The following is a 54898-nucleotide window of genomic DNA, read 5'->3' as shown; positions in this document are numbered from 1 at the left end:
AGGTCTGGTCGCTCCTGTTTCGCCACGCCGATTCCAAGGACGAATCGCGCTTCCGATGGGAGATGCCCACCCTCCCGGTGGTAATCAAGCTCGACGACAAGACCTTGGCGCTGGCCTACGAAACCACCGACGAAAACGGCCGGAACGTTCAACTGAGCATCTCCAGATCGGGCGACAAAAAAAGCAAGGTCGTCACCTATCTCGTGCGCTGTGAATCCATGGCGGTCGCCCTGCGGGAGATCGCAGCCCTGATGCCGACTCCGACTGACGAAGCGCTGGAGGCGCTTCGAAGCCAAAACCATAAGCCTGAGCCATGGGTTCGGTCTGAAGGAAGCTATCGGGGCAAGCGCTAGGTGCCGACTTGGGCACCGCAGGAATATTCCATGGGGGGTGTCGCGAATCCACGTTGACTGAATGACTCATTCAGTCAACTTCCCGCCATGCCCGTGCTCAAGGCCGATATTTCCGGGAAGCGCCTGCGCGAGCTCGCCGAGGCGGGCCTGCAAGTCTTCTGCCGCCAAGGCTTCGAGCGCTCCCAGATGGCGGACGTGGCGAAGGCCATGAAGGTGGCGGTCGGCACCGTATATCTTTACGTAGGGAGCAAGGAGGCGCTCTTCGATCTGGTGATCCGCTACGGCTCAAGCGCGGATGCCTCATGGCTCGACCAGCTCGAAATCCCCGTGGCCACCCCCGCCCCGGGCGCGACGATGGCCTACCTGAAGAAGGTCTTCGATGAAACCGAGTGGCCCTGCCTAGCCGCGGCGCTGGAGAAAAAGCGCGCGAAGGATCCCGCCGCGGAGTTGGCAGGTGTCCTGAGCGAGCAGTATGCGCTGATCCGCCAGCACCGCCGCGGCCTGCTCCTGCTCACACGCTCGGCAATGGAGTTTCCCGGCCTTGCGGAGGTCTTCGTCATGGGGCTGCGCAACAAGCTGTTGGAGCAATTGGTCCACTACATCCGCCTGCGGGCAGCCGCCGGACAATTCCGCTCCCCCGCCGATCCCGCCAGCACGGCCGCCCTCATGATCCAATCGATCACCTGGGCCAATCTCCAGCGACCTCTCGACCCCGGACTCGCCGCGCTCGACGAAGCCAGCTTCGAGCACTCCACCATCGAATTCCTCGTTCACGGACTTTTGCCATGAGATCCCTGCTACTTCTCCTCGCCACCGTCAGCCTCGCCCACGCCGAATACGCGCTGCGCGATGGCGACACCCTCGCCTTCCTCGGTGACAGCATCACCGCCGCCCGCGGCTATACCAAGGTCGTGGAGCATTACACGCTGATGCGCTACCCCGATCGCAAGGTCCGCTTCGTGAATGCCGGCCAAGGCGGCGACACCGCCAATGGCTGCCTGCAACGCCTGGAGCGCGATGTCTTCGCCAAGGGCGCGACGGTGGTCACCGTGGCCTTCGGCATCAACGACATCGGCTGGGGCACCAAGGCCGACGACGAGCACAAGAAGCTCTACCTCGACGGCATCCGCACGATCATCGCGCGCTGTAAGGAGAAGAAGGTCCGTCCAATCATCTGCTCACCCGCCATCACTGCGGAGGGGCCCGATACCGCCGAGAAAGGCTACCTGCAGACGATGACCGATGAGGGCCTCGCACTCGCCAATTCGCTCGGCGCGGAAACGATCGATCTCCAGCGCGGCATGCGCGAGGTGCAGCGTCGCGTGCTGGATCACAACAGCAAGGCCAAGCCCGAGGACCAAGTGAAGATGCACGTGAAGGATGGCATCCATCTCGAAGATCTCGGCCAGATGGCGATGGCCTATGCGATGATCAAGGGCCTCGGAGCACCGGAAGATGTTTCTTCAGCGACGCTGGATCCAGGCGCGCTTAAGGCGGAGACCCAAGGCTGCGCGGTCTCCGCGATCGAAGCAAAGGACGGAGGCCTGTCCTTCACGCGCCTCGATCAGGGACTGCCCGTCAACTTCGGCCCCTTCACCGGCCTGCAGTATCGCTGGATCTCGATCCCCGAGGGCATCAACCGCTATCAGCTCGCGGTGAAAAATCTTCCCGCGGGGGAATACCAGATCACCGTCGATGGCCGTGACGTGGGCAAGGAAAATGCGGAGAGCCTGAGCCGCGGCGTGAACATCGCCTCCAAGACCGGCAGCGGCTGGTTCCCCGGCGGCCCTTGGGACGCCCAGTCCTGCGTGGTGAAAGAGCTCGTGGATGCGCGTGACAAGCTCAGCGAAGCAAAACGCCTCCAGGGTGAACTCCTCGCTGTGCAAGGCGACGCCATCCCCAAGGAGATCACCAAGCAAGACGATCTTCTGGTCGAACTCCAACGCCAGGCCGCCAAGCCCCGCCCTTATCACTTCACCATCACTCCGGTCAAATGATCACGCTCGCTCCTCAAGTCACCGAGCCCCGTCACTGGTTGATGGGGCCTGCCCGTTACATGCGCGAGAATCCCATCAAGTGGATTCCCCAGTGGACCAAGGAATACGGCGATCTCTTCACGATCAGCTCACGCCTCGGCGGAGTCACCGTGGTCGCAAACCCGGAACTCGCCCGCCAAGTCCTGGCGGAGCGATACAACCACTACTTGGAGAAGAGCCGCTCCTACGTGGTGCTCCGGATCCTAATGGGCAATGGACTGGTCACCAGCTCCGGCGAGTTCTGGCGCGGCCAGCGCAAGCTGACCCAGCCCGCCTTCCACCGCCGCCGACTGGACGCGATCTTCGCCATGATGGTCGAGCGCTCGCGGGCCTACGCCAACCGTCTCAACTCGCAGCAAGGCGAGCTCGATATCGCGCCGCTCTTTTCCCAGCTCACGCTGGAGATCATCTCGCGGGCGATGTTCAGCACGGACGTGGATGCCAGCGCCGGTGAGGTTGGCCGCCACATCGCCACGCTGAATGAGACCGCGCTCAAGATGCTGTCGCAGCCCTGGCGCTTCTTCCTGCCGCGCAGTTTCCCCACGCCCTTCACCAAGGTCGAGTATGGTGCCCGGGCCGCGCTGGATGCCACCGTCCACGGTATCATCGAGCGCCGCCGCAAGGGTGGCGAGGACCACGATGACTTGCTCTCGATGTTCCTCTCTGCCTGCGACGAGGAAACCGGCAAGGGCATGAGCAATACCCAGCTCCGCGACGAGGTCATGACCATGTATGTGGCAGGCCATGAGACCACCGCCAACGCCATGACCTGGCTCCTCCACCTGGTCTCCAAGCAACCGGAGATCGAGGCCAAGCTGTTGGAAGAGATCGACGCCGCGGGCGACGCCCTCGAAACCGGCAATCTCGCCGCCTTCCCCTACACCAAGCGGGTGATTGAGGAATCCCTGCGCCTCTACCCAACCATCTGGTCGGTAGGCCGCTGCTGCGTGAAGGAGGATGATCTCGGCGGCTACCACATCCGCCGCGGCACGAATCTGATCATCCCGATCATCCACTTCCACCGCAGCGAGCAGTGGTGGGACGAGCCGCTCAAGTTCGACCCCGACCGTTTCCTGCCCGAGCGCCGCCCAGCACCGGAGATCTACATGCCCTTCGGCGCCGGCCCACGCACCTGCATCGGCAACCAGTTCGCCCTGCAGGAGCTGGTGGTCATGACCGTGGTGTTCTTGAAGCAGCTGCGCTTCCGCCCGGCTCCAGGCTTCGAGGTCGTGCCCGATCCGCTGATCACGCTGCGGCCGAAGGGCGGGATGCGGCTGAAGGTCGAAGAGAGGAAATGACGAATGCCGAATTTTCGAATGCCGAATGAGGCAGAGATCGGAACGAGGCCGGGCACCCGTCCTCCTCTTATCCCGCCCTCCCAAACACTTCATTCGACATTCGCGAATTCGGCATTCTGAATTCCCCCGTGCTCGACTCCGCCCTGCAGTTCATCCTCGAATGTGACAAGCTCAAAGCCATCGAGCGTCGCTCTCGCCCGGTCGGCATGAGCCGCCGCGAAAACTCCGCCGAGCATAGCTGGAGCCTCGCACTCGCAGCAATGACCCTCGGCCCGGCCATCGATCCTACCCTCGACCTGCTGCGAGTGCTGAAGATGCTGATCCTCCACGACATCGTGGAGATCGATGCCGGCGACACCTTCTGCTACGCTGACCAAACCGGAAAGGCCGAGCGCGAGCAGGCCGCCGCGGACCGCATCTTCGGCATGCTCCCAGCCGAACGCTCCGCCGAGTTCATGGCCCTGTGGCATGAGTTCGAAGCGGGTAACACGCCCGAAGCCAGCTTCGCCAACGCCTTGGACCGGGTAATGCCCATCATCCAAAACCACGCCAATCAAGGCGCAAGTTGGCTCGAGAACGATGTGCGTGCGGAACAAGTGCTGGCACGGGCGGAATTCATCCGCGGACCCTATCCGGCTTTGATGGCACACATCGAGGCGGCAGTGGCCTCCGCGCTTGAAGCGGGATGGCTAAAGTAGCCGCTCTTGCCCGCCTACATTCTCCCTTCAAATTTGGAATTTGGAAGTTCCGGGCTGCCGGGTTTAAGTCCCCTGCGGCATTCGCCCCTCCCTTGTGATTTCGATTCAACGTCTCACCAAGCAATTCGGCCCTCAGACCGCCGTCGACGCGCTCTCGCTCGAAATTCCCGCCGGCCAAATCGTCGGCCTTCTGGGCCCGAATGGCGCGGGCAAGTCGACCACCCTCAAGATGCTCACCGGCTTGCTGATCCCGACTTCGGGCACAGCCACGATCTGCGGTCACGACCTGCTGAAGGAACCGATGGAGGTGAAGCGCAATGTTGGCTTCGTGCCGGACTCCGGCGCGGTCTTCGAGTCGCTCACCGGCCTTGAGTACCTTGAGATGGTCGCAGCCCTCTACGGCATCCCTCCTGAGTCCGCCCGCGAGCGCATCCGCCAGTTCATCGCTTTCTTCGACCTGAGCTTCGAGACGCTCACCGACAAGCTGCTCGGCGCCTACTCGAAGGGGATGCGCCGCAAGGTCGTCATCACCGCCGCCCTGCTCCACAATCCGCCGGTCGTGTTCTTCGACGAGCCCCTCGACGGGCTGGATGCCAATGCCGCGGTCGGCTTCAAGGCCTTGATCCAGACTCTCGCCCGCGAGGGCAAGGCGATCGTCTACAGCTCGCACATCCTCGATGTGGTAGAGCGCGTCTGCGACCGCGTCATCATCATCGACAAGGGCAAGCTGCTGGTGGATGGCGCACCGGCGGAACTGGTTGCCGCGCACCGCGCCAAGAGCCTGGAACAGCTCTTCACCAGCCTCACCGGCGGCCATGACCTGGAACAGAAGGCGGAGGACTTCGCGAAAACCTTCCGCCCCTGACACCACGCCACGTGATGAGCAGCCCCGTCCCCTCCCAAGCCAAAACCCTGCAGCGCCTCTACCTGGCGCTCTTCCTGCGCGGCCGTGGCGCGCGGGGTCTGCGCAAAGACCAAGCCCCGCGATCGATCGCACAAAAGCTGTGGGGCACCATCGCGCTCTACGTCATGGTCGGCATGATGGCCCTCACCTTCGTGGGACAAGGAAGCTTCCTGCTATCCTTCTACCTGCACGGCTCCACGCTGCTCTTCCTGGGCATGTTCATCGCCACCTCGGCCGGCGAGATCCTCTTCAACAAGGATGAGGCCGAGATCCTGCTGCACCGGCCGATCGAGCCACGCACCTTGCTCTGGGCCAAGGTCACGGTCCTGATGCGTGTCTCGCTCTGGATCGCCTGCGCCTTCAATCTCGCCGGTGCCATTGCCGGCAGCGTGACGGCAAAGGGGGCGCCCTTCTTCGCGCCGGTGCATTTCGTCTCGATCTGCATCTCCGCGCTCTTCTGCGCTGGCAGCGTGGTCCTGCTCTATCAGCTTTGCCTGCGTTGGTTCGGCCGCGAGCGCCTGGATAACCTGATGACCACTGCCCAAGTCCTGCTAGCGGTGGTGATCGTGGTGGCCAGCCAAATGGTACCGCACTTGGTACTCGGCATGAAGGGCCGCATGGACCCGCTGGTGGGCAAGCCCTGGCTCTCCCTCCTGCCGCCAGCCTGGTTTGCCTCGCTGGATGAAGTATTGCTGGGCCGCGGCAATACCACCCATTTCATGATGGCCGGCATCGGCGTCCTGGTTACGGCCACCGTCCTGATCCTCGCCTTCGGCCGCATGGCCCGCGCCTATGAGGAGGGCTTGCAAACCTTGGCCGAGAGCCGCCCCCGCGCGCCGCACAAGGAAAGCCAGCCCGGCAAGCGCCGGCTGCTCGATCGACTCACATCCGCACCACCGCTGGTTTGGCTGCTGCGGGATCCGGTGACCCGCGCGTCCTTCCGCCTCTGTGCCGCCTACCTGCTCCGTGACCGCGATATGAAGCTGCGGCTCTATCCGGGCATGGCACCGATGCTAGTCATGCCGGCGATGTTCATGTTCCAAGGCATGAAGGACCACTCCGGGGCACCGTGGGGTGTGGCCCTGGCGGCGGGATATCTCGGCATGATCCCCATGATGGCGATGACCATGCTCCAGTTCTCCCAGCACTGGCAGGCTGCCGACCTCTATCGCCTGGCGCCGGTAACCGGACCGGGACCTTTCATCCACGGCGCGATTCGGGCGGTGACGATCCTGCTGGCACTGCCCGCCATGCTGCTGCTGGTGAGCGTCACCTGCCTTTTCCCGAATGGATTCGAAAAGCTCCTCCTGATCCTGCCCGGAGTGATCGCCATGCCTTTCTTCGCGATGGTTCCCGGCGCGCTGGAAAAATGCGTGCCGCTCGCCAAGCCCACCGAAGAAGCCAAGTCCGCCTCCCGCGGTGGCATGATCTTCCTGCTGATGATCGTCTCGATGATCGTCCCCGCGCTGGCCACTGGTGCGCAAATGGTGAACCTGCTGCCGCACTTCCTGCTGCTGGAGACCTCAGTGGTGATCGCCGCTTGCTGGCTGCTCAAGCTCCTGATCGACCGCAAGCAGTGGGATCCGCTGGAGTAGCCCTTCCCCCTTCCCTCACGCGTGCTACCCTCCCGCGTGATCAGCGCCGCCACCACCGGGGAAGCCGTTGCCTCCCACTACGACGAACTCGATCCCTACTACCGCTCGCTGTGGGGTGAACACGTCCACCACGGGCTATGGGAGACCGGCCGCGAATCCCCGCAGCAAGCGGTGCTCGCCATGAGCCACCTGGTCGCCGCGCGTGCAGGAATCCGTCCCGGCCAGCGCGTCTGCGACGTCGGCTGCGGCTACGGTGGCACTGCCCGCCTGCTGGCGGAAGAATACGGCGCTCAGGTCACGGGCGTGACGGTCTCACCACGCCAGTATGAAGGCGCCCTCGCCCAAGGCGGCGACAATCCCCGCTTCCTCCTGCGCGATTGGATGGAGAATGACTTCCCCGACCAAGCCTTCGACGCCGTCATCGCGATGGAGAGCACCGAGCATCTGCCCGACGTCGCCTACGGAATCCGTGAGATGGCCCGCGTGCTCACCCCCGGTGGTCGCCTGGTCATCTGCGCGTGGATGGTCGGCCCCGATCCCGAGCCATGGGAAACCAAGCACCTGCTAGAACCGATCTGCCGCGAGGGCTGCCTGGTCGGCATGGGCAATGAAACCGACTACCGGGGATGGCTTTCCGCCGCAGGACTCACCCTCGAAAGCGCAGAAGACCTCAGCGACAAGGTTCGCCGCACCTGGCCGATCTGCATCCGCCGCACCATCGCCGGCTTCTTCACCGATCCCGCCCTACGCCGCTATCTCCTCCAGGATCACGCCCGCAACCGGGTCTTCGCGCTCACCCTCGCCCGCATCTGGCTGGCCTATCTAACTGGAGCCATGCGCTACGTGGTCTTCACCGCGGTGAAATAGCGGCGGATTCTCCCTCACGAATTCACACCTCCTTCATCCCATCGGCTTTCCGGCCACCCAATCTGGCCTCACCTTCCGGTCACCCGGCACTTCTTCTCATGACCCTAACGGAATTCCTCGCTCCCGTCCTGCGTCTGATCGGAGCCTGCCTGATCGCCCAATCCTTCTCCCACATTCATCTCTACCGGCGCCTCAAATGGACGGAGGAGGCCGCAAAGATGACGCCCTTCAGCGCGGCGGTCTTCCACGTCCACATCTTCTTCGTCTGCCTGGTACTGGTAATGATGGGCCTGCCGATGATGATCGATCCCGGCCTGCTCTTGGAAAAAACCAAGGCCGGTGCATGGGCCGCCTGGATGCTCTGCGCCTTCTGGGCGACCCGCCTCTACTGCCAGTGCTTCACCTATGACCCCTCTTGGTGGAAGGGCCAGAAGTTCGAAATGGCGATGCACCGGCTCTTCACCGTCATCTGGGCCATCCTCACGATCATCTTCGGCCTCTGCGGCGCGATCCAGACGGGCTGGCTCAAAGCCTGACGCCATCGCACCACCGCCTAGCGGCAGTCCGATGGATGACCGGTGATTTCTTCAATGGATCTGCGGCACCGGCTGGCTCAGCACCCGCTCGGCTTCCCAGTGCGAAATCGAGCCGTCTTTGGTCACGTCGTAGTACTTCATCACCGCGTCGAGCTCCTTCGCATCCACACCCTGCACCCCGGTCTCCTTGATCCCCTGCTCGATCTCCTTGCGGGTCAGCAGGCCATTGCCGTTGTAGTCAAAGCGGTCGAACTTCTCGAGTAAGGCCATCATCTTGCGGCCTTGGGCAGCTTCCGAGTTCGGATCCTGGTGCGGGGCGCAATTGGCAAGGAACAGCAGCGGCAAGAACGACAGCGACAGGTATTTCATCCGCCGCCTATCTCTCCTGAAAGCCACCGCGCCGACAAGAGGGAAAGGAAAGCGAATCCCCATTGACGCCAGCCGCCACCGCGCCGGATGGTCGCGCGGTGCAGGTCCGTATTCTCGCCGCCGGCAAGCCCGCCTTGGCCTATGCCAAGAGCGGCGTGGAGGAATACCTCAAGCGCCTGACCCGCTACGGCACCTACAAGCTCGAGTATCTCAAGGGCGGTGATTCCGAAAGCGTCTCCGCCGCCCTGCTCGAGCGCTCGGTTGGCTGCCACCGCATCGCCATGGACGAGCGCGGCGAGATCCTCGGCACCAGCGCATGGGCGGAGAAGATCGCAGCGTGGGAGATGCGCGGCGACATCAAGACCCTCTGCATCCTGATCGGCGCCTCCGACGGCCACACCCCGGCACTGCGCCAAGCCTGCGACGCCGTGTGGTCGCTCTCCAAGCTCACGCTCCAGCACGAGCTGGCGCTGGTGGTCCTGTTAGAGCAGCTCTATCGGGTGGCCACCTTCCGGCGCGGTGAGCCGTATCACCGGGAAGGCTAGCGAGTTTCCGAAATCGGCATCCCCCCGCCGAAACGGCGCAGCCGTTCCGCTACGAGAGGGAAAACTTAGCGCCGCGGTTGCTGCGGCATCCCGCTCAGCGGGCCGGCACCCTGACCGGGACCCGGCTGGCTCCACGAGTGGGTGGACTTATCCGATACTGGACCCTGCGGCTTCTTCTCAGTCGCGCAGGACACCAATCCAGAAGCCAGCAGCGCCGCCCCCAAAATGACCAAGCTGCGGCTCATGTTAGCGGCGCGGGGTGTTCGGCAAGGCCCCGAAGGCACCACCACCTTGGCCGGGAACCGGCTTGTTCCAAGGAATTTGGCTGGAGGTGTTTGGCGGCGGCACCGCCTTGCGGGTCTGCTCCTCTTCATCCCCGGTCTTGCAGGAAGACAGGGGCAACACGGTGGTGGCCAAAATAACAGTCGCCAGTAGGAAGCGCATGCCCGGAACATAAAAAAGCCTCCGCGGCTTGCAAGCACGCGGAGGCGGGAAAAACAGCAGCAGTCGCTGAAATCGGCTCGACTCAGTTGGTGGCCGGCTCGGCGAGGATCACCTCGTCGCCAGGCTGGATGCGGGCACCCGGGGCCAGCGTGTCCTTGTCGATCTCGGCGATCGTCTGGGATGGCTCGATCGAGGACGGATTGATCTTGGCGATCAGGCGGCCGTTGCGCTTCACCAGCAGCTTCGTCTGCGGGGTGAAACCCTTGGTGCTGCCAGCGCTGATGATCACGAAGCCCCAGTCCTCGTTGACTGCGCTGACGGTGGCCTGCATGGCGTTCTTGCCAATCCGCGAGTCGCGGGAGGAATCGCGCTCACCCAAGCGGCCGATTTCGTCCTGGTTGCTGGCAACATTCTTCTCAAGCACCGCGATCGCGTTCTTCAGCTCGTCGAGTTGCTTTTGCTTGGCCGCTTGCTCCGCCTTCAGTTCCGCGATCTTGGCCGGCACTTCGTCGATGCTGTTCAAGCCACCGCCCTTGAGGATCTCGTTGATCTTCTCGCGGACCTTCTCCAGTTCGCCCATCTTGGTCTTCTGGGCTTCGATCTTGCCATTCAGCTCGGCGATGTCGCGGGCCAGCTTCTTACCGGCCGATTGCGCCTGGGAAATGTTCTGGGTGGTCGTGGACTTATCCGCATTCGCTTCCGTGAGCTTGGTCTGCTCGGCGTCAAGCTCGTCGGACTTGGTCTTGATCTTGCCGTTCAGCGAGGCGGTTTCAGTTTCAGCCGCTTCGCGTTGCGACTTCTGGGCTTTGAACTTATCTACGTTCTGAAAAGAGAAGAACGCAGCCGCTCCGATGACCAGGAGCGAGAGGGCATAGAAAATTGATTTCATCTCGGGGCTTTAGAAAGGTTTTAGGACTGCTCTCGAATCTTCCGTGCGGCTGGATTAGCGGGCAGGAGCGGGGGAAGCGGTGGCAGCCGATCCCGGCACCACGCGGTCACCCACCATCAGCGTGGTGTCCTGCGCAAGGGAGTCCGGCACGATTTCGGCAGCGGCACGGCCGGCTTCCACCGAGCTGACCCGCAGCTTGGCGACCACCGCGCCATCGCGCACCACGTCCAGAGAAGAACCGGAGACCACCCCGGAACTGTTGCCGATCGGCAGGGTAACAAAACCGTAAGCCGGGTAGATGGCGCTGATCCGGGTGCCTGCGAAGAAGGAACGCTTGTTGGCGTAGTTCTGGTTCTTGTCGCTATAGGCCTTGATCACCCCTTCGGTGCGGGCCTTATCCGCGGTCAGGTCGGCGATCTTCGCATCGGAGGCTGCGATGTCGGTCGTGAGCTCTTCCAACGAGCCCTTCAACGTGTTGATCGTGGCCACCAGATCTTCAATCGGACCGATCTCCTTGAGCTGCTCTTCGATCTCGGTGATCTTCTTGGCGTTCGCGCCTTCCTCGCTGGCCTTCGCGTCCTTCTCGGAGGTCAGCTTGTCGTTCTTGGCGTTCTCCGCGAGCAAGTTCTGCTTCAGATCAGCCGTTTCCTTCTCGACGTTGATCCGCTCTTCGTTGGTCGCCTTGTACTTGTTGGTCACGTCCTCCAGCTTGCTTTTAGCAGTAGCCTGCTTTTCTTCAGCCGTGATGCGGTGTTTGATTTCGGCCTCATACGCATCCTTGTTTTTCATGGCAAGGAAGCAGGCGGCGGCGAGTGCGATGGCACTGAGAATGGCAAATACGTTGGCCATGGGGTTTTGTCAGGTGACGGTTGGGTCTTGTTTTCTTGTTCTAAGGCGCAAAGTAGGGACGCCCCATCGGCCCCGGCAACACCAAATTTCGCGATTGTGTCACGTGGATTTACAAAGGATGGACACCGCAGCACCCTAGATCGTTCGATGAGTTCCATACCCCGCGTTTTTTCCTATCTCCGCCATTATCCGGGCCTTGCGACTGCCCAGATGGCCTGCGCGCTGGGCATGACCCTGGCCGTATTCGTCTTCCCGAACGCCAGCCGGATCGTTCTGGATGACATTATTCCCAACCCCGCCCGGCACGGCGAGTTCACCTTCTGGGTGGTCATCTCCTTGCTCGGTTTCCTCCTCAAGGACGGCCTCAATTCACTCCGCATCTTCGTCAATAACACCTTCGAACAGAAGGTGATCTACGATATCCGGGAGGACCTCTACTCGAAAATCCAACAGCTTCCCCTGCGCTGGTTCGACACCCGCCGCACCGGCGACGTCATGACCCGGGTGGTCGAGGACGTCACCAATATGGAGCGGGTCCTGATCGACGGCATCGAGCAGGGTCTGGTTGCCGCCCTCCAAGTCATCGGAGTCGGCATTTTCTTGTTTTATATGAATCCGACGGTGGCCTGTGCCGCCACCTTGCCCGTCCCCCTCTTGGCCTTGGGGGCCTGGATCTATTCGACACGGGGCCGCGACCGCTATCGCAACCAGCGTGACGCGTCCTCGGACCTGAACGCGATCCTGCACGACAACATTTCAGGGATCCGCCAGATCAAGGCCTATGCCGCCGAGGGTCCGGAGCTGGACCGCTTCAACCGCTACTCCGAGGCCCTGCGCCGCGTTACCCTGCGGATGATGAAGTGGTGGGCCATTTACTCGCCGCTGATGTCCTTCGTCCGCATGTCGGGCTACGTCCTCGTCCTCTTTTTCGGTGGTTCGGCCGTGATGAGTGGTGACCTGAGCATCGGCAAGTTCTTCGCTTTCTACCTCTCCCTCTCGCTCTTTTACGAGCCGATCGACCGCCTGAACGGCTTGAACCAGATGATCCTCTCCGGCCGCGCTGCTGCCGACCGGGTCTTCGAGATCCTGGACTCCGAGGTCGAACCGAATGCCACCGAAGGGGCCGAACTGCCCGCCCAAATCCGCGCCCACGTCCGTTTCGACGGCGTCTCCTTCGCCTATGGCGAACAGCCGACCCTTCATGAGGTGGATCTGGAGGCAAAGCCCGGCCAGACGGTTGCCCTCGTCGGCTCGACCGGGGCGGGCAAATCGACCGTGCTCTCGCTGCTGACCCGCTTCTACGAGCGCGACAGCGGCGCGATCACCATCGACGGGATCGACATCGCCACCCTCTCCAAGCAGTCCCTCCGCGACCACCTCGGCTACGTGACCCAGGAGCCCTTCCTCTTCAATGGCACGGTCCGTGAAAACCTGGCCCTGGCCAAGCGCGAGGCCAGCGACGCCGAGATGTGGTCCGCCCTCGACGCCGCCCACGCCGACAAGTTCGTACGCGCCCTGCCCCAGCAACTCGACACCAACGTCGGCGAGCGCGGGGTGAAGCTCTCCGGCGGTGAGAAGCAGCGCCTTTCGATCGCCCGCGCCCTGCTCAAGAACGCCCCCATCCTCTTGCTCGACGAGGCCACCGCCTCGGTCGACAGCGAGACCGAGCGCCAGATCCAGGACGCGCTCGACCACCTGATGCAGAACCGCACCGCCTTCGTCATCGCCCACCGCCTCTCTACCATCCGCAATGCAGATATCATCTACGTCCTCGAAAAGGGCCGCGTGATCGAGCAAGGCACCCATGAAGAACTCTGGGCCAAGGGCGGGAAGTATGCGGAGCTGTGCCGGAAGTCCTTCCTCAACCAGGAGCCGCTTCCAGCCTGAGCGCGCCCGCGTCCTTGCCTGTCATTCGACGTTCGATGTTCGATGTTCGGTGTCTGCTCTTTCTCAATGAAGTCCTTCCTCCAGCTCAAATTCCTCCCTGCCAATCCCGGCTTCGCGCTCTTCCTCCTGCGCGTCTGGCTCGGCCTTTCCATTTTCGTTCTTCATGGCCTCCCGAAGCTCCAGAAGGTCCTGAATCACGACTACAATTTCGGTGATCCGATCGGCATCGGCCGCAAGGGAACCCTCTTCCTGGCGGTCTTTGTCGAGGTCGGCTGCGGGCTTTGCCTGGCCCTCGGCCTCATGGGGCGGCTGGCGGCGTTGCTGCTCGCCATCACCATGGGCGTCGCCTTCGTCCAATACCATCACATGAGCCTCGGCGATCCGCCGAATGGCGAACTGGCCTACATCTATCTCGCCGGCTTCCTCACGATTGTCCGCGCTGGCACCGGGAAATACGGGATCGACCGCGGCTGACGGCTCATCGCGGCTTCCAGTAGCTGCGCCACCCCTTGTTCCGGACCAGTGCCTCGCGCGGCACTTGTAACAGGATCAGAGCGAAGCCGACGCAATCACCGCAGGCAAAGAAGGCATTCCACGCCGAGAACCATGCCGCCGCCGGACGCATCCCGGAGGGCAGTATCCCGCTGGCGGCCAAGGCAAGCGGCAGAACCGTAATCACCAGAAAAGGCATCGCGAACACCGTCAGAAAGCGGTTCCGCGCCAGCGCCCCGGCATAGTGGGCATAGAATATCATGCGGCTCGGCCAGACGCCGATGACCGATTCAGGAGCGCTTCCCCACCCCGGATGGACCGCGGCATGGAGGAGTTCGTGGACCACGATCAAGATCGGGAAGGACAGCATCACGAGTCCGATCTCTCCCCACAGACCCACGCCCCGGAAGTGCATCCCCGGTGCAGCTCCGAGCTGTGCCCACGCGAACAAAGTCAGGGCCGCACAGAGAATCCCCACCGGCAGGGCCATCAATTGCAGTCCGAAGGGCCCCGGCTCACGAATCGACCGCCAGGACTCGTCCGGCTCGAAGTCTTCGGGAATCGCCCCGTGGTGGAGTCGCATGGGTTTCAATGCTTCACGAAAACCGCGGATCCTGCCATCCGCGATTCTGGCGGCTTGCCGAACTTTCGGAGTTTCCCTCCCGTCTCTCCGCCGCCATCTTCCCGCCGATGTTGCCGCCGCGCTTCCTCTGGCTCCTGCTGCCGCTCTCCTGCTGGTGCGGATACATGACCGCCCCGCGACCCGCGCTGAAGGGGAACGGCAGCCAAGCGGGAGATGCCGTCGCTCCCACGGCCGACCCGCAGGTGCTGGCATGGAGCGCGGAACTCGCCAAGGCCACCGCTCCGAGCTTGGAAAAGGAGCTACTGGCCCTGCTCGCCCAGCCCGACTCCCCGGAAAGAGCAAAGCGCATCAAGCTTATCTGCGCCCGCTGGGCCGAGCTGGATCCGACTGGCGCTCTCGCTTGGTGTGAGGCGAACAAGGAAGGCACGGAATTCATTCGCCTGCGTCTGCTGACCGAATGGGCCCTGCTCGATTCCGAGGCCGCGTGGAAAGCCATCCCGGACGGCAAAGAAGGCGAGAACCAGCGCTCCGGCATCACCTACGAGCTGCTGAACGAAGACCTGCCGACCTTCATGTGGTGGTTCCGCCAGGTGAAGCTCGTCAGCCCGGACAACAATCCAGCGTGGCTGCTCGTGGCGGAGCGCTACGAAAAGGATCTGCTGGAGATCGCCACCGAGCTCAGCCAGGCGCCGAACGGCAAGTATTATGCCCCGCGCATGTTTGAGCTGATCGCCCACGTGAAGGCATTGCGCGATCCGGCGGCTGCGCTCGAATGGGCATCCAAGCTCGAACCCGACAGTCTCCGCAAGACCGCCGTGTCTGCCGCCTTGGACGCTTGGGCTGAGAAAAGCCCTCGCGAAGTCTGGCAGCAGCTCGGCATCGCCAAGGGCCTCGACCGCTCGGCCGAATCAAAGGTCGGCCAAGCCGTCCTCGAGCGGATCGCCAAGGACGATCCGGCCGCCGCCATCGCTCTACTTCGCGAAGCCCCCGGGGTCGAAGCGCTGTCCCGCCGCAACGCGGTCGAGGCCGTGCGTGGGACCTTTCCTGCCCTCCTCGCCAGCGGCAAACTCAAGCCGCTGGATGCCTATCGCCTGATCGACTCGGTGAAGGGCGAGGGCTCCTACTTGCCTCTGAACACCATGAACGAGGTGTTCCGGGCCCTGCCCCCGGACCAGCTCGCAGGAGCGGCCAAGGCCATCGCAGCGGAGCCTCCGGGCGACTATCGCGGGGCAGCCTTGGGCAGCATCGCCAGCGCTTGGCTGAAGAAGGATCCGGAAGCGGCGCTCGCCTTCATCTCCACCATCCCGGACCCCGAACTGCGGGCGGACACCTATGCCGGGAGCTTCAGCCGGGCGGGAGGTGGCTATCTCGATCCGGAGCTATTCGGCCAAGCACTGGCAGACATTCCGCCCGCGGACCGGGCCAAGACCTTCGCCGACTACATGGGCCACTATGGCGACTATCTTCAGGGCACCGAATCCGCTGGCTGGGGTGGACCGAAGATTCAGCCGGAGCTGTTGGCACCGGCACTCATGGACTTGCCGCCTTCCGCGGAATGGAACCGCTCGGTCACCATCACCGCGCAGGAGTGGGGCAAGTCCGATCCTGCTGCCGCACTTGCTTGGGCGGATGGCCTGCGCGATCCGGCCGCCAAAAGCGCCGCCTACGCCGGGACCTTCGAGACTTGGGCCGCCCGGAAGCCGAACGAGGCCGCCGGCTGGCTAGCGGACAAACCCACCGGGCCGGAGCGCGATGCCGCCGCTCTGCCGGTCGTCAAAAATCTCATCCCGGCCGATGCCGAGATCGCCTGGGAATGGGCCGGCTCGATCGGTGATGCCGGGATCCGCCAGGAAGCACGGCTCGCCACACTCAAGGAGTGGGCCAAGCGCGATCCCCAAGCCGCCCAAGACGCCTACCACCAGATCTCCCGCAAGCTCTCCGCCACGGAGGCAGAGAAGTTGTCCGCCTGCCTCGGAGGCTCCTGAATCGAGATGAAATACCTGCTTCCGCTCCTCTGCTGCGTCGCGGTCTTCTTCGGCGGCCGCCAGTTCCGCATCATGCGAAGCTCCGCCGCCGCTTCCTCCCCTGCCCCTCAGGAAGTAACTGCGGCCGTCGCCACGAAGGAACGCGAGAACCTGCGCGGGCTGGCCCGCCAGACCCAGCGTCTCGCCAGCCAGCAATGCCACTCCGCTGCCGCCTTGGAGCACCTCTATCGCAGTGGCAAGCTGAACTCCGATCAACTCCGCCAAGCGATCGCCCAAGCCGCGGAGAAGGATCCGGCCGGGACTTGGGAGTGGCTGCAGGATCAGGGCTGGCACTGGGGGGAACTCTTGGAGCCCCGGCGCATCGTCTTTGACGCGTGGTTCAAGCAGGACCCCGCCGCCGCCGTGGCACGGCTCGATACCCTCCCGTCCTTCGAGGCCGGACAGTTGGTCGCCGGAGTGCTGGGCAAGGTCGCGAGTGACAATCCAGCGGAGGCCGCCGCGGCGCGCGCGCATCTCGACCAGCTGATGGATTTGCTAGGCAGCCAGCTCAGCCAGATCTCCTTCCCGGCGATCGACGCTCAAGGAGCAGCGCGGCTGCTCGCCCTGCCAGAGGGACTCTCGCGGGACCGTCTGCTCGGCAGCTTTGTGGCAAGCTGGATGGCAAAGGATCCGGCCGCAGCCGCCACCTTCCTCAAGGGCCAGCCTGCCGAGCTGCGCCAGCGCAGCATGGAGGCTCTTTCAAAGGTGGCTTTCCTCACGGGAGGGGGCGCAGAACTCCCCAAAGAGGCCCGCCAGCTCGCCACGGAATGGCTGCTCAAGGAAGCGCCGCTCACCCTCCGCATGCAGTTCGGCCCACGCCTGGCGGATGAGATGGCGAAGGATGATCCGGCAAAAGCCCTGAAATGGGCTGCGGAAAATCTCAGTGGCAAGTCGCTCGACGACGCCACGGGTAGCATCATCGGTCGCATCTTCACCGCGAATCCCGCGGACGCACGCGCCTTGGTCGAGTCCCTGCCGGAGGGCAAGCGCCGCACGTCTGCCGCCAGCAAGGTCGTCCAACAATGGGTCGCCAAGGAGCCCGAAGCGGCGATCACCTGGTGGCTCGAACACTCCGGCGGCGGGGCCACGCGCGACTACGATTCCCAGAGCGCGGCATCCACCATCGCGGGGATCTGGATGAACAAGAATCCCGATTCCTTCCGAGCTTGGTTCGCCAATCCGGACTCCCCGCAACTGCCGGTGCAGTTCCTCTACACCAACATGCGGACCCTCTTGAAAGACCGCGATGCGGGCTTGGACTGGATCGGTTCCCTACCCCCTGCCAACCGGACTGCGGTTCTCAGGATTGCTTTCGACCACCTCGCCATGGAAGCACCCGCGGATGCTGCCGCGACTTTTGACTCCCGGCCCGACTTGGCCACCGGTGATGGAGCCCGCATGATTGCTACCCGCTGGTATGCATCGAATCCGCAGAAGGCGATTGCTTGGGTCACCAACCTGCCATGGGGCGGACCCCGCGAGGCGGCGCTGGCTGGCCTGAAGAAGACAGCCGAGGCCCAAGCCCAGCGCGGTGGCACCATTCCCGAGGAATTGAAGGAACTCCTGCGCTGAAATCCCTTGATCCCGGAGGGCGGGCAGACGCAGCTTGTAGCCGTGAAAACGTCATACGCAGCAATCCTCCTCGCTCTCTCCACCACCGCCGCCTTCGCACAGAAGACGGGCGATACCGTCACCCCTGAGACCCTCGGCAAGATCGAGTGGGTCCGCGGTGAAGCCCCCAAGGCATGGGAGCCGGGCAAGGTCTATGTCTTGGAATGCTGGGCCACCTGGTGCGGCCCCTGCATCGCCGCCATCCCCCATGTGGATGCCCTCTACGACAAGTATCATGAGAAGGGCCTGAACGTCATCGGCGTGAACGTCTGGGAAGACGGCAAGGACAAGGTCGAAAAGTTCCTGAAGGACAAGGGCGACGGCATGTCCTATCCGGTGGCCTACACCGGCAAGGGCGGTGCCTTTGAAACCGAGTGGCTCAAGCCCGCCGATGTGAAGGGCATCCCGCACGCCTTCATCGTGAAGGACGGCAAGGTGGTCATGACCACCCACCCGGCACAGCTCACGGAAGAAACCATCGAAGGCCTGCTGGCCGGTGGCGACGCCCAGGAGAAGGTGCTCAACGAGATCAAGGTCAAGCAAGAGAACCAGCAGAAGATGAGTGCTGCTCTCCAAGCCTTCCAAGCGGCTTCCGCAGCCAAGGACGTGGCAGCCATGGAGAAGGCCAAGGAGGAGCTGGGCGCACTCGATCCCAAGAGCCCCTACGCCTCGATGATGGAGCTCGATCTGAACCTCGCGAAGGGTGAGTGGGACAAGGCTGAGAGTCAGCTTGGCAGCCTGCAGGGCAACCCGGTCGCCATGGCCATGGTCAGCAAGGCCGCCACGGCAGCCCTGAAGGACGATGCCCCGGCCGGCTTCCGCAAGACGGTGGCAACCCAGCTTTCCGACGTTCTCGGCCAGCAGAAGCAGCCCTTCCTCATGCCGACCCTGGCAAAGCTCCAATGGAAGCTCGGCGAGAAGGAAGCCGCTGTGACCACCTCCAAGCAGGCACTCGAAGACGCACGCGCGGTTGCCGCCAAGAGCCCGACCTACCCGGTACTGCCCTTCGAGCGCTTCTCCGCCGCCTTGGAAAAGGGCGAGATGCCGAGCGACGAGGACTTCAACAACTGGATGAAGGAAGCCCGCACGGCCGCTGCAGGCGCAGCAGCCGGCGGTGGCGCGGTGCCGGCCAAGAAGGTCGAAACCGGCAAGGAATAAGCGTCCTTCCGCCCGCTAACAGTTCCAAGCAACAGGTCCCGCGGGCAATCGCGGGGCCTGTTTTTTTGCCCTGTTAGCTCTGGAGCCTCAGCGGTCCGGAAGGGCCGACGAGCGCATCGCGTTGAACTGGCGCATCAGGTCCTCTAACATGCCTGATTTCTTCAGCTCTCCCAGCGAGCCGGCCAGCGCCATCCCACCAAGCACGACAGCCGCGAGCAGAGAGCCCCAGTAGAGGAAGGCCAGCAGCATGCCGATCGCGTCGAGCTTCTTCACGTTGGCGTAACCGGGAGGGCAGGCCAGACAGCGGAAGCCCAGCCAGAGATTCAGCAGCGGGATCAGGAAGCCGAGCACCCACCAGCCGCTCATCCCCACGTTCTTCAGGCGCTTGACCGTGCTCACCAGCACGATCAGGCCGGCCAAGGGGGCGGCAACCATCGGAATGAAGGGCTTCGCAGCCTCCGGCGCGTAGGGAGCAATGAATGTCGCAGCAAAGCTCCAGCCAAACAGGATCAGGCCTGGCACCACCACCACGCCCATGAGGTAGCCCAAGCGTCCGGTGCCCCCGGAGTGAGCCTTGGAGACGATCGGCGTAGCATTGTAGTCGCCGGTGGAGGCCATGGTGTCGGTCACTGCCATGGAGTCGAGATCGCGCTTCAGCGCGCGCCGCTCAAACAGCCCTTCCACATCGCCCGCCGGCTCCCAATCATTCAGGGCGGTGCTCCACACCAGATCATTGCGCGGGTCGAGCCTCCCGGTCTGGGAAAGCTCAATCAGGTAGTCGAAACCCACGGGACCAATCTTCTGGCCATCCGGGGTCGCGTAGAACCATTGTTGCTGGTCGCGGGCGATCACGGCACTTCGTGTATGCGAATTTTTTAGAAAAGTCAAACATCTGGCCGAAGGGCAAATGCATTTCGTTGAATTCTGCCTTGACGCCCCCCGGCCATCCGCCATCTTCCCCGCCCCGCGTCAGCAACCTTTTCCAATTTTTCACCATGGCCCGCGTCTGCAGCATCCGAGGAAGCCGAGTCCGTTCCGGCGGCAAAATCAACCGTTCCGGTCTCGCCAAGAAAAAGGGCGGTATCGGTCGCCACGTGACCAAGGTGGTGAAGCGCAAGGTCGCTCCGAACCTTCAGTCCAAGCGCATCTGGGTACCTGAGCTGAACCGCTGGGTTCGCCTGACCCTCAGCGCCAAGGCCATCAAGACCATCACCAAGAACGGCGCTCACGCGACGCTCAAGCAAGCTGGCCTGATCTAAGCAAGCTTTCCAAGTTTTCGTTACAGACGGCCCGGGGGAAACCCCGGGCCGTTCTTTTTTCCCCAGAGGGAGTCCTCTCACTACACCCCTGCGCGGCCCGCCTCATTTGAAGAAGCAGGCCGTGAGCGGTCGCTTGGAGGAGCCAAGTGGCGCTGACTCCGGTGCCAAGTGCTCACTTCTGCGCGGACTCCCTGCTTGACCCCGCCCCGCTCCCCCTTTTTCTTCCCGCCCGCCATGTTCCACCAGGTCCTCAAGTCCAAGCTCCACCGCGCGATGATCACCGCTGCGGATGTCGAATACGAAGGCAGCATCGAGATCCCGACGGATCTGATGGACGCCGTGGGCCTCTGGCCGGGCGAAAAGGTCTTGGTGGCCTCCATCACCAGTGGCAACCGCTTGGAGACCTACGTGCAGCCCGGGCCCGCCGGAACCGGCCACATCATCATCAATGGCGGAGCCGCCCACCGCATTAAGAAGGGTGAGCGCGTCGCGATCATGGCTTTTGGCATTTCGCAGACACCCGTGCTTGCCAAGAAGGTCGTCCTCGACGAAGAAAATCGTATTCTGCGCGACGGCCGCTAGGCAAAATTACGCATCTTAGCGATTGAAACGTGCGGGATCTCACACAGCGCCATTGAATTGTATATCAATTTAAAAATTTTTACTTGAGTTTCCTTAAGGTTTTTTTTCAATGCACGACCTTTTTGGGGTCGCGCAAGTGGCATTCTGCTGCTATGATTGCCGCGCTATGGCAACCACCACGAAACGCACCCGGTTTTCACGCCGGCTTCCCGATCACGTAACGGATGAACTCTGCAACGTCCTCGCGGAAGACAAGGTGTTTGGCTTCAATGATCTGTTCGAACGGGTGTTCGACAATCTCAAGGTCCGCAATGCCGTAAGCGGTGGCGAAGAGATGCTTCGCTTGCGCGCCTACGAGAAACTTCAGAACCTGGTGACCCGCGGTCTGGTCGAAAAGATCGGCAAGGAATACAAGGGCACCAAGCGTGTCCACGAAGCCTCGAGCGAATATCTCGCCCAGCAGCAGGAAGATTGATTGATGCCAAGGCGGCACCACCCAGGTGCCGGTTTGCCTCCCATTTCGAAAGGCCCGCACCGGATCCCGGTGCGGGTTTTTCATTTCCAGGTAGGAGGCCCCGCTGGTGGGGCGGATAGGTCCTATGAGACCCATGGGACCTATTTCTCGCGGGGCGGATTTTTTGCTCCCCAGGGGCCTCCCCACTTCTTAAGACCACGCCCGGATGTCCTCGCAGTTCCTTCCCGTCTTTGTGCAGATCCTGGTGGCTATCGGCTTCGCGGCCGTGAGCCTGACCCTGAGCGTGCTGCTCGGCAAATCCGCGCGGACGAACAAGATCAAGGACAGCGCCTACGAGTGCGGCATGCTGCCAATCGGTGAAGGCGCACCGCGCTTCTCGGTGAAGTTCTACTTGGTGGCGATGCTCTTCGTGATCTTCGACATCGAGGTCGTCTTCATGTATCCGTGGGCCGTCCAGTTCCGCGATCTCGTGGCCGGCGGCAATGCGGTGCCGCTGCTTTCGATGGCGGGCTTCGCGGGGATTCTGGCCTTCGCTTACGTCTATGCGCTCAAGAAGGGCGCGCTGAGCTGGCGGAATTGATTGGCGCGCGGGATCCCGCCGTCTCAATCAAGGCAAGGCTTTCATTCGGAGAAAGCTCTCAAGCCACACGTCGAAACCGGGCGACTCCTCGCTGATCGTCACGTAGTCGTGATCGAAAACATGGACCGGCGAATCGTCGGGTCTCACATCGTGAACTTCGCGGCGAAAGCCGAAGACGTTTCCACCGCTGTCCATTGCGATTGCGACCAAATCCTCCTTCATCCCGCCCTCCCAGTAGGCCCGAGTAGTTCCGATGATCTCAGCCGCTGGAAGGAAATCGTTGATGTCAAAACTCGCGCCTTCGGGCGGAATCTCCGCCTCGCCTCCGGTTACAAGGTCTAGAAGTCCCGGCGTGCGGATCGCGCCATAACGGCTCACGAACTCAAGGTAGCTTGCCGGAAAGACCACCCCCAAGTCAGACTCAATCGCTGCAATATCTTCCGCCGTGAAAGGCTCGCGATTGCCCGTCGCAAACGATTCGACAAAGGCCTGCTGGATCTCTGCTCGGCTCATCTGCTCGAATTCACTAGAGCCTTCGCCAATTTCCAAGCCTCTTCGATGCGCCTGCAAGCACGCTCATGCCGAGACACCTCATCATCGGCCTGCTTGTCAGAATATGAGCGGGTGTAGCTATCGTTGAGGCTACCCATGCCGCCGAAGGAGCCGAGGAAGCTCTGGATCGCTTCGACATCTCCCTGCTCTAGATCCTCTGCATTCCTTTTAAGCGAAGCGGCCCAGTGCTCGTCACCCAGTTGCTCAAGCAAAGTTGCGGCCTCACGCAGAGTCCGGACGAGTTGCTTCACGGCTTGGGTCGCATGCATGGGACCGAGATTCTCAATTGGGCCACCCTGAGAAGCTTCCAGACAAGGCGCGCCACCAGAACAGCTTCGTCCGCACAGAGGACTGTGCGGACTACTTCGGCTTCACGCGATGATGTCCCGCACCACCTTGCCGTGGACATCCGTGAGGCGGAAGTCGCGGCCGGAGTAGCGGTAGGTGAGCTTTTCGTGATCGAAGCCCAGCAGATGCAGCATGGTGGCGTGGAGGTCGTGCACGTGCATGGGCTTCTCCACGGCCCGGAAGCCGAACTCGTCGGTCGCGCCGTGGATGTGGCCGCCCTTCACGCCGCCACCGGCCATCCAGACGGTGAAGCCGAAGTGGTTGTGGTCGCGACCCTTCATGACGCCGGCATTTGAACCGGCCTGCGGGAGTTCGACGGCGGGGGTGCGGCCGAACTCGCCGCCCCAGAGGACCAGCGTTTCGTCCAAGAGGCCGCGCAGCTTGAGATCGGTGAGGAAGGCGCCGATGCCTTGATCACACTCCTTGGCGAGGCGGCGGTGATCCTCGATATCGTCGTGGCTGTCCCATGGCTGGCCATTGCCATGCCAGAGCTGGATGTAGCGCACGCCGCGCTCCAACAAGCGCCGGGCCATCAAGCACTGACGGGCGAAGGCACCGGGGCCATACATGTCGCGCACATGCTGCGGCTCCTTGGTGACGTCGAAGGCATCGGTCGCCTCGCTCTGCATGCGGTAGGCGAGCTCGAAGCTGCGGATGCGGGCCTCGAGCTGGGGATCGTGATCGTGCGAAGCAAGGTGGCGCTCGTTGAGCTGGCGCAGGAAGGCGAGCTGGTGGGCTTGGCGGGAATCGCGGGCGCCGGGGTTGCGCAGGTTCTCGATCATCTTGTCCACCTGCTCGATCGAGCTGTCGAGATAGGTACCCTGGAAGTTTCCAGGCAGGAAAGCGGAGCGCCAGTTCTCGGCGCGCTTAATCGGCATGCCGCCCGGACACATCGAGACGTAGGCTGGCAGGTTCTCGTTTTCGCTGCCGAGACCATAGCTGACCCAGGAACCCATCGAGGGCCGCGGCAGGCGTCCATCACCGCAGTTCATGAGCATCAGAGAAGGCTCATGGTTCGGCACGTCCGCGGTCATCGAGCGGATCACGCAGAGGTCATCGGCATGCTTCGCGGTGTGCTGGAAGAGTTCGCTGACCTCGAGGCCGCATTGGCCGTAGCGCTGGAACTCGAAGGGCGTGCGCAGTGCCGCTCCGGTCGGACGCTCGGTCTTCATGGTCTCCAGCGGCATAGTCTTGCCGTGGAATTCCTGGAGCTTCGGCTTGCGGTCGAAGGTATCCACCTGCGAGGGCCCGCCATTCATGAAGAGGTGCACCACCCGTTTGGCCTTCGGCGCGAAGTGCGGCTCGACCAGTTCTGACGACATCCCGGAAGCACGGCCGCTCATCAGCCCGCCCAGCGCCATCGCACCGAAGCCCATGCCGCAGCGATTCAGGAAGTCGCGGCGATCAAGGACGATGTCGTTGGCGGTGATGCGGTGGTGGGACATGCGGGGACTTTGGTTTTAACCGCGAAAGGACGCGAAAAGCGCGAAATTTGAACAGCCGGAATCCAAGAGGAACCACGAATGAACACAGATGGACACGAATGAAAGACAGGGGAGCTTTTGAAACTGCATTTTTCATTGGTGTGAATTCGTGGTGGCTCATGGCTTTTGCATTCGGAGCTGCATCAGTCGATGAAGTGGAATTCGTTCGAGGCCCAGAGCATCTGGACGAGGTCTGCCCATGGATCGGCGGCGGTGGGCATGGAGGGAGGATCGTTGGATTTAGGAAACTCGTCGGTGAAGTTGCCGACCTCCTCGACCGGTGCCTCGGCAGACTCGCGGCCCTCAATCCGCAGGTTCCAGTTAATATTGCCGCAGGAGTCACCTTTCGGCGCACGGAGTACGAGATCCATCGTATCTCCGGCCTTCACATCTACCCAGGTGCCGGCGATGTCACGCTCCGACTCGGCGGGGAACTCGGCACCGGCCAGCTCCTTGCCTTGGCCGTCGATCCGCCAAGCCAAGGTATCGCCGTTCTTTTGCGTTCGCTTGAGATGGCCTACCATGCGCACCTGACCCTCGCCATTGGAGCGCCAGCGTAGGACCATCACATGATTCGCGGAGACGTGACCGCCGCCTGCACCCACGTTCAACCAACGCACCGGCGCAGTGCTGGGATCGGGGCCGGTTTTCCAAACCTTGTCGGCAAAGATCGGGAAGGTGGTGAGATCCTCGCTCGGGGCGCCGGTCTCAGGACCGTAGCGGACTTGCCAATAGCCACCGAGTCGCGGCGCGTAGTCGGCGGGCGAGGCGGACTCGATGAAACCCATCGCGCCTTCTTTCTCCTCAGTCGCAGGAGCACGGCGGAACAGCTTCTGATAGATCCAGATCACCCGTGCCGCATCATCTGGCAGCGCGCGGAACTCCGCACTGGAAGTGAGGTGGGTCGCCTGGCGCAGCACCAGCGGGCCATTCAGGAAATACAGCGCCTGCTGCGGCACGGTGGTCTCCACCCGCTTCGGGCTGTGGTGATCCGGATGCGGCAGGTCGAAGGAAACGAAGGTCCCCGGCAAGGCATAGCGATCGACGAAGGCATAGAGGCTACGCCGCGGATCGGAGTTCGAACTATCCAGATTCACCGAACGACCGCCGGTGCTGTGGGTATCCAAGGCCCCGCTCGATGCCAGCACGCGGTCACGCATCGACTCGAAGTCAAGGCGGCGGCGGTTCCACTTCCAGAAGCGCGTGTTCGCCTCATCGATCGAATTGTTCTCGGGCGGCCCGCTCGCGGCGAGGCGGAAGGCCTGCGAGGTGAGGAGCAAACGGTGGAGTTGCTTGAGCGAGTAGCCGCTATCCCGGAAGGACACCGCCAGGGTATCGAGCAAGGGCAGCAGCGCCGGGCTCGGCGTCTGCACCCCGAAGTCGCCAGGTTCCGCGAGCGGTGCACCAAAATGCCAGGCCCACACGCGATTGACCATGACGCGCGCGGTCAAGGGATTCGCGGGATCGACGATCTTCTCGGCAAAGGACAGGCGCGGGCTTTTGCCATCCTCGAACTTGCCACCGCCGAGGAAGCTCAGCCACTGGCGGTCGAAGGTCTCGCCGCGGTTCGCGGGGTTGCCGCGCAAGAAGATCACCGCCTGAGACCAATCCTTCTTGTCGCTCACGCTCATCGCCCGCGGTGGCGAGCCCGGATGCTCGGCGAGTACCTTGCTCATGGCACTCTGGCGCTGGCGGCGCTGGTTGCCATCCTCCTGGTCCATGAACTCGGAAATACGATCAACGTCGTAGCTAAGCGGACACTCCCTCTGGGACCGCACGCCGGCCAGCTCGCTGCCCTCCCCTGCCCCGAGCCACTCCGTGGCCAAGGCATCGCTCAAGGCTTTGCGCGCGCCGTCATCGGCGGCAGTGTCCATCTCCTGCGCCCACTGCTTGAGACGCGGCGTGGCCTTGTCTCCCCAAGCGCGATCCTTCAGGAAATCGCGCCAAGCCATGATCGCATTGGCCCGCAGCTTTCCACGCTTGAAGCCCTCCGCAGTCGCCTTACCCCGGTCCCAGTCCTCCTTCTTCGCCTTCCAAGCGATGTCGAGGTAGTTGGCAAAGTTCTCCTTTGCCCGGACATGATCGACGATCTTCTGCCGGGCCTCTCGGTCGATGTTGTCGAGCTTGGCGACTTCCTGCTCGTAGGCGGCAAAGGCACCTTCATCCGGCGGCTTGCCGATCACCGGTTTGTCTTCCGGCTCGTTGGTATTGTCGAAGATCGAATAGACCGAGTAGTAGTCCCGCATCGAGATCGGGTCGAACTTGTGGTCGTGGCAGCGGGCGCAGGCCACCGTGCTGGAGAGGAAGCCGCGGGTGACGACATCGACGCGGTCATCGATGGTCTCGACAGGACCACCGCGCAAACCAACGGTGAGGAAGCCGAGCGCGGCGAGATCCGGGTCGTCCTTCTTGTCTGTTAGAAGATCCGCCGCGAGCTGGAGCTTCACGAAGCGGTCGTAAGGCAGGTCCCCATTGAAGGCTTTGATCAGCCAGTCACGGTAAGTGTAGGCGAAGGGGTAGCGGTTGTCCTGGTCGAAGTTGTAGCCGCGGGTATCGGCATAGCGTGCCACATCCATCCAGTGCCGGGCCCAGCGCTCGCCGTAAGCGGGACTGGCCAGCAGCTCATCGATCAAGGCGCTCCAAGTGGCGTCGTCCGGATTCGCTTCGATCCGCTTCAACTGCTCATCCGAGGGCGGCAAGCCGGTGAGGGTGTAAGCGGCGCGCTCCAGCCACTGCCGCGGCGCGGCGAGCGGGGCCGGCTTGAGCTTGGCCTCGCCCCATGAGGCGGCCAGCAGCGCATCCACCGGATTGGCAGCAGCGGGAATCTCCGCTTTCACCGGCGGCACGTAGGCCCAGTGCTTCCGCTCCTCCGCAGCCGCGCAGGAAAGCAGAGCCAGCATAAGGAAAGTGACACGCATGAGCCGACAAGCGGGACGCTGTTTACCGGCCAAATCTTACACCGATGCGCAAGAATCCCAACGGGGTTTTTTCCCGAAAATTCCGCTCCTTGCTCGTTATCAACGGTTATTCCGCGCTTCCTCCTCCAGCACCCGAACCCGGATCCAAGCCAGCGCCAGCGAGGACTCCTCCGAGGCTCCGATCCGGATCTGGTCAAAGTTCATGCCGGGAAGGATCTTCGAGTGGACCAAGGGCGAGTTGCCGGGCCTGTCGCCCTCGTGCAGCTCCACCCTGCCATCGCGACGGTCGTAGAGCAGGGTCATGGTGCGCGGGCCAGTGACGTTCTTCGCGGGCATGAGCGGGACGAGGCTGCGCTTTACATCGAGCGACCAGGTCCACTCGGGGCCATAGCTGTCACCGAAGAAGCAAACTTCGTAGCCATCCTGGTAGAGGCTGATGCCGGACCAGCCGGGGCTGTGGAAGGGCTTGTCGCCACCGGCCATGGTCTGGACCGTAACCAGCATGACCGGCCGGGCCACGGAGAGCCCGTCCTTCGGGATGTAGAAGTAGGTTTCGAAGCCGCTGCCCTCAAGGTGTCCGGCGCGAATCTGCGGCGAGCCGCGCTCGAGCCGCCAGTGGCTTGCACCTTGGGAAGGCCGGCGCCCGGTGCTCATTTCACCGGAATCGAAGCGGTCTTCCAAAAGGGTGATCCCCGGGCCGTCCGCACGCAGCTCCAGCAAGACCTCCGCCTTGTCGGCGGGAGTGCCGGAGGCAATCCGCGCGGAATCCTCACGATGGGTGAACTTCCACGCGCCAAATGACGCTGCGCCGATCACCGCCACGGCGATCACCGGCAAGAGCCAGCGCGGCCCGCGGGAAACCGGGGGCACCGCTTCGCCGATGGAGTGGCGACCTTCGAACTCCTCGGTGAGCGAATGGTGGAGCAGGGCGTGCTCGCGGTAGAGCGCGAGCAGCTCGGGCTCAGCCTTGAGGCGGCGTTGGAGTTCCTCGAATTCGGCGGCGCCAAGATCGCCCTCGAAGGCGGCCATCACAAGCTGGTGGTCGGACTGTCTCATGCTCATCGCAGCGGGGTGCCTTGCTCCTTGAAGCGGACTTCGATGCACTTGCGCAGGGCCGCACGGAGATTGAAGAGAGTGGCTTTCAGGGTGCCGGGGCTGCGATTGATGGCCTTGGCGTAATCATTGAGAGGCGCCCCGCTGGCATAGCGGTGCTGAAGGAGTTCGCGGTCCTTCGGGCGGAGCTTTTGCAGGCAGTGGTGGAGGGCCTGGTGGCGAACCTCCAGCTCTTCCGGATCCGCTTCAAGCGCCGGGGAGATGCGCTCGACCAGCTCGTCATCAAAGACCAGCCAACCCTTCGAGGCGAGGCGGCGACGGTGGTTCATCAGGTGAAAGCGGATGACCTGGAAAGCCCAAGCCTTGAAGTTGGATCCCGCTTCAAACTGTTCGCGCTTCTGCCAGAGGATGATGTTCACTTCCTGCAAGAGGTCGCGGGCTCCGGAGGAACCCGGCATAAGGGCGCGGATGAAGGCAAGCATCGCCGTCTGGTGGTCGGTCAGCTCGGTGACGAAGGTTTCGGAGGCCTCTGCCGGGTTTCGGGCGGGATCCATGCTCTCCTGAATACGGGATGTCGCGGTGACGTGAAAGGTTTAGATGGCGCGGGCGGTTGATTGCGCTTTCCCACTGGGAATCCCCGCCACCACGCTTACAATTCCGCCATGCCCAGCAAGAAGGACATCCTGGACCTCCATTTCATGGACGCCCGCTACAAATTGATCGACCTTGCCGCCTTCCTGGACCGGGTGGAGCGGCACGAGGGCGAAGCGGATTTCCGGCTCGCTGGGCTCAAGAAGGCGCTGCCGATCCTGCTGTCCGACCAGCCCGGCCGGGCAAAGGCAGTGCTGGAGGCGCTGTCGGATCACTCGACGGAGCCAGCGGAGGCGGCGACCATCCAGTTCGCTTACGGCGCGCCGCAGGATTGAAGAAACTATCAATCACTCATCTTCCGCTTACCGCCCTCCTCTTTCCGCTTTCCGATCTCCATGAAATACATCGAGCCTCATGCCCACATGGTCAGCCGCACCACGGATGACTACGAGAAGCTCGCGCTGGCAGGCTGCGCGGCGCTGTGCGAACCGGCCTTTTGGGCGGGATTCGACCGCTCCTCACCGGCTGGCTTTTACGATTACTACCGGCAGCTCACGGAGTATGAGCCAAAGCGTGCGGCGAAGTATGGCATTCCCCATTTCTGCTGGCTCTGCATCAACCCGAAGGAAGCGGAAGATCCGGTCTTTGCGCGTGAGGTGATGTCGATCATTCCCGAGTTCCTAGAAAAGCCGACGGTGCTGGGCATCGGCGAGATCGGGCTGAACAAGAACACCAAGAACGAGCTGGCGATCTTCCACGAGCACGTCGAGCTCGCCCTGAAGCATGACCTGCCGATCCTGATCCACACGCCGCACCTGGAGGACAAGCTGAAGGGCACCAAGCTGATCCTGGATGCGCTGGCTTCATTCTCGAAGCTGGATCGGGGCAAGGTGATCATCGATCACGTGGAGGAACATACGGTGAACCTCGTACTTGAGCAGGGCTACTGGGCCGGCTTGACCCTCTATCCGGAGAGCAAGTGCACGCCGAACCGCGCGATCGACATGCTGGAGACGAGCCACAGCGATCGGCTGTGGTTGAACTCGGCGTGTGATTGGGGGGTGTCCGATCCCCTGGCGGTGGTGAAGTGCGGCTTTGAGATGAAGCGGCGGAAGAAGTCTCTGGAAGAGATCGAGAAGGTGTTGTTTGAGAATCCGAAGCGGTTCTTGAGCCAGTCGAAGAATTTCAAGTTGCCGTGAGATGGCGAGGCCCGGGAGAGACCCCGGCCCACAGATCAAACGGGTTTGATTTGCCAAGGGCATCCAAAACGTCAGGCTGGCGGGGTGAAAGCATTGCTTTTTCTCGGCCTGATTGCAGCCCAAGCCCTTGCCCAAGAATCTCTTCCAGCGACTGCGAAATGGCAGTTCAGCACGGAGTTTCCGGGCAGCTCCGGCGATGCCCCGAAGTGGCAAGCCGGAGATGCGAGCTTTGGCAGCGGCGCGGCCTATGGAGGCAAGGCCAAGACCCGCTGGGACAGCGGCCAGCTCTGGCTACGCGGGAGCCTCGACCTCGCGAAAGTGCCCGCGGCACCACAGCTCTTCCTGACGCACCGGGCGGATGTGGCGATCCGGATCAATGGCCACCTGGTCGGCGACTTCATCGGTGAAACTCCCGGCGAAGTGCCGGTGCCGATCCAAGGCGAAGCCCTTGCCTCGCTGAAGCCGGGCGCAAACGAGATCACTGCCGAAGCGAGCTGCATCGGTGCCGATCCCTTCTTGGAGATCCGCATGGCGGAGGCGGCTCCCTCCGGCGCGATCCAAGCACCGCTCTACCGCGACCCGCGCTTCGACGGGGCCGCGGATCCGATGCTGGTGTGGAACCGCGGCGAGAAGTGCTGGACGATGTTCTACACCCAACGGCGGGCGAACCTGAAGTATTTGCCCCGCGTCGGCTATTGCTACGGCACCGACATCGGCATGGCGGTCTCCAAGGATGGCGGCCGCACTTGGAACTACGCCGGCACCGCGCAGGGACTCGAAACCCGCGGTGGCAAGAACACCTGGTGGGCACCGGAGGTAGTCTACATCGAGGGCAAGTATCACATGTGGGTCTCCTACATCGAGGGCGTGCACAACGACTGGACCGGTGATCCGGCGATGCTGCACTACACCAGCGATGACCTGCGGCACTGGAGCTTCTCCGACAAGCTGCCGATGAAGAGCGTCATCGACGCTTCGATCTTTCCCCTGCCTGCCGGCGGCTGGCGGATGTTCTACAAGCAGGACAGCAAGACGCTGATGACCGACAGCACGGATCTGAAGGTGTGGACCGACAAGGGCATCGCCGCGGATGACGCCGGCCAGGAAGGGCCGAATGTCTTCCGCTTCAAGGGCCGCTACTGGATGATCGCGGATGTGTGGCATGGCCAGCAGGTCTATCAGTCCGAGGACCTGACGAAGTGGACGCTGCAAGAAGGCGGCACGATCCTCGGCACGCCGGGCAAGCGCCGCGATGACGGAGCCTTTGGCCGCCATGCCGATGTGCTGGTGCAGGGTGAGCGCTGCTTCATCCTCTACTTCACCCACCCCGGCGGCGACAAAGGGCACGAGTTCGCGAGTTCGCTCAAGCGCACCTCCGTGCAGGTGGCGGAGCTCGAAGTGCGCGACGGCAAGCTGGTCTGCGACCGCGACAAGCCGCTGGGCTACCAGTGGTCCCCGGAGCTTACGGATTGGTAGCCTTCGCCGCGATCCGCATGGCCAGCACCTTGTCCACGCGGATGCCGTCCATATCCACGATCTCGAAGCGCCAGCCGCCTTCGTCGATCATGTCGCCTTCGGTCGGCACGCGGGCAAGGCGCTGCGAAAACCAGCCGGCGATGGTCTGGTAGTCGTCGCCCGCACCCTCGGGAGCAGAGAAGCCCTTGAGGAAGTTCTCCAGCTTCTCGATCTCGAAGAGTCCATCGATCAACCAAGAGCCATCCTTGCGCTGCTTGATCGGCATGCTCAGGCGCTCCTCCTTCGATGGCACGTCACCGACGATCGCCTCCATCAGGTCGATCAGGGTGACCATGCCGACCACCCCGCCGAATTCATCCACCACGAAGGCGGCATGATGGCCGGTGCGGCGGAAGTCTTCTAACAGGAGGCTGGCCTTCTGGACCTCCGGCACCAGCAGCGGCGGCTGCATCAGATTGGCGAAACGGACCTCGATGCCTGCGGCAAGCTGCGCGTAGCAGTCCTTCACCGAGAGCACGCCGACCAGATTGTCACGCTGGCCGTGATAGACCGGGAAGACACCGTGCGTGCTTTTGACGATCCGCGGCCAGACTTCGGTGTGGCTTTCGTCGCGGCCGATCCAGACCATCTTCGGCCGCGGGATCATGATGTCATAAACATCCAGCGACTCGAAGCCGAGCACGCCTTCCATCATTCTGGACTCGGTTCGATGCACGCCTCCGGCGATCATGCCCTCGCGGATCAACACGGTCAGCTCCTCGCGGGAGAGTTTCGATTCCTCGGTCTCCTTCAGGCCGACAAGGCGCATCAAGCCGGTGGTCGAGGAGGCCAGCAGCGAAACCAGCGGGCTGGTCCAGCTGGCGAGCTTGGTCATCATGCCGGCGGTGGCCGAAGCGATCGCCTCCGGGTAGCGCATTGCCACGCGTTTCGGCACCAACTCTCCGACAACCAACGACAGGTAGGTGATGGTGCCGAGCACGATCACATACGAGATCCAGCCGGAACCCGCCCCGATCACCGGCAATGGGTCGAGTACCGCCGCCAGCCGAGCAGAGAGCCGGGCACCACCGAAGGCACCCGCACACACCCCCACCAGCGAGATGCCGATCTGCACCGTGGACAGGAAGCGGTCCGGCGTGTCCGCCAGCTCGATCGCCTTGGCCGCGCCCTTGTCCCCGGCGTCGGCCCGCGCCTGCAGCAAGCCGCGGCGCGAGGAGACGATGGCGATCTCAGTCATCGCGAAGAGCCCGTTGCACAAGAGCAGGACGAGGATCAGCGCGATCTCCAGAAAAACAGAACTCATTTGTCGCGGAGCTTACGCAGGTCTCCGAGCGAATTTCAGCAATGTTTCTCAGGGCTGTGGGTCATCGCCGATCTTCGGCGTTTCCGGCAGCGGGTGCAATTTGCGGTGGATCACCGAGGCAATCACCGAAATCGCCAGCACCCCGGCGATCACGCCGAGCGAGACATCCGTATCGATCTTGTACTGGGTGTGGGCCAGCGACATCTTCACGCCGACGAACATCAGGATCACGCCGAGGCCATACTTGAGGAAATGGAAGTAGGGCAGGATCCCGGCGATCGCGAAGTAGAGCGAGCGCAGACCGAGGATCGCAAACACGTTCGAGGTGTAGACGATGAAGGTATCCGTGGTGATCGAGAAGATGGCGGGGATCGAGTCCACCGCGAAGATCACATCCGTGACCTCCACGCAGAGCAGAACTGCCAGCAAAGGGGTGGCCGAGAGCTTGCCATTTTCGCGGACCAGGAATTTCTGGCCGTGGTAGTCCTTGGTGATCGGCATCACCTTGCGCAAGAGCCTGATCGCGATGCTCTTGCCCGGGTCCACCGAGTCTTCATCGTGGAAGAACATCTTGATGCCGGTGAAGATCAGCAGGGCAGCGAAGACAAAGATGATCCACGCGAAATTGGTGATCAGGGCCGCGCCGCCGGCAATCATTGCGGCACGCAGGGCCAGCGCGCCGAAGATTCCCCAGAAGAGCACCTTGTGCTGATACTCGCGCGGCACCTTGAAGAAGGAGAAGATGACCGCGAAGACGAAGACGTTGTCCACCGAGAGGGATTTCTCAAGGAGGTAGCCGGCGAGGAACTCCTTCGCGGCGGGCGCACCGATCTTCCAGCCGACCCAGGCATTGAAGGCCATGGCGAGGGCGATCCAGACCACGGTCCAGCCGAGGGCTTCCTTCAACTTCACCACATGGGCCTTGCGGTTGAAGACCCCCAGATCGAGGGCCAGCATCAGCATCACAAAGCCGTTGAAGGCCACCCACCAGGATATCGGAACCGCCGCGATTGATTCAGCAAGCATGAAGCGGGAGACGTACTCGCGGGGTGGTGAGATCCGCAATTGGAAAGGGGCATGTAATTTTCCACCCGGACAGGATTGTAGTGAAAAATACTCATTCCAGCACTACCAAAAGGGTGATGAGTCCTCGACATTTTTCCCGCGGAAGTGGATGAAATAGAGCGTGAAAGCGCTATTTGTCCTTGTCGCTATTGCCGGTCTTACCTGGGGCCAGGGCGAGCGGAGTCCCGATGAGATGCTCCGTTTGTCCTTGGCTCACGGTGGAGCGGTGGATCTTGCGAATTCGGGATATGAGAAGGCTTTCCCGATCGACTGGCTCCCGACCGAAGTGAAATACGAACCGGACGCGATCTCACTCATTCCGGATACCGCTCACCGCCAAGACAGATTCATAGGGCTCTATCTGGTGAATGCTTCCAAGCAGCCGATCAAGGGAATCAATCGGGCAGTCTCTTACCCGTACCAGGCGGTACGAATAGATGCCAAGGAAGACTTATGGGAGCAAATCAGGGGTGGACTGATGTGCGGGAATCTAAGCGAGGAAGAACTCACACCGAAGGAGCTACCTCCAGGTCATGTGATGGTCTTCATGACTCTAGCCCCCTCGTCCGGAGGAGATACCGAAGGGGTGCTACGCTACGCCCTCGCGACCATGGACGCCAAAACCGAAGTGTGCTCCAAGCCTCTCCCGGGAAAATACTTCGCTGCGGAGCTTGAGAGCGCTCTGATCAGAAATAGCCGCGATCTGCTTGAGCTCCTACCTGCGATCCCTCCGGGTAAAGAGCCCTTTGACTGGAGCAAGGGGCTCACTCCTGCCGGTAAAGAGGAGCTCGTAGCAAAGGTGCAACTCCTGTTGGCCAATTGTGGATCCATTTACATTCGTGACGCTGCCGGGCGCTGGCTGACCTTCATGGATACCCAAAACAGTGATCCGGCGTGTCGTAAGGCGCTGCGAGCCCTTCTGGAGAAACCATGGTCCGCTAGAGGCCAGCAAGGCGCGTGGCTGGATGAGTGCTTGGCAGCCCTTGCCTCCACTCCTGACAAGGAGCAGGCCTATGGCAGCCCGGGTAGGTTTCGCGAGACGGTGTGGAAGCAGTTGATCCATCTCATGCCAGGGACAGTTCCGAAGTCCCTCTCGGAGCTCTACAACCAAAAGCTCGCGGAGCTACAAAAAGTGGCTCTAGCGACGGTGAAAGGGCCTGCCGCTCCGGAGTCCGCCGCCGCGAGGAAGTTTCTCGAACTGCCTCTCGTCAAGGTGGTCGGGAGATAAGGGATCAAATCGGTTGGACGAGACTGCGGGAATGCACGATCAGATACTGCTTCTTTGCCGATCCATGAACCCCACCGTCTCCGTCACCCGCCAATATCCAGCAAGCTCCGAAGAAGCCTTCGACGCGTGGCTTAATCCGGCCAAGGTCGGCAAGTGGATGTTCGGGCCGCCGCTGCGGGAGGAGAAGGTTCTGCGGATGGGTCTGGAGCCGAAGGTCGGCGGACGCTTCTCCTTCGTGGTCGAACGCGAGGGCAAGGAGTTCGATCACGCGGGCAAATACCTGGAGATCGCCCGACCGGAACGGCTGACCTTCACTTGGGGCGTGCGTGGGATGTCGGATGAGAGCAAGAGCCGGGTGAGCCTGGTCTTCCTGCCGACGGCGGAGGGCTGCGAACTCACGCTGACCCACGAGCTGGATCCAGAGTGGGCCGACTTCGCGGAGCGCACGCGGGCGGGCTGGGAGAAGATCCTGGATTCCTTGGGGCGCTTTCTCCGCCAGCAAGGGTAGCAGAATGGAGGACCAAGCCCGCGAAGCCGGTGCCCGCGAACTCGCGCTGGATACCGCCGAGCCTGCACGGTACCTTCGCGATTGGGATGAACGCCGCGGCTACCGTTAGGTCGAGCTGGTCGCATGGGGCAGCACCAACTACACCAGCGTCATCCTCTCCAAGACCCTCCACCCCGCATCAGCATCAGCATGACCCTGAAGATCCGTGAAACCGTCCCGGCCGATTGGACCGACTGCGCGACTTTCTTCCGCGAGTGCTTCAATGCTCCGCCATGGAATGAAGCATGGACCGATGACAGCGCCCTGCAACGCCTCGCCGATTGCGCGCGCACGCCGGGCTTCCTCGGACTGATCGCAGAGGATGGCGCGGAGATCGTTGCGATGGCCTTCGGCTATTGGCAGCGCTATCAGGAAGAGCGCCACTTCTTCCTGCTCGAGTTCTGCGTCGCGAATGACCGCCAGCGCCAAGGCATCGGCAGCAGCTTGATCACGGAGCTTCACACCCGCCTCCAAACCGCCGGGGTGAATCGCATCTACACGCTCACCGCCCGCGATACTCCCGCGCAGGACTTCTATGCGAAGGAAGGCTTCTACCTCAGCCCGAAGATGGTGATGATGGCGCGGCGCTATTGATCCTCGCCGAGTTCCACCACCGCTCCGTCTTCGATTCCTTCCGCGACCAGGCGTCCTGGCCCCGCGAAGGACTTGGCATCACCCGCGACCATCAGGTGGTCCTTGCGCGAACCTTCCAGCGTCACCCAGAGGTGGCCGGACACCAGACGCAGATTGAGGACTTCCGATGCTTCCAACTGCCGCGAGAAGATCTGGCCATAGCCGATCCGCGCCCGGGCCATGCCGCGACGGCGCAATCTTTCGGGCAGATTCATGGCTGGAATAACGATGTTCATGAGCGTGAGCGGGGCTTGCGTTGGACCGCGGGGCTGCTGCGGAATGGGACTACTTCGGAAGGCAGGGAAAGATGGGCCGGCTTCTGCCAGACTTTCAGGACATGATCGCGCACAGCGGCAACGGAGGGATCACCCTCATTGGCGGCGAGGTAGCCGATGCTGAGCGGCACGGAGGCTCGGAAATGCGGTAGCATCACCACCCGGTCCTCGAAGCCATTCACCTTGATCTGATCGACCGCGGTGATAGTAAGGCCGAGGCCCTCCGCCACCAGGTTGAGCACCGTGAGGTCCTCGTTCACTTGGAATCGGCGCGTGAGATTCAGCCCTTGCTCTTGGCCGATCCGCTGGATGAAGCGGCTGTAAGAGCAGGCCGGTGACGTGAAGATCCACGGCTTGTTCTCCAGGAGTCTCCAGTCCGGTTTGGCAAGCTCTGCCGCCCACGCAATCGGCGCGGCAATGCACAACTCGATCTGGTCGAGCTCGTGGTAGGCGATCTTGGAAGACTCGCAGGAACCCTCGAAGAAGCCGATCGAGATGGTGCCGTCTTCAATCCCCTGAAGAACCACACCGCTACTGCCATTCACCAGCTCGAAGCACAGATCTGAATGCTCATCGGTAATCGAGCGCAGGATCTCGACTAGGCGCAGGACTTCAGGACGATTGTTCACACCGAAGACCAGCTCACCGGAGACCGAGCCACGCAGGCTCTCCGCGCTGTGCTTGAAATCGCGCGCGGCATCGACAATCCGGCGGGCTTGCTCGCGCAGGACTTCGCCGGCGCGGGTCAGCTTCATGCCCTTGGTGCCGCGGTCGAAGAGGCGCACGCCCACTTCTTCCTCGAGCGCCTTGATCTGGGCGCTGACGGCCGGCTGGCTGGTGAAGAGCTTCTCCGCGGCGCGGGTCAGGTTTTGCTCTTCGGCGACGGCGAGAAAGGTGCGGAGCTGGTAAAGTTCCATGGCGGCTTGAGGAAGGACTCGCCGCCATCATTCCCCAGGAACCCCGATTCGGCCAATCGCATCTTCCGATCTCCCCCATTCGTTCCACCGATGGTGGCGATTTCTTAGGCCTCGCGCGAGGCCGAGCGCAGGATCGAGGGCCCCGGCAGAACCAGCAGAAGCGCAAAGACTAGCACCAGCACGAAGGAACCCGGCAGCCCAACCCAGTGGCTCAGGCCGCCGATCGCTGGCGGGCCGACCAGGAAGCCGAAGTAACCGATCACCGAGGCCGTCGCCACACCCTGCGCCACGCTCTCGCGGTGGGCACGGCCAGCAGCACTCAGCAGCACCGGCACTAGGTTTGCGAGGCCGAGGCCCGCAAAGCCGAGGCCGATGAAAGTGACCGGCCAGACCTTCACGGAAACCACCAGCAGCAAGCCGACTAACAAGAGCACGCCGCTGACTCGCAACACATTCAGGCCACCATGGCGGGCCACGGCCCAGTCGCCGAGTAGACGACCGGTGGCCATCGACAGAGAAAAGGTCCCGAAGGCGAAGGGCGCGAGCCAATCCGCGGCACCCGACACGCTGCGCGCATAGACTGCGCTCCAGTCCATCATCACGCCTTCGGCAAAGAGAACGAGGAAGGCCAGCACGCCGATCTTCAGCAAGCGCTGGTCAGGCAGCTTGAAGCCGCCGCTCGGCTTGCTCGTAGAAGCATCGCCACCGGCCAAGCGCCGCGTGCAATAGAGGGCAGTCGCAAGCAGCACCACCGACACGGGGAGAGTGATCGTCACCGGCTCGGCACCCTGCTTCAGGGCGATGCCCACCGTGCTCGCCGCTACCAAGCCGCCGAGGCTCCACAACGCCTGCAGGTTCGACATGATCGGGGTGCTGCGGCGGCTCTGGATCGTGATCGCCTGTGAATTGCAGGACACGTCCAGGGAACCCTTGAAGGCACCGAAGATCAGCCCGATCGCAAATAGCAGCCCCAGGCTCGGCGAGAGCGGGATGAAGGCCAGGGCAACGCAATAAGCCGGGGCCAGGAAACGCAGAACCGTGCGGCTGCCGTAGCGGGCCAACACACGCCCGATCAGCGACATGGAAAGCATCGCGCCGATCGCCAGAGTCAGCAGCACCAGACCCAGCGAGGATTCCGTCAGCTCGAACTTGTGCTTGATCGAGGGGATCAGGGCCGCCCAGGTGCCGAAACCGATACCGTTCAGCAAAAACAGCAGCGAGGCGGCGATCCTGCTGCGAACCTGCTCCTGCGGGCTGGCCAGAGGGGCCGCTCCATAGGTCGCTTCCGAATTCATGCCGCGATCTTCCCCGATTTCCGGCGATTCTTCCAATGGCATGTTTTCATGACCGTGATAACCTCTGGCTATGGAGATTCGCGAGCTGAAATCCTTCGTGCTGCTGGCCGAGCAATTGCACTTCGGCCGCGCCGCCGCGCTGCTGCACCTCAGCCAGCCAGCGCTGACCAAGCAAATTCATCGCCTGGAGGAGGAACTCGGCAGCCCGCTCTTCGAGCGCGGCCGCCACGGCACCACGCTCAGCGGCTTCGGGAAGCAGTTCCTGAAGGAAGCGCGCAGCACCGTCGCGGGCTTCGAGCGCCTGCTCGACCGCGCCCAGAGCGTGGCCCGCGGCGAGAGCGGGCATCTCTCGATCGGCTTTGGCTTCCACACCCTGGAGCTGGTGCCGCGCCTGATCGTGCGCCTGCGCGAAACCGCACCCGGCATCGGCTTCGACCTGCGCGATATGTCCACCGCGGAGCAGGTGGAGGCCTTGCGCGAGGAGAAGCTCGATCTCGGCTTCCTGCGCCTACCCGCGCCAGAGGAATTCCGCATCGTGCCGGTGATCAAGGATCGCCTCGCTCTCGTCTCCTCCCCCGCCCTGCCGCTGCCTGCCAGCGTCAGCCTGGCGGATTGCCGCGACAAGGCCTTCGTCAGCATCTCGGAGGAGCGCGCACCCGGCTTCTTCAGCCACATGCTGCGCCTCTGCGCGAAGCACGGCTTCCACCCGCGCGTCGTCCAGCAGGTGCCCGAATTCACCACCGCACTCGCGCTGGTGCAGGCGGGACTCGGGCTCGCGATCATCCCGGAGTCTGTGGGCATCAGCCGCTTCCCCGGCATGAAAGTGCACGCCCTGCGGGACAAGGATGCGGCATGGTCGGTCGGCGCCGGCTGGCGCAAGGGTGACACCAATCCCGCTCTGGCGAAGTTCCTCCAGATCTTGAAAGAAGAGATGAAGAATCAGTGAAGGCGGCGTATCGACTTGGTCAGCGGGCCTTCCGATGTTAGATTGCCCGCGTCGTGGAAACAGTGCCGTGGTTGCCCGGAGAGATCCCCCGCTGGGTCTTCATGTGGGCCATCGCGGTTAGCATGTTCATCGTGCTGAAGGCACTGAGCTTTCGAGGCATTAAAGCGAGTGGCGCATCGCTCCCGCGCAAGCTGGCCTATCTCTTCCTGTGGCCGGGCATGGATGCGAGGGGCTTCCTCACCCAGCCTGCAAGCAAGCTGCCCACTGCCTCCGAATGGATTGCTGCCGCATTGAAGACGCTTGTGGGGATCTCCCTTATCTTCGGATCACGTCTCTTTGACCAAGCGCTGTTCGCCGGCTGGATGGCGATGGTCGGCGTGGTCTTCGCTCTCCACTTTGGCAGCTTCCACCTATTGAGCTGTTTCTGGCGCAGCCGCGGCATCCAAGCCGTGCCACTGATGGACCGCCCGATGCTCGCTTCCTCGGTCTCCGACTTCTGGGGCAAGCGCTGGAACGTCGCCTTCCGTGACCTGACGCACCGCATGGTCTTCCTGCCCGTGCTCAAGCGCCACGGACGCACCGCCGCGCTGATGACAGGCTTCCTCTTCAGCGGCGTGATCCACGAACTCGCGATCACCGTGCCCGCTGGTGGCGGCTATGGCGGCCCGATGGTCTTCTTTATCCTACAAGGCTGCGCTGCGCTCTTCGAACGCTCCAAGACCGGCAAGCGACTCGGCCTCGGCAAGGGCTTGCGCGGCCTGCTCTTCACCCAGGGGCTACTCCTTCTCACCGTCGCCCTGCTCTTCCCGCCGCCCTTCGTGCTACGGATCATCAATCCTTTCTGCGACTTCCTCCATGAACTTGCCTTTTGACATTCCCCTACCGCTGGCGATCCAAGCCGCAGGCGCGCTCCAAGTCTCAATCCTCGTCGCCTCCGCTTTGGTGCCTCAGCAATTGAACTGGAAGGAAGCTTTCGCCGTGCTGCCGAAGCTCCACCGCCAGATGTACTGGATCTACGGCATCTACACCGCCGCCGCGATCCTCACCCTCGGCCTCTTCAGCCTCTGCGCCGCCAACGATCTCGCGGCCGGCAGCCGATTGGCCAAGATGGTCTGCGGCGCGAATGCCCTCTTCTGGGGTGTCCGCGTTTGCCTCCAATGGGTCATGGATGCAGAGCCCTTCCTCACCAAGTGGTGGCTCCGCGCTGGCTATCACTTGCTCACCGTGCTTTTCTTCAGCTTCACCCTCTTCTACGGCTGGCTGGCGCTGAAGTAGTCCGCCAAAGGGAGTCCGCTCAGTCCTCTGAGCGGACTACTTCTTACTCCCCGAAGAAATGCCGCCCGATCTTGGAAGCCTCGGTTCCATGATCCGACTCCCAATACACATCCTGCACAATGTCGTTCACACCGGGCGGAGGGCTATTCTCGGCATAGCCCACCGCGGCCTTGGCCTCCGCCTTCGCTGCCTCGTTCATCTCGGCAAATGTGGCCTCATCGATAAGGCCCTCCTCCATCAAGGTCTCCTTCCACCTTCGAAGCGGATCGCGGTTCGCCTTCATCCATTCGACCTCTTCCGGTGACCGGTACTTTTTATGATTCGCGTCCGCCACGCTGAAGCCGTAATAGCGATAGGTCGGAATCTCGATCACCGTCGGCCGGCACTCCTTCTTGGCCCGCTCCATCGCCACTCCTAACCTGGCCCGCAGCTCATAAAGATCCCCATCCCCCGTCTTATCCCAAGCGATGTCGTATGTTTCGGCACGGCGCGCCAAGCATTCCTTGAAGCGCGATGAGCGCGACACCGAGGTGCCCATTGCATAGCCGTTGTTCTCAATCACATAGACCACCGGCAGCCCGAAGAGCCCCGCGAGGTTCAACGATTCGTGATACACACCTTGGTTCACCGACCCGTCGCCCAGAAAGCACAGCGCGCAGCCCTGCTCACCCCGCTGTTTCAGCGCAAAGGCAAAGCCCGCCGCGAGAGGTGTATGAGTGGCCGCGATGGCATGGCAGCCCCAGTGCCTGTGTTTTGGCGCATAGAATGAAAAGGCCCCGCCCTTCCCCTTGGAGCAGCCACCGAGCTTCCCGAAGAGCTCCGCCATGCCTGCCCTCATCTCCATTCCTGCGGCGATGGCGTGGCCCATGCCTCGCGGTCCGCTGATCGTGTGATCGGCAGGCCCAATCAGCGAACGAGCCGTAGCGGCAATGGATTCCTGCCCGACACTCAGGATCAGCCAGCCGCCCATCTTGCCTGCACTGTAGTAAAGCAGCGCCGTTTGCTCTAAACGCCGGATCCTCACCATCGTCCGCAGCACCTCCACCTTCGCCTCCGCGCTAAAGCCGAGATTCACCGGGTGCTGACGCCAGTCCTCCATCCACCGAATGTCTTGCCCGATCCCCCTGTCCGTGGCGAGCATGGATCCACGCGAATGCCGAAGCCACACCTCATCCGCCTGCACCTCCGCGGCGAGCTTTCCTTCGGCCCGGGCAAGGCCGAGCTGATGGAGAAGATCCGCGACCTCGGCAGTCTGCAAGAAGCCGCAGGGGCCATGGAAATGTCCTACTCGAAGGCCTGGAAGCTGGTGAAGAGCCTGAACGAGGGCTTCCGCGATCCCATCGTCATTCTCCACCGCGGCGGCCAGCATAAGGGCGGCGCGGAACTCACTGCCGAGGGCGCCAAATTACTGGCTCTCTACCAAAAAGCCGTCGCCGCCGCCGAGAAGGCCGCGCTCCCCTCGCTGGAGAAGATGCGCGCCATGCTCGCCACCGATTAAGCGAATTCATCGGCCTTGACCCTGATGGCCTCCGATATTCTTTACAAAACATATCGGCAATGGCGGACTTCGCCGCGATGAAAGCACTTCCCCTCCTCTGCCTCGCACCGCTGGCCGCCATGGCCGACACCACCGAGCTCGGTGAAGTTGTGGTCGAAGCTATGAAACCGGGCCTCGGCAACTACGTCACCAGCGCTGAAGCGGAGGACTTCGAGCGCCGCGACTTGGCCGATGCCCTCTCTCTTCTCCCCGGCGTCAGCATGACCCGCGTCGGCGCGCGTTCGGAAAGCATGGTCACCGTGCGCGGTTTCGACCTACGCCAAGTCCCGGTCTTCATCGATGGGATTCCCGTCTATGTCGTCTATGACGGCTACCCCGACCTCGGCCGCTTCACGATCCCCGCCGCCGGTGAGATCGAGGTCGCGAAGGGCCTGAGCCCGGTCTTGGCGGGCCCTAACACCCTAGGCGGTATGATCAATGTCTACACCCGCCGTCCGACCGAACCGATCGAAGGAGAGGTCCACACCGGTGCCTTCACCGGTGGTGGCTGGGATGCAGGCCTCAGCGCCGGCGGCAAACAGGAGAAGTGGTACTGGCAATTCGACCTCTCCTACATCGAGCAAGCCGCCTTCGAACTCTCCGATGATTTCCGGCCGCGTCCGACCGAGAACGGCGGCAGCCGCGAGAATTCCTACTACAACGACTGGCGCGCCTCCGGTCGCCTCGGCTGGACCCCGGCACCGGATGATGAATACGTGCTCGGCTTCTGGATCCAGCGCGGCGAAAAAGGTACCCCGCCCTACACCGGCTACGACAAGAAGATTGTCCCGCGCTTCTGGCAATGGCCGCAGTGGGACAAGGACACCTACTACGCCCTCACCCGCACCCAACTCGGCGGAGACACCACGCTGGAAACCACCCTGCACTACGACCGCTTCGAAAACCTGCTGCGCGCCTTCGACAACGCGAGCTACTCCAGCCAGACCAAGCGCTCTTCCTTCGACTCCTACTATGATGACTGGACCGCCGGCGGCTCGGTGAAGCTGGAGAACCGCACGCTCAAGGACACCCGCATCGCCGCCGCCTTCCACTACAAGGTGGACCACCACGAGGAAATGAACCGCGGCGCTCCGAAGTATACCTTCGAGGACGAGACCGCCTCCACCGGCATCGAGGCCGAGCACTTCTTCCCGTGGGGCAGCTCCTTGCAAGCCGGCATCAGCTACGACTGGCGCTCGATCAACGACGCCGTGGACACCAACTCCGGTCTCCCTCTAACTGGCGACGACGCCGACTCCTGGAATCCCCAGCTCATCTGGAAGCACAAATTCTGCGATACCCTCGAAGGCCACCTTGGCTGGGCCGAGAAGAGCCGCTTCCCCACCATCAAAGACCGCTACTCCTATCGCCTCGGCCAAGCGATCCCGAACCCGGATCTTGAACCGGAGACCGTCGATCACTTCGACCTCGGCCTTGATGGCAGCGCTTGGGACAACCGCTTCCAGTGGGAGGTGGGAGCCTTCTACTCGCGCATCGATGATGCGATCCAGCGCGTCGACAATGTTGCCTTCACCCCGGCGGGCGCGGGTCTCTTCCAGCTTCAGAACGTCGGCGAAGCCGAGCACCACGGTATCGAAGTCGCCCTCGGCAACAAGTGGACCGACTGCATCGAAACCGGCCTGCGCTACGCCTGGACCCACACCGAGAACCGCAGCAACCCGGCCATCCACATCACCGGCACGCCGGAGCACGAGATCTTCCTCTACTCCAAACTGCAGGTGCACGAAAAGGTGAAGCTGATTCCCTCCTTCGTCTGGGCCGACTCACGGGTGATCAGCAGCACCGGCAAACGGGTCGGCATCTACGCCAGCCTCGACTTCAAGGCGGAAGTGACCCTGCCCGCCGATTGCACCCTCGGCTTCGGCGCAACAAATCTCTTGGAACGGAACCAACAATTGGACGAGGGATACCCGGAACCCGGCCGCAGCCTCTTCGTCGACCTCCGCCATGAATTCTAAACATCTCCTCTTTCTCGCCGCGATCCCTTGCCTGGTCGCGCCCCTCGCCGCCGAACCGATCCTGCGTGTCTACGATGGCACGACATGGAAGGACCTCGACCAGGAGACTTGGGCCAAATTCCCGCGCACGGAGGTCAGCGGCAAGGCCCGCGACGGCATTGAGAAGAAGTTCTCCGGCGTGGCCATGGCTGAGATCCTCAAGTGGCTCGGAGCTCCACAGGGCGAGACCCTGCGTGGCCAGGAGATGAACCGCGTGGTGCTGCTCACCGCCTCCGACAACTACCAGGTCGCCTACTCGCTGGCGGAGCTCGATCCTGCCTTCCGCCAGCAGAACATCATCCTGGCCGACCAGGTGGATGGAAAAGCGCTGGATGATTTCGAAGGCCCGCGCATGGTGGTAGCCGCCGATGACCTCCGGCACTCCCGCTGGATCCGCCAAGTCAAACAGATCATCCTGACCCGCGCCACCGCACCGACGCCATGAAGAATACCATCCTCCGCGCCCTCGCCCTCCTCGCCACCGGCCTGATCGCGCATGCCGATGAAATCCGCGTGGCCGCCGCTGCCAGCCTAACCGAAGCGGTCACCGAGATCGCGAATGCCTATGGCAAGGAGGCCGGGGGCAACAAGGCCACCCCGGTCTTCGCTGCCTCCAATGTGCTGGCCCGCCAGATCGAGGAAGGCGCGCCGATCGATGTCTTCATCTCCGCCGACGAGGCGAACATGACCAAAGTGGAGAAGGCCAGCCTGGTGAAAGACTCCGCGCCGCTACTGACGAATTCGTTGGTCGTGGTGGTGCCGAACGATTCCCCCACCAAAGTCGGCTCGGCGGCGGATCTCGATGGCCTCAAGCGCATCGCCATCGGGGATCCGGCCGCCGTGCCCGCCGGAGTCTATGCCAAGGCTTGGCTGACCAAGGCCGGCCTCTGGGAGAAGATTCAGCCGAAGACCGTGCCGAGCGAAAATGTCCGCGCCGCCCTCGCCGCGGTGGAAGCCGGCAATGTCGATGCCGCCATCGTTTACAAGACCGACGCCGCCGTCTCGAAGAAGACCAAGGTCGCATGGACCGTCCCAGCCACAGACGTGCCCGCTATTGTCTATCCCGTCGCCATCTGCACCGCCAGCAAGCACGCGGAAGATGCGAAGAAATTCGTCGCCTTCCTCCAGTCCGCCAAGGCCACCGAGATCTTCAAGGCCCGCGGCTTCGGCATCGCAGAAGTGCCCGCGGCAAAGTGAGGTAGCGGAACGGCTGCGGCCCTTGCCTTCCTCCTACGACACCCATCGTAGCTCAAGAACCCATTGACCGCCCCACCCCGGAGCACCCCATACTCCCGGGCCGCCAATGCCACCCGACGACCTCAGGCTGATTCTCTTCACCGTGGGCATGTCCGCCCTCGCGGTGCTGGTCTCCCTGCCCTTCGGCCTCGCCCTCGGCTGGTGGCTCGCGCGCAAGAACTGGCCCGGCAAGTCCCTGGTCGAGACCATCGTCATGCTGCCGCTGGTCCTTCCCCCGGTCGTGACCGGCCTCCTCCTTCTCCGTCTCTTCGGCCGCAGGGGCCCGCTCGGCCCTTGGCTGGATCAGGCCGGCATCGAGGTCATCTTCACCTGGAAGGCCGTCGTCATTGCCCTTGCTGTCATGGCCTTCCCCCTTCTCCTGCGCTGCATCCGCACCGCCTTCGAGGAAGTCCCCCGCCACCTGGAAGAAGCTGCTGCCACCCTCGGCAAAACCCCGTGGCAAGTCTTCACCAAGGTCAGTATCCCCCTCGCCCGCCGCGGCATCGCCGCCGGCCTGGTCCTAGGCTTCGCGCGGGCCCTCGGCGAATTCGGCGCCACCATGATGGTCGCTGGCCTCATCCCCGGCGTCACCGAGACCCTACCCCTCGCCGTCTACCGCAGCTTCCACGCCGGCGATGACTCGCGGGTCTGGACCCTCGCCGCGATCTCGGGGGTAATCGCGTTCGTGGCGCTGGCCTTGGCCGGGCACCTCACGAAAGGCCGCGCCTTCAAATAAGTCCCGTAGGACTATGCGGACTACCTTTTGGCCATCTGCTTCCGGAATAGCGGCACCAATTCCGCATCCATCCACGCGAAGGCCGCATCCAGCCCCTGCTCACGGTAGATCCGCCCGATCTTCGCTTCCACCGCCGTCGGCGCGCCGAAGGCACTCAGGAAGCCGTTCGAGGTCATCCGCGTGAACCACTCGCCGTCCATCGTCCCGCGCTCACGCAGCACCCAGCTCCGGGCGAAGAGCGCCAGCACGGCATCCCCGATCCAGGCGGATTCGCGCTCCAAGCGGATTTCGTCGGTCTTGTTCATCGCCGCGGCAGACTTCCTTCACTGGAGCGGCCGGGCCAGCTTTTCCATTCGCTGCCGCTCGATCCGGTCGCGCAGGCGGCCTTCGGAATCCGAATTCCAATACCCCGGCTGCAACTCCATGAAGACGCTGCTGTAGGGCAGCGCCGTGTTCGTCCGGATCACCAGCACCTCGAAACTCTTGGTCGCGTCCTCCATCAGCGTCATCAGCGACTGCTGCTCCAGCTCGGTCGTCTCGCGGGCGTGCAAGGACGCCTGCAGGCGCTTGCGGAAATCATCGATTCCCGGCGCGTAGTCGTTCTCCACCACCCGCATCTCGCGGGCCACGAAGATATTCGGCGTCACGTGCTCGGTCTGTTCCAGCGTCCGTAGCACCTCGTCCACCACCACCGGTATTTCCTCGTTGGCATTGATCTGCCTGACCCCCGGCCGGCTGTGCGCAGGGAAGGACGCTTCCGCCACCACGATCCAGTTCCGGTAGCCCAGTTGCGCGGTTTGCGCCACCAAGGCGTCACGCCAGCCGTTGCCCCGCTGGTATGCCCCACAACCGGACATCAGAACCGGGGCCAGAAGCAAACAACCGCGCAACCAACGCAACATCGGCAGGAGTAAACGACGGACCTCCGTGGCTGTCAATCAGGGCGCGGGATTCACCCCGCGCCCTTTTGGAATTAAGGCCTCACATCAGCTGCGCGCCCGCGTCCGCCAGCTCCGAGCGCTCGCCCCGGCTGAGCGAGACGTGCGCCACGAAGGGCAGCCCTTTCAGCCGGTTCTTGGTGTAAACCAAACCATTACTGCGGCTGTCCACATAGGGATTGTCGATCTGCGCAGGATCGCCCGCCAGGACCAGCTTGGAGCCGCGCGACATCCGGGTCACCACGGTCTTGGCCTCCTGCGGCGTCAGCTGCTGCGCTTCGTCCAACACGAAGAAGCGGTTCGGGATCGAGCGTCCGCGGATGTAGCACAGCGCTTCCACCTCGATGATCCCCTGCTCCATCAGGTGCTCCCAAGGCTTCTTCACCGGGCCGCCACCGCTTTGGCCGTCTTCCTTCTTGCTCTGCTTACGACGCGGGCCCAGCGGTGCCGCCGGGCGCATCAAAAGGTCCAGCGCATCGTGGATCGGTTGCAGCCAAGGCCGCATTTTTTCGTCCAGCGTGCCCGGCAGGAAGCCGAGCTGGTCGCCCATCGCCACCACCGGCCGACTCACGGTCAGGCCATTGTAGCGCCGGTTGAACATCTCGTGCAGCCCCGCCGCCACGGCGATCAGGGTTTTGCCCGTTCCAGCTTGGCCGAAGCAAGTCACCAGCGAAATATCCGGATTGAGCAGTGCATCGATTAGGCAGCGTTGGCCCAGGTTCATCGGCTTCAGCGCTGTGCCGTCCTGGATTTTCAACGCCTCTGGAATCTGCAGGCGCACCAGGCTGCCGTTCGCACTCATCCGCGCTGGCATCGTCTGCTTCTCGCCGGAGGCCAGTAGCACGTACTCATTGATCGCAATCTCTGCAAAATCCCGGCCCACCGCCAACTCCCCCGAACTCGCGAAACGCTGCAAGTCCGAGGTGTCCACCTCGATACGACGGACATCGTAGGCCGACGCTTCCTTGGGATCGACCTTGTCGTTGAGATAGTCCTGACAATCGATGCCCACCGCGCGGGCTTTGAGCTGCATGTTGAGATCCTTCGTCACCAGCACCACCGGTGCCTGGTTGTGGGTCATCAGCAGCAGCGTGCAGGCAAGGATCCGGTGGTCGACTCGCTCCTTGTCCGGAAAGATCCGGTGGAAGCGTGTGAGCATATCGGAATTCTTCGCGCACAGCGATGGATCATAGACTACCAGCCGGATACTGCCGCCGCCGTCGGTCGGCACACCACTGGTCACCTTGCGCGCACAAGAAAACATTTCCGTGAGCGTGCGGTGGATCTTGCGGGCATTGGCACCACGCTCGGATTGCTCCGTCTTGAAGCGATCGAGCTCCGACAGCACATCCACGGGGAGGCAGATGTGATTGTCCGTGAAGCGGGTGAGACAGGCCGGATCGTGCAGCAGCACATTGGTATCCAGCACGAAGTTCTTCACGGCTTGGTTCGGGGCACGCAACCCGAAGTCGGTCGGGTGCGCTTTTTTCCCCGCTCTGCTACTCCTTCGTCCGCTTCCGCCACCTTGTTGGATTTCGAAAAGTCGGGCTTGGGAGTCCTCGGCACGGTGGATCATGAGCAGGGGTGGTAGGGCTAAGTTACCGGCGGATCACGAGGAACGAAGAACCGGTCCGCCACCGGGCTCCGTTAAACCGCCACGCGGCGGCAGAAAATGGTAAAGTCTTTTAATCAAGACTCCTGAACTATTACCGACTGCGCTGGAATGGCAATCTCAAATCGCCCTCTTCGCAGCAAATCGTGACAGCTCCGCGCGGCGCGGCTTGCCCAATGGGCTCTTCGGAATTTCGCGAACCTCAATCAGCGATTGAATCCTGCGATAGCCGGGGCGACTCGCGTGATAACGCTCAAGCAACTCTGCCCAGGGTCTCTCCGGAGTGACAGTTTCGTGAACTAGCACAAGCTTGTTGCCCGCACGAGGATCGGCCACTGCCACCACTACCGCACTGCCCGGCGCCGCGCCCGCAAGTGCCAGAAGTTCAGCCTCTACAGCCACCGGATCCACGAGCTCACCGAGGATCTTCACCAGTGTATCGGCCCGGCCGAGCACTTGCAGTTGCCCGTTCTCTACTTTGCCTAGATCGGAACTCGCGAACCACTCGCCACTACGTTCCTCGTACTTCCACTCGCCCTCGCTTGATTTGAGCATCCCGCTGAAGAGTGCATCACCGCGCAGCAGTATCCTACCATCCTCATCGGTGTTCACTTCCCAGTTTGTCAGAATCCCGATCGGGCCCGTGACATACGGTCGATCTAGTAATTCCAGCCCCTGGGTTGCGATCTGTGATCCGGCTTCGGTCATCCCGTAGCTTGCCAGCACCGGCCAGCCCAGCTCACGCGCTGCGCGACCCGTGGTCTCGCCCAAGATACCACCGCCCACCACGATCGCCTTCAGGCTCGCCGGCGCGCGCAGGCCAGCGGCCACCAAATCATGCACTTGCGTCGGCACCAGCGAGAGATGCGTACCGCCTATCTCCTCAAGCCAAGCAGCGAAGGCAGCAGCATTCCACTTGTCCTCAAATTTCGCCATCCGGCAGCCCGCTTGGAAAACCCGCGCTACCACTCCGAAGCCACCCACATGATGCAGTGGCAGCGCCAGCACCCAGCAGCTATCGCGGTCCACCTGCAAATGTGCGTTCACCGCCGCGGCAGAAGCTAGCAGCGCCTCGCGGCTCAGCCCGATCCACTTCGGCTCGCCCGTGCTGCCGGAACTTCGGAAATACACCAAGCCCGGAATCCCCACGGGAGCATGGCCTTCGTGCCCCATCAGCACCGGCGTCTCCTGCTTCCAGAATCCCGGATCAATCAGGGCAGCCGCTTCCATGGCAGTTTATCCAACAGAACATCGAATCCCAAACCTTTGCCCGGCGGTGGATTGAAGCCCGGCGTCCATGGACCCAGCGCTTCCGTGAAGGCATCCGGCTCGAAGAGATGGTGCGTCTGCAAGCCGCAGGTGCCCACCAGCCCACCCGGGAACTGCAGGGCCAGCCGCCCCGCCTCCCAGGCCGCAAAAGCCTGTCCCAGCGGATGATCCATGTAGCTCGTGACCACCACACCCTGCCCCTTGGCCTGCGCCGCCTCCGCCAGCAGCCACGGCTCGTCGATCGCCGGCTTCACCACCACCACTTGCGCCGCCGTCGCCTGCGGGGCCGCCTCGCGGTCCACCGCCAGCGGCACCCGGGTATCGCCATACAGCTTGCGCCAGGTGCTCTCCGCATATTCGCAGGGATCTTCCAGGAAATCGATCCGGCTCCTTACCTCCACCGGCAAGCGCATGAACCACTCGGCGATCTCCTTGGCCTCGCCGCTCTCGTTAAAATCGATCCGCCAGCGCAGACCGGGATGAGCCTTCGCCATCTGAACGAGGAAATCCCCTTCCTTTTCGAGATAAGCCCCGCCCTTGAGCTTGGCCACCGTGAAGCCCGCCTCCACCGCCCGCATCGCCTCTTCTGCATTGGCTGAAACCAGCGTCGCATGACTCAGGGGCACCTCCAGGTCCTCGAACAACGGATCCTCCACGGACCGCGCCGCGCCATCCATCTCCAGGCAACGCAGCGCCCGCCGCACGATCGGCCAGCGCCGCGGTCCGGCCAAATCCTCCAGGCACTTCTGCAAGCTGGGATCCCCCAATTCCGGCCACGGGTGAATGCAGGCGTGCCCGCCTTCCGAATCCTTCAGCAGCACGCCCTCGAATTCCCTTCGGGACGAACGCGCGTTCAGGTTCAGGCTCCGCCGGCTCTTCAGGCGGTAGTGCCAGTACCAGATGATCGTGCCGGAGGCAGTGGTGAGATCGGTGATGCCCATGGAAAACAAATCAAAACTTTACGGCCAGCACGTGGAACAAGCCCGCGAAAGCCACCAGTTGCAAGGCCGACAAGGCCAGCAGCTTGTTCATCCCCGGCCCTTCCTCCATCGTGAAGACATCCCAGATGATCCGCAGCCCTAGCGTCAGCAGCGGCAGCACCGCCATCACCAGCCACGGCTGGCCCAGCGCGAACCAGCCGAGCCCAAGGAAGATCGTCAGCTTGATCTCAAGCCAGATGATCCCCCGCGCCGGCTTCGGCCCCAGCCGCACCGCCAGCGTGCGCTTGCCGGTGGTCGAGTCTTCCTCGCGGTCGCGCAGGTTGTTGATCGAAATCAGCACCGCCGAGAGCAGACCGATCTGCGCGCCGAGCAGCAGCGCCTCCCAGCGCCATTCGTGGATTTGCACGAAGACCGTGCCGGCCACCGCCACCAGCCCGAAGAAGGCCACCACGAAAATCTCCCCCATTCCCCGGTACGCCAGCGGGAAAGGCCCGCCGGTGTAGCCGTAGGCCAGATACATCGATGGCACCCCGATTGCCAGAATCGGCCAGCCGGCCGACCGGATCAACACCACCCCGCAGGCGACCGCCAGCAGCAGGAATACCGCGCCCCCCGCCATCACCACCTGCCGCGATAGCAGCCCGCTTGCCGTCACCCGCTGCGGACCGACCCGCCGCTCCGTATCCGCCCCCTTTGCCGCGTCGATCGCGTCATTGAAGAGGTTCGTCGCGATCTGGATGAAGACCGCCCCTCCCAAGGTGCACAGCGCCAGCATCAGGTCGAAGCGGCCGGTCAATTTCCACGCCAGCACACATCCCGCCCAGACCGGCACAATCGCAGCGGGCAGGGTCTTCGGCCGGGTGGCCATCAGCAGGGGCTTGATCACGCCCCGGAACAAGCCCGCCGCCCCTCCCCCTGCCAAGAGCAAATCGTCCGCAGGAACTTCCCCGCCCCATGAATTTGAAATTTCAAATTTGAAATTTCAGATCCGGCCTCCTCTCGCCAAAGAAATGCCCGCCCCGGCAATCACCGGGGCGGGCGCGCAAACGAAACAAACCGTCAGTTGGTCTTCCGGAGATCAGAACTCCTTGCCGACCTTCAGCGAAACGTAGTGACCTTCCACGTGGCTGCTGACACGTGCCTCGTAGTCGAGCACCGTGTTCCAGCCGTTGTTGAAGTAGTAGCCGATTCCAGCTCCGAAGACGCCAACGTCTTCATCGCGTTCGCCCAGGGAGATGCCGAGGAACTCGTTGCCGTCGTCCTCGAACTCATGTTCCCAAGCACCACGCACCTGCGGCACCAGAGTTCCGGCACTGGTGGCAATCGGGAATGACAGCTGGTAGCCCAGAATGCTGGCCAGCGATTCGACGTCTTGCTCCGGAATCGAGGCGCCGCCGGCACCGATTTCCGTGTAGCTATCGATCGAGCCGTCGATCCAGCGCACACCGGCGTATGGACCGTGGGTCACGCTGCCGGATTGGAAATTCAAACCGGTGGTGAATTCAATCTGGTCGGTATCCGCATTCGGCGAACCAGCCGCAAGACCGGTACCGGTGAAGCGCTGGGTGTCAAACTCGTGGAAGCCGTGCGAGTACATCACGTCCGCCCAGAAGTCCGTCGCACCAAAGACGTCCGACTTGTAGTAGGACAGGTAGGGAGTGACGGAGATCGAATCGAGATCGCTGCTACCAGCGAAGCTTACGTCCACATCGGTATTGGAGGCCGTCAGGGCAAAGCCCGCGCTCCAGTTCTCGTTGATGTAGCGTTCGATCCCGACGGTTCCGCCGAAAATATCGATGTCGGTGTCCGGCTGGAACAGCGAGACCGCCGCTGGTCCACCGACCACGCCGGTGCGCAAGATCTGGGTCTGGCTGTCCTGGCTTTCCGTGTAGTAGAACAGGGAGCCATAGACTTCCCAGCAGTTCATGTGACTGACGCTTCGAGTCGTCGTCATGCCACCCTTGGACCCAGCAGCAGGGGCGACCTCTTCTGAGACGGTATGTTCCGCCGGGCGAAGTCCCGCGCGCAGGCGGAACAAGCGGTCACCCACATCACGGGTGCTCTCTCTGGCGGTACTCAAGGCGGCATTGCCAACCCCTGCATTGAGGGCGAAGGCCGACTCGAAGTCCGGCTGTGGTTCCGGCTCCGGAGGAGGGGTCTTGCCTGCGAAAGCAAGGGGAGTAATTGCCGCTAGCGCCAGGATGGTACGAACGGACGATTGTAGGAGGCGACTTTGGTATCTCATGGGCTGTTGTGGCCTTTTACGACCGTGCGTCTTCTAGCAGATCCATAAGGGTATGCAAGCCTCTTGTAGTTAAGCATTATCAAGATGGGAACCCCGTGGAACCCTACCAATAGAAGCATTTGACCTGATAGGAGCCACCCGAACCGGGTACGGTGCTGCCGCCACCACGCGGGCGGTGGCCTAGGGGAAAAGCCCGCTGCGAACTTACGGAACCCGCGGGAACTTCCGGAAGTCGGGAGCCCGTTTTTCCACGAAGGCCTGCTTACCTTCCTTCGCTTCCTCGCTCATATAATAGAGCAGAGTGGCGTTTCCAGCGAGATCCAGCAGGCCCATTTGACCGTCGCAATCCGCGTTCAAAGCCGACTTTAGGCAGCGCAGCGCCAAGGGCGAATGCGCCAGCATTTCACGGCACCACTTCAGCGTCTCCGTCTCCAGTTCGGCGAGGGGCACCACGGTATTCACCAACCCCATATCTAGTGCCTGTTGCGCATCATATTGGCGGCAGAGATACCAGATCTCGCGGGCCTTCTTCTGACCGACGATACGGGCAAGATAGCTGGAGCCCAGACCGCCATCGAAAGATCCCACCTTCGGGCCGGTCTGCCCGAAGCGAGCGTTATCCGCCGCGATCGTCAGGTCACAGACCACGTGGAGCACATGGCCGCCACCGATCGCATAGCCTGCCACCATCGCCACCACCGGCTTGGGCAAGCCGCGGATCTTCTTCTGCAAATCCAAGACATTCAGGCGCGGAATGCCGTCCTTGCCGATGTAGCCGGCGTGGCCGCGGACCTTCTGGTCGCCCCCCGAGCAAAATGCGTCCGGACCTTCACCGGTCAGGATGATCACTCCCACATCCGGGTCCTCGTGCGCCAGCTCAAAGGCAATCAGCAACTCATTGACCGTCTGCGGGCGGAAGGCATTGCGGACCTCCGGGCGGTTGATCGTGATCTTGGCGATTTGCCCCTCATCCGTCGTCTCGTAACGAATGTCCTCAAATTCCCGAACGCTGGTCCACATGGCGGCGGGAGTCTTGGCTCAGCCCGCCACCCGCTCAAGAAATTCCCCCAGCTTCGTTCGGAATGCCTCCAGCGCATCCCACGGCACCCGGTGCCCAGCCCCGGCGCGACCCACAATTCCCCTGCGGCAGCAGTGGGACCGCCCGCTCTGCCAGGGCCCGGAACTTCGGATCCTGCTCGCCGACGCACCACAGAACGGGACAGGAAA

60 protein-coding genes (1 of these 60 cut by a window edge) are annotated in these 54898 nt (G+C 62.7%); 33 read left to right on the top strand and 27 right to left on the bottom strand.

Features of this window, described 5'->3' with window-relative positions; translation table 11 throughout:
• The 9 genes from BV071_RS23650 to BV071_RS23610 form a co-directional block, all read left to right on the top strand.
• Nucleotides 1–353 carry the 3' portion of a hypothetical protein gene (locus BV071_RS23650; protein ID WP_035612373.1) on the top strand. It extends 187 nt beyond the left edge of the window, so only the last 353 of its 540 coding nucleotides appear in the window; the start codon falls outside the window, past its left edge; the stop codon is at nucleotides 351–353.
• An 87-nt stretch (nucleotides 354–440) separates the two neighbouring features.
• Nucleotides 441–1142 (top strand): TetR/AcrR family transcriptional regulator, encoded by a 702-nt coding sequence (locus tag BV071_RS23645; protein ID WP_035612371.1) that lies wholly within the window; start codon nucleotides 441–443, stop codon nucleotides 1140–1142.
• Complete coding sequence (locus BV071_RS23640; RefSeq protein WP_035612370.1) at nucleotides 1139–2350, top strand: SGNH/GDSL hydrolase family protein; 1212 nt, start codon at nucleotides 1139–1141, stop codon at nucleotides 2348–2350. The genes BV071_RS23645 and BV071_RS23640 overlap by 4 nt, the downstream gene beginning before the upstream one ends.
• Nucleotides 2347–3687 carry a cytochrome P450 gene (locus BV071_RS23635; protein ID WP_052573799.1) on the top strand — a complete coding sequence of 447 codons (1341 nt, stop codon included), beginning with the start codon at nucleotides 2347–2349 and terminating at the stop codon, nucleotides 3685–3687. Before BV071_RS23640 ends, BV071_RS23635 begins: the two co-directional genes overlap by 4 nt.
• Before the next feature lie 128 nt (nucleotides 3688–3815).
• Entirely contained in the window at nucleotides 3816–4385 is a 570-nt protein-coding gene (locus tag BV071_RS23630) for an HD domain-containing protein (RefSeq protein WP_265594791.1), read from the top strand.
• 94 nt (nucleotides 4386–4479) lie between these two features.
• Nucleotides 4480–5250: an ABC transporter ATP-binding protein gene (locus tag BV071_RS23625; RefSeq protein ID WP_052573797.1), complete on the top strand. Its 771-nt coding sequence runs from the start codon at nucleotides 4480–4482 to the stop codon at nucleotides 5248–5250.
• A 14-nt stretch (nucleotides 5251–5264) separates the two neighbouring features.
• Nucleotides 5265–6884: a hypothetical protein gene (locus tag BV071_RS23620; RefSeq protein WP_035612363.1), complete on the top strand. Its 1620-nt coding sequence runs from the start codon at nucleotides 5265–5267 to the stop codon at nucleotides 6882–6884.
• Between the two features lie 21 nt (nucleotides 6885–6905).
• Nucleotides 6906–7751, top strand: a complete 846-nt coding sequence (locus BV071_RS23615; RefSeq protein ID WP_052573796.1) for a methyltransferase domain-containing protein — start codon at nucleotides 6906–6908, stop codon at nucleotides 7749–7751.
• Nucleotides 7752–7849: 98 nt separating this feature from the next.
• Nucleotides 7850–8287: a hypothetical protein gene (locus BV071_RS23610; RefSeq protein WP_035612359.1), complete on the top strand. Its 438-nt coding sequence runs from the start codon at nucleotides 7850–7852 to the stop codon at nucleotides 8285–8287.
• 51 nt (nucleotides 8288–8338) lie between these two features.
• Here BV071_RS23610 and BV071_RS23605 read toward each other — a convergent pair whose 3' ends face one another.
• Nucleotides 8339–8656 carry an EF-hand domain-containing protein gene (locus BV071_RS23605; RefSeq protein ID WP_035612357.1) on the bottom strand — a complete coding sequence of 106 codons (318 nt, stop codon included), beginning with the start codon at nucleotides 8654–8656 and terminating at the stop codon, nucleotides 8339–8341.
• 62 nt (nucleotides 8657–8718) lie between these two features.
• Between BV071_RS23605 and BV071_RS23600 the strand changes: the two genes are divergently transcribed.
• Entirely contained in the window at nucleotides 8719–9201 is a 483-nt protein-coding gene (locus BV071_RS23600; RefSeq protein WP_265594790.1) for a 23S rRNA (pseudouridine(1915)-N(3))-methyltransferase RlmH, read from the top strand.
• A 65-nt stretch (nucleotides 9202–9266) separates the two neighbouring features.
• Here BV071_RS23600 and BV071_RS35665 read toward each other — a convergent pair whose 3' ends face one another.
• The 4 genes from BV071_RS35665 to BV071_RS23585 form a co-directional block, all read right to left on the bottom strand.
• Complete coding sequence (locus BV071_RS35665) at nucleotides 9267–9446, bottom strand: hypothetical protein (protein ID WP_265594789.1); 180 nt, start codon at nucleotides 9444–9446, stop codon at nucleotides 9267–9269.
• 1 nt (nucleotide 9447) lies between these two features.
• A complete protein-coding gene (locus tag BV071_RS23595) occupies nucleotides 9448–9645 on the bottom strand; it encodes a hypothetical protein (protein WP_035612355.1) in 198 nt (65 codons plus the stop codon).
• An 82-nt stretch (nucleotides 9646–9727) separates the two neighbouring features.
• Nucleotides 9728–10534, bottom strand: a complete 807-nt coding sequence (locus BV071_RS23590; RefSeq protein WP_035612353.1) for a hypothetical protein — start codon at nucleotides 10532–10534, stop codon at nucleotides 9728–9730.
• 54 nt (nucleotides 10535–10588) lie between these two features.
• Nucleotides 10589–11383, bottom strand: coding sequence for a hypothetical protein (locus tag BV071_RS23585; protein ID WP_035612351.1), 795 nt, complete (start codon nucleotides 11381–11383; stop codon nucleotides 10589–10591).
• Between the two features lie 147 nt (nucleotides 11384–11530).
• Between BV071_RS23585 and BV071_RS23580 the strand changes: the two genes are divergently transcribed.
• On the top strand, nucleotides 11531–13270 hold the full coding sequence (locus BV071_RS23580; RefSeq protein WP_035612349.1) for an ABC transporter ATP-binding protein: 1740 nt from the start codon (nucleotides 11531–11533) through the stop codon (nucleotides 13268–13270).
• A gap of 66 nt (nucleotides 13271–13336) precedes the next feature.
• The gene (locus BV071_RS23575) at nucleotides 13337–13744 is read left to right on the top strand and encodes a DoxX family protein (protein WP_035612347.1); all 408 of its coding nucleotides are present in this window, start codon (nucleotides 13337–13339) and stop codon (nucleotides 13742–13744) included.
• A gap of 4 nt (nucleotides 13745–13748) precedes the next feature.
• On the opposite strand, the gene BV071_RS23570 is transcribed toward BV071_RS23575, so the two are convergent.
• A complete protein-coding gene (locus BV071_RS23570) occupies nucleotides 13749–14345 on the bottom strand; it encodes a DUF3267 domain-containing protein (RefSeq protein WP_035612345.1) in 597 nt (198 codons plus the stop codon).
• A 107-nt stretch (nucleotides 14346–14452) separates the two neighbouring features.
• Between BV071_RS23570 and BV071_RS23565 the strand changes: the two genes are divergently transcribed.
• Genes BV071_RS23565 through BV071_RS23555 form a run of 3 tightly spaced genes read left to right on the top strand, consistent with a single transcriptional unit; the run spans nucleotide 14453 to nucleotide 19138 of the window.
• Entirely contained in the window at nucleotides 14453–16330 is a 1878-nt protein-coding gene (locus BV071_RS23565; protein ID WP_265594788.1) for a hypothetical protein, read from the top strand.
• A gap of 6 nt (nucleotides 16331–16336) precedes the next feature.
• Nucleotides 16337–17941, top strand: a complete 1605-nt coding sequence (locus BV071_RS23560; protein WP_035612341.1) for a hypothetical protein — start codon at nucleotides 16337–16339, stop codon at nucleotides 17939–17941.
• Between the two features lie 42 nt (nucleotides 17942–17983).
• Complete coding sequence (locus BV071_RS23555) at nucleotides 17984–19138, top strand: TlpA disulfide reductase family protein (RefSeq protein ID WP_265594787.1); 1155 nt, start codon at nucleotides 17984–17986, stop codon at nucleotides 19136–19138.
• An 87-nt stretch (nucleotides 19139–19225) separates the two neighbouring features.
• On the opposite strand, the gene BV071_RS23550 is transcribed toward BV071_RS23555, so the two are convergent.
• Nucleotides 19226–19990 carry a GYF domain-containing protein gene (locus tag BV071_RS23550; protein ID WP_035612337.1) on the bottom strand — a complete coding sequence of 255 codons (765 nt, stop codon included), beginning with the start codon at nucleotides 19988–19990 and terminating at the stop codon, nucleotides 19226–19228.
• A gap of 143 nt (nucleotides 19991–20133) precedes the next feature.
• Between BV071_RS23550 and rpmB the strand changes: the two genes are divergently transcribed.
• From rpmB to BV071_RS23530, 4 genes are all read left to right on the top strand, one after another.
• A complete protein-coding gene (gene rpmB / locus BV071_RS23545; protein ID WP_035612473.1) occupies nucleotides 20134–20397 on the top strand; it encodes a 50S ribosomal protein L28 in 264 nt (87 codons plus the stop codon).
• A gap of 234 nt (nucleotides 20398–20631) precedes the next feature.
• Complete coding sequence (locus BV071_RS23540) at nucleotides 20632–20979, top strand: aspartate 1-decarboxylase (RefSeq protein WP_035612335.1); 348 nt, start codon at nucleotides 20632–20634, stop codon at nucleotides 20977–20979.
• Nucleotides 20980–21145: 166 nt separating this feature from the next.
• Nucleotides 21146–21454 carry a hypothetical protein gene (locus BV071_RS23535; RefSeq protein WP_052573795.1) on the top strand — a complete coding sequence of 103 codons (309 nt, stop codon included), beginning with the start codon at nucleotides 21146–21148 and terminating at the stop codon, nucleotides 21452–21454.
• Between the two features lie 205 nt (nucleotides 21455–21659).
• Nucleotides 21660–22034, top strand: a complete 375-nt coding sequence (locus tag BV071_RS23530; protein ID WP_035612334.1) for an NADH-quinone oxidoreductase subunit A — start codon at nucleotides 21660–21662, stop codon at nucleotides 22032–22034.
• A 27-nt stretch (nucleotides 22035–22061) separates the two neighbouring features.
• Here BV071_RS23530 and BV071_RS23525 read toward each other — a convergent pair whose 3' ends face one another.
• From BV071_RS23525 to BV071_RS23500, 6 genes are all read right to left on the bottom strand, one after another.
• A complete protein-coding gene (locus BV071_RS23525) occupies nucleotides 22062–22583 on the bottom strand; it encodes an SMI1/KNR4 family protein (RefSeq protein WP_265594786.1) in 522 nt (173 codons plus the stop codon).
• Nucleotides 22544–22855: a hypothetical protein gene (locus BV071_RS23520; protein ID WP_035612330.1), complete on the bottom strand. Its 312-nt coding sequence runs from the start codon at nucleotides 22853–22855 to the stop codon at nucleotides 22544–22546. Before BV071_RS23520 ends, BV071_RS23525 begins: the two co-directional genes overlap by 40 nt.
• Nucleotides 22856–22957: 102 nt before the next feature.
• Complete coding sequence (locus BV071_RS23515; RefSeq protein ID WP_035612329.1) at nucleotides 22958–24379, bottom strand: DUF1501 domain-containing protein; 1422 nt, start codon at nucleotides 24377–24379, stop codon at nucleotides 22958–22960.
• Nucleotides 24380–24561: 182 nt separating this feature from the next.
• Nucleotides 24562–27336 carry a DUF1549 and DUF1553 domain-containing protein gene (locus BV071_RS23510; protein WP_035612327.1) on the bottom strand — a complete coding sequence of 925 codons (2775 nt, stop codon included), beginning with the start codon at nucleotides 27334–27336 and terminating at the stop codon, nucleotides 24562–24564.
• 99 nt (nucleotides 27337–27435) lie between these two features.
• Nucleotides 27436–28392, bottom strand: a complete 957-nt coding sequence (locus tag BV071_RS23505) for a hypothetical protein (RefSeq protein WP_265594785.1) — start codon at nucleotides 28390–28392, stop codon at nucleotides 27436–27438.
• Nucleotides 28393–28394: 2 nt separating this feature from the next.
• Entirely contained in the window at nucleotides 28395–28943 is a 549-nt protein-coding gene (locus BV071_RS23500; protein WP_035612322.1) for a sigma-70 family RNA polymerase sigma factor, read from the bottom strand.
• 108 nt (nucleotides 28944–29051) lie between these two features.
• Here BV071_RS23500 and BV071_RS23495 point away from each other — a divergent pair, with 108 nt between their 5' ends.
• From BV071_RS23495 to BV071_RS23485, 3 genes are all read left to right on the top strand, one after another.
• Nucleotides 29052–29315, top strand: a complete 264-nt coding sequence (locus BV071_RS23495; RefSeq protein WP_035612319.1) for a hypothetical protein — start codon at nucleotides 29052–29054, stop codon at nucleotides 29313–29315.
• A gap of 60 nt (nucleotides 29316–29375) precedes the next feature.
• Nucleotides 29376–30179, top strand: coding sequence for a TatD family hydrolase (locus tag BV071_RS23490; protein WP_035612317.1), 804 nt, complete (start codon nucleotides 29376–29378; stop codon nucleotides 30177–30179).
• Between the two features lie 84 nt (nucleotides 30180–30263).
• Entirely contained in the window at nucleotides 30264–31655 is a 1392-nt protein-coding gene (locus tag BV071_RS23485; RefSeq protein WP_265594784.1) for a hypothetical protein, read from the top strand.
• Here the strand turns inward: BV071_RS23485 and BV071_RS23480 are convergent.
• Both BV071_RS23480 and BV071_RS23475 read right to left on the bottom strand, forming a co-directional pair.
• The gene (locus BV071_RS23480; RefSeq protein ID WP_035612315.1) at nucleotides 31642–32958 is read right to left on the bottom strand and encodes a hemolysin family protein; all 1317 of its coding nucleotides are present in this window, start codon (nucleotides 32956–32958) and stop codon (nucleotides 31642–31644) included. The two genes, BV071_RS23485 and BV071_RS23480, sit on opposite strands and share 14 nt — an antisense overlap.
• A gap of 48 nt (nucleotides 32959–33006) precedes the next feature.
• A complete protein-coding gene (locus tag BV071_RS23475; protein ID WP_052573818.1) occupies nucleotides 33007–33984 on the bottom strand; it encodes a TerC family protein in 978 nt (325 codons plus the stop codon).
• Between the two features lie 265 nt (nucleotides 33985–34249).
• Between BV071_RS23475 and BV071_RS23470 the strand changes: the two genes are divergently transcribed.
• The 3 genes from BV071_RS23470 to BV071_RS23460 all read left to right on the top strand — a co-directional run bounded on the left by BV071_RS23470 (nucleotide 34250) and on the right by BV071_RS23460 (nucleotide 36392).
• On the top strand, nucleotides 34250–35251 hold the full coding sequence (locus BV071_RS23470) for a hypothetical protein (protein ID WP_265594783.1): 1002 nt from the start codon (nucleotides 34250–34252) through the stop codon (nucleotides 35249–35251).
• 64 nt (nucleotides 35252–35315) lie between these two features.
• Entirely contained in the window at nucleotides 35316–35759 is a 444-nt protein-coding gene (locus BV071_RS23465) for an SRPBCC domain-containing protein (RefSeq protein WP_035612312.1), read from the top strand.
• 189 nt (nucleotides 35760–35948) lie between these two features.
• Nucleotides 35949–36392, top strand: coding sequence for a GNAT family N-acetyltransferase (locus tag BV071_RS23460; protein ID WP_035612310.1), 444 nt, complete (start codon nucleotides 35949–35951; stop codon nucleotides 36390–36392).
• On the opposite strand, the gene BV071_RS23455 is transcribed toward BV071_RS23460, so the two are convergent.
• The 3 genes from BV071_RS23455 to BV071_RS23445 form a co-directional block, all read right to left on the bottom strand.
• Nucleotides 36386–36646 (bottom strand): DUF2917 domain-containing protein, encoded by a 261-nt coding sequence (locus BV071_RS23455; protein WP_265594782.1) that lies wholly within the window; start codon nucleotides 36644–36646, stop codon nucleotides 36386–36388. The two genes, BV071_RS23460 and BV071_RS23455, sit on opposite strands and share 7 nt — an antisense overlap.
• A gap of 17 nt (nucleotides 36647–36663) precedes the next feature.
• Nucleotides 36664–37623, bottom strand: a complete 960-nt coding sequence (locus BV071_RS33550; RefSeq protein ID WP_052573793.1) for a LysR family transcriptional regulator — start codon at nucleotides 37621–37623, stop codon at nucleotides 36664–36666.
• Between the two features lie 104 nt (nucleotides 37624–37727).
• Nucleotides 37728–38918 carry an MFS transporter gene (locus BV071_RS23445; RefSeq protein ID WP_265594781.1) on the bottom strand — a complete coding sequence of 397 codons (1191 nt, stop codon included), beginning with the start codon at nucleotides 38916–38918 and terminating at the stop codon, nucleotides 37728–37730.
• Between the two features lie 70 nt (nucleotides 38919–38988).
• Between BV071_RS23445 and BV071_RS23440 the strand changes: the two genes are divergently transcribed.
• From BV071_RS23440 to BV071_RS23430, 3 genes are read left to right on the top strand one after another with little or no spacing between them, the layout of a single operon-like run.
• The gene (locus tag BV071_RS23440; protein ID WP_035612306.1) at nucleotides 38989–39864 is read left to right on the top strand and encodes a LysR family transcriptional regulator; all 876 of its coding nucleotides are present in this window, start codon (nucleotides 38989–38991) and stop codon (nucleotides 39862–39864) included.
• Nucleotides 39865–39917: 53 nt separating this feature from the next.
• Nucleotides 39918–40736, top strand: coding sequence for a membrane bound O-acyl transferase family-domain-containing protein (locus BV071_RS23435; protein WP_265594780.1), 819 nt, complete (start codon nucleotides 39918–39920; stop codon nucleotides 40734–40736).
• A complete protein-coding gene (locus BV071_RS23430; protein WP_035612304.1) occupies nucleotides 40720–41139 on the top strand; it encodes a hypothetical protein in 420 nt (139 codons plus the stop codon). Before BV071_RS23435 ends, BV071_RS23430 begins: the two co-directional genes overlap by 17 nt.
• Before the next feature lie 43 nt (nucleotides 41140–41182).
• Here BV071_RS23430 and BV071_RS23425 read toward each other — a convergent pair whose 3' ends face one another.
• Nucleotides 41183–42238: a thiamine pyrophosphate-dependent enzyme gene (locus BV071_RS23425; RefSeq protein WP_035612462.1), complete on the bottom strand. Its 1056-nt coding sequence runs from the start codon at nucleotides 42236–42238 to the stop codon at nucleotides 41183–41185.
• Between the two features lie 54 nt (nucleotides 42239–42292).
• On the opposite strand from BV071_RS23425, the gene BV071_RS23420 reads away from it, so the two are divergent.
• The 5 genes from BV071_RS23420 to modB all read left to right on the top strand — a co-directional run bounded on the left by BV071_RS23420 (nucleotide 42293) and on the right by modB (nucleotide 46666).
• On the top strand, nucleotides 42293–42637 hold the full coding sequence (locus tag BV071_RS23420; RefSeq protein ID WP_035612303.1) for a LysR family transcriptional regulator: 345 nt from the start codon (nucleotides 42293–42295) through the stop codon (nucleotides 42635–42637).
• A 77-nt stretch (nucleotides 42638–42714) separates the two neighbouring features.
• Nucleotides 42715–44655 carry a TonB-dependent receptor gene (locus BV071_RS23415; RefSeq protein WP_265594779.1) on the top strand — a complete coding sequence of 647 codons (1941 nt, stop codon included), beginning with the start codon at nucleotides 42715–42717 and terminating at the stop codon, nucleotides 44653–44655.
• Nucleotides 44645–45139: a hypothetical protein gene (locus BV071_RS23410; protein ID WP_052573791.1), complete on the top strand. Its 495-nt coding sequence runs from the start codon at nucleotides 44645–44647 to the stop codon at nucleotides 45137–45139. Before BV071_RS23415 ends, BV071_RS23410 begins: the two co-directional genes overlap by 11 nt.
• Nucleotides 45136–45891, top strand: coding sequence for a molybdate ABC transporter substrate-binding protein (modA, locus tag BV071_RS23405; protein WP_035612302.1), 756 nt, complete (start codon nucleotides 45136–45138; stop codon nucleotides 45889–45891). Before BV071_RS23410 ends, modA begins: the two co-directional genes overlap by 4 nt.
• A gap of 106 nt (nucleotides 45892–45997) precedes the next feature.
• Nucleotides 45998–46666, top strand: a complete 669-nt coding sequence (gene modB, locus BV071_RS23400) for a molybdate ABC transporter permease subunit (RefSeq protein ID WP_035612301.1) — start codon at nucleotides 45998–46000, stop codon at nucleotides 46664–46666.
• 20 nt (nucleotides 46667–46686) lie between these two features.
• On the opposite strand, the gene BV071_RS23395 is transcribed toward modB, so the two are convergent.
• The 8 genes from BV071_RS23395 to menB form a co-directional block, all read right to left on the bottom strand.
• Entirely contained in the window at nucleotides 46687–46971 is a 285-nt protein-coding gene (locus BV071_RS23395) for a ribonuclease III domain-containing protein (RefSeq protein ID WP_035612300.1), read from the bottom strand.
• 18 nt (nucleotides 46972–46989) lie between these two features.
• Nucleotides 46990–47568: an RbsD/FucU domain-containing protein gene (locus tag BV071_RS23390; protein ID WP_265594778.1), complete on the bottom strand. Its 579-nt coding sequence runs from the start codon at nucleotides 47566–47568 to the stop codon at nucleotides 46990–46992.
• A gap of 79 nt (nucleotides 47569–47647) precedes the next feature.
• The gene (locus BV071_RS23385) at nucleotides 47648–49045 is read right to left on the bottom strand and encodes a PhoH family protein (protein WP_035612456.1); all 1398 of its coding nucleotides are present in this window, start codon (nucleotides 49043–49045) and stop codon (nucleotides 47648–47650) included.
• A gap of 291 nt (nucleotides 49046–49336) precedes the next feature.
• Nucleotides 49337–50446: an AMP-binding protein gene (locus BV071_RS23380; protein WP_035612298.1), complete on the bottom strand. Its 1110-nt coding sequence runs from the start codon at nucleotides 50444–50446 to the stop codon at nucleotides 49337–49339.
• Nucleotides 50428–51426 (bottom strand): hypothetical protein, encoded by a 999-nt coding sequence (locus BV071_RS23375; RefSeq protein ID WP_035612297.1) that lies wholly within the window; start codon nucleotides 51424–51426, stop codon nucleotides 50428–50430. The genes BV071_RS23380 and BV071_RS23375 overlap by 19 nt, the downstream gene beginning before the upstream one ends.
• A gap of 10 nt (nucleotides 51427–51436) precedes the next feature.
• A complete protein-coding gene (menA, locus tag BV071_RS23370; protein WP_265594777.1) occupies nucleotides 51437–52312 on the bottom strand; it encodes a 1,4-dihydroxy-2-naphthoate octaprenyltransferase in 876 nt (291 codons plus the stop codon).
• Nucleotides 52313–52504: 192 nt separating this feature from the next.
• On the bottom strand, nucleotides 52505–53671 hold the full coding sequence (locus tag BV071_RS23365; RefSeq protein ID WP_081886188.1) for an autotransporter outer membrane beta-barrel domain-containing protein: 1167 nt from the start codon (nucleotides 53669–53671) through the stop codon (nucleotides 52505–52507).
• Nucleotides 53672–53875: 204 nt separating this feature from the next.
• Nucleotides 53876–54691 (bottom strand): 1,4-dihydroxy-2-naphthoyl-CoA synthase, encoded by an 816-nt coding sequence (gene menB / locus BV071_RS23360; protein WP_035612294.1) that lies wholly within the window; start codon nucleotides 54689–54691, stop codon nucleotides 53876–53878.
• Between the last annotated feature and the right edge of the window lie 207 nt (nucleotides 54692–54898).

The organism is Haloferula sp. BvORR071 (assembly GCF_000739615.1).
GTDB lineage: Bacteria > Verrucomicrobiota > Verrucomicrobiia > Verrucomicrobiales > Akkermansiaceae > Haloferula.
Note: the sequence above shows the minus strand (reverse complement) of the source record. Positions and strands in the feature narration are given on the sequence as shown.

What these genes read in the sequence shown, in the direction of transcription:
- BV071_RS23645 (WP_035612371.1), top strand. Translation starts at nt 441, where the DNA reads ATGCCCGTGCTCAAGGCCGATATTTCCGGGAAGCGCCTGCGCGAGCTC.
- BV071_RS23640 (WP_035612370.1), top strand. Translation starts at nt 1,139, where the DNA reads ATGAGATCCCTGCTACTTCTCCTCGCCACCGTCAGCCTCGCCCACGCC.
- BV071_RS23635 (WP_052573799.1), top strand. Translation starts at nt 2,347, where the DNA reads ATGATCACGCTCGCTCCTCAAGTCACCGAGCCCCGTCACTGGTTGATG.
- BV071_RS23620 (WP_035612363.1), top strand. Translation starts at nt 5,265, where the DNA reads ATGAGCAGCCCCGTCCCCTCCCAAGCCAAAACCCTGCAGCGCCTCTAC.
- BV071_RS23610 (WP_035612359.1), top strand. Translation starts at nt 7,850, where the DNA reads ATGACCCTAACGGAATTCCTCGCTCCCGTCCTGCGTCTGATCGGAGCC.
- BV071_RS23605 (WP_035612357.1), bottom strand. Translation starts at nt 8,656, where the DNA reads ATGAAATACCTGTCGCTGTCGTTCTTGCCGCTGCTGTTCCTTGCCAAT.
- BV071_RS35665 (WP_265594789.1), bottom strand. Translation starts at nt 9,446, where the DNA reads ATGAGCCGCAGCTTGGTCATTTTGGGGGCGGCGCTGCTGGCTTCTGGA.
- BV071_RS23595 (WP_035612355.1), bottom strand. Translation starts at nt 9,645, where the DNA reads ATGCGCTTCCTACTGGCGACTGTTATTTTGGCCACCACCGTGTTGCCC.
- BV071_RS23590 (WP_035612353.1), bottom strand. Translation starts at nt 10,534, where the DNA reads ATGAAATCAATTTTCTATGCCCTCTCGCTCCTGGTCATCGGAGCGGCT.
- BV071_RS23585 (WP_035612351.1), bottom strand. Translation starts at nt 11,383, where the DNA reads ATGGCCAACGTATTTGCCATTCTCAGTGCCATCGCACTCGCCGCCGCC.
- BV071_RS23580 (WP_035612349.1), top strand. Translation starts at nt 11,531, where the DNA reads ATGAGTTCCATACCCCGCGTTTTTTCCTATCTCCGCCATTATCCGGGC.
- BV071_RS23575 (WP_035612347.1), top strand. Translation starts at nt 13,337, where the DNA reads ATGAAGTCCTTCCTCCAGCTCAAATTCCTCCCTGCCAATCCCGGCTTC.
- BV071_RS23570 (WP_035612345.1), bottom strand. Translation starts at nt 14,345, where the DNA reads ATGCGACTCCACCACGGGGCGATTCCCGAAGACTTCGAGCCGGACGAG.
- BV071_RS23565 (WP_265594788.1), top strand. Translation starts at nt 14,453, where the DNA reads ATGTTGCCGCCGCGCTTCCTCTGGCTCCTGCTGCCGCTCTCCTGCTGG.
- BV071_RS23560 (WP_035612341.1), top strand. Translation starts at nt 16,337, where the DNA reads ATGAAATACCTGCTTCCGCTCCTCTGCTGCGTCGCGGTCTTCTTCGGC.
- rpmB (WP_035612473.1), top strand. Translation starts at nt 20,134, where the DNA reads ATGGCCCGCGTCTGCAGCATCCGAGGAAGCCGAGTCCGTTCCGGCGGC.
- BV071_RS23540 (WP_035612335.1), top strand. Translation starts at nt 20,632, where the DNA reads ATGTTCCACCAGGTCCTCAAGTCCAAGCTCCACCGCGCGATGATCACC.
- BV071_RS23535 (WP_052573795.1), top strand. Translation starts at nt 21,146, where the DNA reads ATGGCAACCACCACGAAACGCACCCGGTTTTCACGCCGGCTTCCCGAT.
- BV071_RS23530 (WP_035612334.1), top strand. Translation starts at nt 21,660, where the DNA reads ATGTCCTCGCAGTTCCTTCCCGTCTTTGTGCAGATCCTGGTGGCTATC.
- BV071_RS23520 (WP_035612330.1), bottom strand. Translation starts at nt 22,855, where the DNA reads ATGCATGCGACCCAAGCCGTGAAGCAACTCGTCCGGACTCTGCGTGAG.
- BV071_RS23515 (WP_035612329.1), bottom strand. Translation starts at nt 24,379, where the DNA reads ATGTCCCACCACCGCATCACCGCCAACGACATCGTCCTTGATCGCCGC.
- BV071_RS23510 (WP_035612327.1), bottom strand. Translation starts at nt 27,336, where the DNA reads ATGCGTGTCACTTTCCTTATGCTGGCTCTGCTTTCCTGCGCGGCTGCG.
- BV071_RS23505 (WP_265594785.1), bottom strand. Translation starts at nt 28,392, where the DNA reads ATGAGACAGTCCGACCACCAGCTTGTGATGGCCGCCTTCGAGGGCGAT.
- BV071_RS23500 (WP_035612322.1), bottom strand. Translation starts at nt 28,943, where the DNA reads ATGGATCCCGCCCGAAACCCGGCAGAGGCCTCCGAAACCTTCGTCACC.
- BV071_RS23495 (WP_035612319.1), top strand. Translation starts at nt 29,052, where the DNA reads ATGCCCAGCAAGAAGGACATCCTGGACCTCCATTTCATGGACGCCCGC.
- BV071_RS23490 (WP_035612317.1), top strand. Translation starts at nt 29,376, where the DNA reads ATGAAATACATCGAGCCTCATGCCCACATGGTCAGCCGCACCACGGAT.
- BV071_RS23480 (WP_035612315.1), bottom strand. Translation starts at nt 32,958, where the DNA reads ATGAGTTCTGTTTTTCTGGAGATCGCGCTGATCCTCGTCCTGCTCTTG.
- BV071_RS23475 (WP_052573818.1), bottom strand. Translation starts at nt 33,984, where the DNA reads ATGCTTGCTGAATCAATCGCGGCGGTTCCGATATCCTGGTGGGTGGCC.
- BV071_RS23465 (WP_035612312.1), top strand. Translation starts at nt 35,316, where the DNA reads ATGAACCCCACCGTCTCCGTCACCCGCCAATATCCAGCAAGCTCCGAA.
- BV071_RS23460 (WP_035612310.1), top strand. Translation starts at nt 35,949, where the DNA reads ATGACCCTGAAGATCCGTGAAACCGTCCCGGCCGATTGGACCGACTGC.
- BV071_RS23455 (WP_265594782.1), bottom strand. Translation starts at nt 36,646, where the DNA reads ATGAATCTGCCCGAAAGATTGCGCCGTCGCGGCATGGCCCGGGCGCGG.
- BV071_RS33550 (WP_052573793.1), bottom strand. Translation starts at nt 37,623, where the DNA reads ATGGAACTTTACCAGCTCCGCACCTTTCTCGCCGTCGCCGAAGAGCAA.
- BV071_RS23445 (WP_265594781.1), bottom strand. Translation starts at nt 38,918, where the DNA reads ATGAATTCGGAAGCGACCTATGGAGCGGCCCCTCTGGCCAGCCCGCAG.
- BV071_RS23440 (WP_035612306.1), top strand. Translation starts at nt 38,989, where the DNA reads ATGGAGATTCGCGAGCTGAAATCCTTCGTGCTGCTGGCCGAGCAATTG.
- BV071_RS23430 (WP_035612304.1), top strand. Translation starts at nt 40,720, where the DNA reads ATGAACTTGCCTTTTGACATTCCCCTACCGCTGGCGATCCAAGCCGCA.
- BV071_RS23425 (WP_035612462.1), bottom strand. Translation starts at nt 42,238, where the DNA reads ATGGAGGACTGGCGTCAGCACCCGGTGAATCTCGGCTTTAGCGCGGAG.
- BV071_RS23420 (WP_035612303.1), top strand. Translation starts at nt 42,293, where the DNA reads ATGCCGAAGCCACACCTCATCCGCCTGCACCTCCGCGGCGAGCTTTCC.
- BV071_RS23415 (WP_265594779.1), top strand. Translation starts at nt 42,715, where the DNA reads ATGAAAGCACTTCCCCTCCTCTGCCTCGCACCGCTGGCCGCCATGGCC.
- BV071_RS23410 (WP_052573791.1), top strand. Translation starts at nt 44,645, where the DNA reads ATGAATTCTAAACATCTCCTCTTTCTCGCCGCGATCCCTTGCCTGGTC.
- modA (WP_035612302.1), top strand. Translation starts at nt 45,136, where the DNA reads ATGAAGAATACCATCCTCCGCGCCCTCGCCCTCCTCGCCACCGGCCTG.
- modB (WP_035612301.1), top strand. Translation starts at nt 45,998, where the DNA reads ATGCCACCCGACGACCTCAGGCTGATTCTCTTCACCGTGGGCATGTCC.
- BV071_RS23395 (WP_035612300.1), bottom strand. Translation starts at nt 46,971, where the DNA reads ATGAACAAGACCGACGAAATCCGCTTGGAGCGCGAATCCGCCTGGATC.
- BV071_RS23390 (WP_265594778.1), bottom strand. Translation starts at nt 47,568, where the DNA reads ATGTTGCGTTGGTTGCGCGGTTGTTTGCTTCTGGCCCCGGTTCTGATG.
- BV071_RS23380 (WP_035612298.1), bottom strand. Translation starts at nt 50,446, where the DNA reads ATGGAAGCGGCTGCCCTGATTGATCCGGGATTCTGGAAGCAGGAGACG.
- BV071_RS23375 (WP_035612297.1), bottom strand. Translation starts at nt 51,426, where the DNA reads ATGGGCATCACCGATCTCACCACTGCCTCCGGCACGATCATCTGGTAC.
- BV071_RS23365 (WP_081886188.1), bottom strand. Translation starts at nt 53,671, where the DNA reads ATGAGATACCAAAGTCGCCTCCTACAATCGTCCGTTCGTACCATCCTG.
- menB (WP_035612294.1), bottom strand. Translation starts at nt 54,691, where the DNA reads ATGTGGACCAGCGTTCGGGAATTTGAGGACATTCGTTACGAGACGACG.